This window comes from Nitrospirota bacterium, assembly GCA_016219645.1.
Lineage (GTDB): Bacteria > Nitrospirota > Nitrospiria > Nitrospirales > Nitrospiraceae > Palsa-1315.
In genome coordinates this window covers 57,672-115,342 of sequence record JACRLR010000019.1, presented here as the reverse complement: position 1 = coordinate 115,342, position 57,671 = coordinate 57,672, and the positions used below count along the sequence as shown (strand labels likewise).

The window sequence follows — 57,671 nt, the reverse complement described above, 5'->3', positions numbered from 1 at the left end:
TTGTTGCTGGAGACTCTCGGCCTCCAACAGGAACTGCTTTTCCAAAGGCGTACACTCCAAGTAGGTGGACAGAGCATTGATGACAATCTCGTCGCTCGCTTCTTCCCGGAATATCTCCTGCCATGTCGGCATGTCATCGCGGGATCGGAGATAGGACTCGAGAACGGCGAAGAGGCGCCGACGGACTGCCGGATCAAGCGATGCCTCTCTATCCCGGGCCACAAGAGAAATCGTGGCCTCACGATAGACCTTGTCATACCACTCCCGTTCAATTTCAAACCGCTCCAGCCCTTGCAGCAGAATATTGGAGCGTCCATCGGCGAGCGGCTGGACGTTGGCCAGCCGACCGACACAGCCTCTGGAGAACACAGGGGGGTGGCCACAATAGTCTACTTCCCATCCCTCTTTCAGCAGGGCCATACCGACGCACTGTCCACTCATGGCCGCATCCGAGATCATCGCGCGGTAGCGCGGCTCAAAAATATGCAGCGGGAGATAGGTCTTGGGGAACAGCACAACGTTCGGGAGCGGAAATACCGGAATCCGCGCGGGAATGGGAAACGGCGTGGTCGTATCGCGATGATCGCGCTCGTGAGGCTCTCGCCCGTGATCGGTCTGCATGGCTCACGATAGCTGATGGCTGACAAAGTTGTCAACGGCGCGAGCCGCGCAACACCCAACAGTCGAATGCATAAAAACCAGCGTCAACACAGGCGATTTGTGCTGTCTGCCGAAGCATGGTATAAGCGCACGCGATCATTCTCATCCCGTTCGGAGCATCCATTGCACATGCACAAGTTGTGGCCTCAGCTTCGACACATACTGTTCCTGGCGAGCAGTCTGCTGGTCGTCGTGCCAGGACAGGCAGCCGATATGGCAGAGGAATTCCGAGTCGCGACAGAAGGCTACCGATACGCCTTCCCGCGCGATCACGGGGCGCATGAAGAATTTCGTACCGAGTGGTGGTACTACACGGGCCAACTCACGGCGAAGAACGGCCGGGCATTCGGCTATGAGCTGACCTTCTTCCGCCGTGGCATGCCCCGGGAGCAGACAAAGACCCTGCCGTCCCAGTGGGCCGTCACACATCTCTACCTGGCCCATTTTGCCGTGAGCGATCTCAGCAATGGACGGTTTCATTATGCAGAGAAAATGAGCAGGTCAGGCTTGGGCAAGGCCGGCGCCGGGCGTGATCGACTCCACGTCTGGATCGATAACTGGAGCGCTGAATCGCCATCGGCAGCTCCCGACACACAGACTCTCCGGGCAGCAGACGGAGAACTTGCCATACACTTCACCGTCTCGCCGGAAAAACCGCTTGTCGTGCATGGCACCGGCGGCATCAGCCGCAAAGGCTCGGTCGCGGCCTCCCACTATTATTCCTTCACCAGGCTGGCCACGACCGGCACCGTCACGATCGGAGGCGAAACGTTCGACGTGACCGGCAAGAGTTGGATGGACCATGAGTTCGGTTCTGCCGACCTTGGGAAGGATTTGGTCGGATGGGACTGGTTCAGCCTGCAACTGGACGACCAGAGGGAATTGATGCTCTATCGACTTCGCCGAAGGGATGGATCAGCCGATCCTGCTTCAAGTGGCACGCTGGTCGACCGCGACGGACGTGGGCACCATCTCTCGCTCGGAGACTTCACCCTGGAGCCGTTGAGTTATTGGACAAGCCAGACCAGCCACGCACGCTATCCGCAGCGTTGGCGGCTGACGATTCCCTCACAACAACTCGCTCTCGATGTCGTTCCGCTCATGGCCGGGCAGGAACTCATCACGACACGGAGTACCCAAGTGACCTATTGGGAAGGCGCGATCGAAGCCCGCGGCACAAGAGAGGGACAGCCGATCACGGGACAGGGCTACATGGAACTGACCGGCTACGCCGAACGTATCCCCAATAAGCTGTAACTGGATAGAAAAGTGATGCTTGCCGCTGCCTGAAGTGGTCCTACCTGAGAGTGCTCGGCTTCAATAGAACTCGCCTGCTGTCTAACGTAGAGCTAACCAGCACGCTGCTGCTTGGCGCGTACGGTTGGGCGATAAGTTAGGCGTGCAGTGGTCGCCGCGACATCCAAGAGTCCTCGCAATGCCTCATTAACCGCCTTCGCATTCGGAAATGCTTCGGCGATCTCAGGTTCGAGAACGACTACGTTTGTCTCCGCAGCGACCCGAGCAGCATACTTCCCGCGCACAAGCTTGCCGAAGTCCGAACGCCTGTATTCTGACCGCAATTCGTCGACCGCTTTACGACTTTCCCTCTTCATAGATCCTCCGTTCCTGTCTCGTTACCGGACGAGCACTGATAATGCGAACGTGTTCACCTTCCTCGGTATGCGCCACGACCATAAGGCGACCCTGACTCGAAATGCCAAAGGTCACGAATCGGTGTTCCTTCTCAGAATGGTCTGGATCGGAGCCGGTGACCGAAAGCACGTCGCGGAAGACCGTTGAGGCCTCTTCAATTAGACGCCATGCTTTTTCAGATTAGCAGAGGCCTTCTTCGGATCCCAAGAAAATTTCATGTAGCCATCATAGCCTGGCACGAACCGGGTCAAGTCTCACAATAATACAGCCACCTGTTTAGGTTGTATGGATGCACCAACTCGCGGTGGATTCTATAGGCTTCACTGAGGGAGTCAACCCTTCCTTTGCATCGCGAACGCGACCTCGCAGTCCCCAGCCCCCAAGTGCCGCACTGCGATCTTCTTGACCTGGCAGAATGTCGTACCGCAAGACTTGAGGCGCAGGGGGAAATACCGCCGGGCGGGGGTGGGGCTCAACCGCTCCCGCACCTCCCGGAGCGACCCCTTCGGGCGCGTCCCGGCGGAATCCTTCTGGAATTCCATCAGGCGCGACTAGGCAGTCGCGTGCCTTCCATCAGTTCCAGCTTTCCTTCCGCGCCGCGCCTCGACGGGTCCCCGCTCCTCCGGTGATGTCCGCTCTGAGCCCCACCCCCGCGCCGAGAAATGTGGAATGCCCCGTTGGTTCTCCAAACAGATTTGACGAAGCCTGCTATAGTTTTCAGAGGATTCGCTGCAAAGTTCCATTACGTGTGATGATGCCGCGAAGGCACAATGTTCTGACTCTAGTCGTTTCAAGAGGGAGGACGGAAATGAAAACCAATGGACACTGGGTACTGGCCGCAATCCTGGGGCTATGGGGCATGTTAGGAGTTGGATGCACCAGCCAAGTCGTGATCACTATGAACGATATGCATCGAGCTTCTGATTCATTGGCAGTGAAAAAACCAGCGGTAACGTTACTGCGCGTCGAAGATACGACCCAAGCTTCAGAATATCAAAAAGATCCACATTATCTCGGAGATGGCACGAGCGGATTTTTCTTGATTGGGCCAATCCCCATCGCTTGGACATGGAATGAGTACCTCAGCGACAATCAGCGAACCGATATCGTTCGGGATGCCTTCACCACCAAACTGAGCGAGGCTGGATTGACTATGGCCTATCAACCAGACCGAAGGCTCGACCAATTGACTCATCTCCCTGAAGGTCATCTGGTGGTGTCAGCCAAGATTCGTTCGATAGAGGTCAGTAACTCGGTCTCCTTCATCACGCTGATCCTGGACACCGTGGGCGGGTATGGGAAATTGGAGACCAGAGTTGCACTCGAATGTCAAGTGCATCAACCCGGTAATCCCATGCCTCTGTGGCAAGGCATCGCTGAAGGAAAAGCGGACGAGGGCGAGATCACCGACGCAATGAAAATCGACTGGAAACTGCATAAACCCTGGGTCGTCCGTAAAGCCCTCGACTCAGCTGTCCAGGAATTCATGACGAAGTCCGGCCTCCACTCAATCAGCGCGCTGCTCCGCAGGGAGGCCTACGCAAAGGCGGTCAAGGCAAGCCAGGAGGCGGAAACCGTCGGGATGTTACCGCAGGCTTTGCAGCTCTATGCCAAGGCATACGGTTTGGCCGATACAGAAGATCGGTCGTTGCCGGTCATCAACGCTATTGCTCGATTGACCCGCGCCCAGTCCGATAAGGCTGCGCTCCCGGAAGAAGCACGAAGGTATGGGGTACAAGCCACGAGCTTTGTCGAAAAGAAGCGGTACGACGAAGCGCTTGCGCTCTACGACCAAGCCTTGGAACTCGCGCCATGGTGGGCGGAGGGCCATTTCAATCGTGCGTTGGTGGCGGCCAGTCAAAATCGCTACCACGATGCGGTTGCGAGCATGAGACTCTTTCTCGTGCTTGCCTCTCATTCACCCGATGCCCGCGCGGCGCAAGATAAGATCTATGAGTGGGAGTTAGAAAAGAAATAATAGAGGGAAAACAACGCCACGAGCCGGGAGGAAGGGTCAAACCATGCAAGAGGTCACCTCAATGAGTAGGAGTTACAGCCGGGATAGGCGCTGGAAATCGTTGATAGTAGTGGTTTGCGCCTTCGTTGCCATGACCGGCTGCACTCGTCAAGTAATGATGCCAACAGCGAATCTGTGGCAGGCTCCCGGTCAACAAGAACAAAAGACCCCGGTGGTGTCGGTGCTGCGTGTGGAAGATGCCGTTACGAATCTTGAACAGCAAAAGGATCCAAAGTCGCTGGGACAAGATGTCTCGCATTGGGGATTTTTGATGCTAGTGCCACTCCGTCACGATACCAATCAGTATCGGGCCGATCGACACCGGGCGGAGGTCATCCAAGATGGGGTGACGGCTGGCCTGAGTAAAATGGGCCTGTCGGCAATGGCTCGCACCGAAACAGGCCTGGATCAGGTTCGTTCGCTGCCGGAAGGGCATTTGGTACTTCACGCGAAGCTCCGTTCGTTTGCGGTCACAAACGATCTGTCCTTAATTATTGTGTTGATCGCCAATGCTGGCCACTTGGACAAAATTAAGGCGAATGTGGTGATGGATTGCCAGCTATTCCAGCCAGGCCAAGCCACACCATTGTGGCAGGGAACTATTGAAGGAAAGGCCGAATTGGCGATGCATGAGTATAGTGATGTGGAAATCGCTCAGAACGTGAGGTGGAACCAAGAGCGTAGCACTGTCGTGCGTGACGCCATTGAGGATGCCGTGGGGAATCTGATTGCTAAATCTGGAATCCGGCAGCTCAGCGCCAAACTGCAAGGAGAGGCGCAGACCCGCATGCTGGCGAAAGTACAGGAACGAGAGACATCCGGTGATCTTCAGGGAACGCTTTTGCTCTACATGCAAGCCTACCGTTCTGCAATGGGCCTGGAACAGACTTCATCCACACTCGCAGGCATCGCACGGGTATTGCGGAAGATGCCGAGCAAGCCAGCCCTGCCGGAGGAAGCGCGCAAGTTCGGCGTACAAGCGACGAGTCTCGTAGAGAGGAAACGGTATGAAGAAGCCGTGGCTCTCTACAAGAAAGCCTTGGAGATTGCACCCTGGTGGGCCGAGGGCCATTTCAATCGAGCCTTGGTGCTCGCCAACCAGAATCGCTTCCACGAAGCGATAGCTGGAATGAAGCATTTTGTCCTCCTGACGCCAGATAGCGCCGATGCCCGGGCGGCCCAGGACAAGCTCTATGAGTGGGAGCTAGAAACCAATAGCCATGGCACTGTGGGCTCAGACCAGCGGTCGCAAGTGCCAGGATCCACAGAGGAGACTATGCGGCAAACCGGTGACGCTTTGAATACGCTTGGAGAATCGGTGGGTCAATCGAGAAGCGTCTTCGGAGCGACAACGGGATCTCTCAAGAAGTAGATGTCTGAGAAGAAACGAGACAGTGGCTCTGGTCACTGAAACGGACAATGATATTAACGAAATATGCCCCACCCGTCGTAGCATGCGTCGGAGCTGTCCTACTCATGACCACTGGCTGCGCCAAAGCGCCTTTAGTCATGCCACTGAAAGGGTATTACGAGCGTCCCACCCCTAACCCAATCGGCAAAGCGATGGTAATCGTTGAGCAGGTGGAAGAGACAACAGCTGCCCCTGAATACCAACGGGATCCCACCTATCTCGGACCTGGTCTGACTGCCGACCTGTCGCGCACAGATTTGATTCGATCCGCATTTTCAACTCATTTGATGGATGCTGGACTCCACCCTATCTTTCGGTCCAATGGTACGACCACGGGTGGACCGGAAGAGCCTCTCCTAATGTCAGCCTCCATTCGGCAGTTTCATGTGGCAAGACGGGACAGGAATACGCTTGAAGCTGTCGTCATCCTCGACTGCCGTCTCTCAGAGCTAAAGTCAGGCATCATTCTCTGGCAGGGATCTTCCGAAGGAACCGGATGGCGTGTCTTCCAGGCCATTGACTCAGCTGTGGATAAATGTGTGACGCCTGCTGCGGAATTTGGTCACCGCAGAAGGAATGAAGTATACGCCAAGTTGCTACAGCAGATCAAAACTAAGGAAACGATGGGTGACTGGCCCACCGCTCTAACCCTCTATGCCGAAGCCTACCGGACTGCTCCTGGACCTGGGCAGATGGAGATGGTTCTGGAGGCTTTGGGTCGACTCGTCCGTTCCTCGCCGAAGTCAGTAAGCCTCCCTGAAACCGCACGTCGATTCGTTCTACAGGCGGAATCGCTGGTCCAGGATAAACGATACGAAGAAGCCATCGCCAAATACGATGCTGCGATTGCCGTGGCGCCTTGGTGGGCAGAAGCGCACTTTAACCGTTCGCTGGTCTTGGCCGAGGAGAACCGCTATGCCAGCGCAATCGAAAGCATGAAGCGGTTTATCGTCCTCGTCCCGGACAGTCCCGACGCCCGCGCTGCACAGGACAAAATCTATGAGTGGGAATTGAAGGTGAAATAATGAGGGGAAACACCATGAATAGATCTGGGCATACTGGACCAATGCTCACAGTGGCAAGTCTGATTCTTGTCAGCTGGCATGGAATTTCTACAGCCGTGGTATTTGCCATCGGCGAAGGGGCTCAGGCTAACGAGTATGCAAGATGGTGCGCACAGCAAGGTGGAACGATCACTAATCAAGGGGGGCTCGGCTGTATTCCTGGAAGTAGTGCTGGAGGATCGTTCGGTGGTGGAGGGTATTCTTCTCGCGAGCAGGCCGCGCTCGGGTTGGCCGGGGCTTTTGGCTCCGCGCTGGGAAATGCGATCCGGGAGAGCATGGAAGCCAATGCACGACAAGCTGAGATGAACCGGATGCAGCGGGCTTGGGAAATGGACCAAGAAAGGATTAGGCTCGAAGAATTGAGAAGGCGTGAACAGGAAGAAAGGGAACGCAGACACCAAGTGCTCATGTCCAATCTCAAAAACTCCTTGGGGCGAACGGATCTCGGATTCAAACGGATGGAGACACAGGAGCTGAAACTCAAATCCGGAAGCGATCTATTTAGCCGGCCTTCACATCCGTCAAGCATCCTGCAAGACGTCCCTGTAAGTGCTGACGCTCCAGATCTCGCTGAACCGAAGACCGTCGAAGGTCGGGCAGTCGATCCTGGCCTGGCACAGAGGACGGAAAAGGCCTGGGACGGCTATCTTGCGGCCGTTGAGCGTAAGAACAGGGCTGAAGCGCGGCTGAAACAAGTCGAGGCCGAGCAGCGGATGATTGAGCAGCTTCGCCGCGAGGCCGAGAAGAAGCTCCAGGAACAACGCATGCACGTGGCCACAATTCCTCCGAGCCGGCCGGAAGAGAAGAAGATCGAGGACGACAAACTCGCCCAGGCAGAGAAGCTCCTCAACGAGGCGATCAAGCTGGATGAAGACGCGACGAAAGATCTCGCGGACGCCAAGAGGAACGCCGAGGAGGCCAAGACGGCACTGAAAGAAGCCGAGAAGCAGAAACAGCAGGCGATGAAGGCAGAGAAGGAATAGCCGCCGTGCAAAGGCGCGCCTCTCCCATTGCATGTTCCGTCGTGATTCTGTGTCACCTAATGCTGCCCGCAGCCGCCTCCTTTGCGGCCGACCAGGCCGATCCCCGGATCGCCGCTCGCGCCAAGATCGAGCGGCTGTTGTCCTGCCAGCAGGCGGAGAAAGATGCGGCGTTGGCCGAGAAGCGCCATGCCCAAGACAAGATTTCTGATATCGAAACGTTCATTCGCTCGCTCAGCGACCGGCCCGTTCATTATGCCGCGCACGAAAAGGCCGATCGGGCGTTGATTATCTCTCGGGATGCGCTCGCCAAGGTGGAAGAGAGAGTCCGCCTGGCAGACGCCCAACTCAATCTCACGACACGGGCCATCACCTATCTTCTTCCAGAGCTGGGCGTGAAGGAACGAGCCCCCTTGGATAAATTGGTTCGCAAGGCTTGGGATCGGCTGGCCCATTTCGCGAATCGACATGGCCAAAGCTGGGACGAGGTCGCTGAAGCCAAGCACGGGTTCGTCAGGAATCCGCTGATCGAACAACGGCTTAAAGCTATAGTTCAACGCGTTCAGGGATCATCGGATCAAGCTTCCGTGCCAGTCGATGTTCGCATTTTGGCAAAGCCGAGCGGGATGGGCGCGGCAGCCACTGCTTCAACCATTTACTTCGACCAAAGCTATCTCGATCGCGCACCTTCGGAAGATGAGCTTCTGTTCATCGCCGGACATGAGCTTGCCCATATTCAGCTCAATCATTACAACAAGCTCATCGTGCGGGAAGCGTTGGAAAATAAGCTGAACTCTGTTCGTCTCGACCCTGTAGAGGGGGATCGTCTCACGGACGTGCGTGACCGCATCTATCAAAAATACCAAACGGGCCAGCCCCTCACGCCAAGAGAGGAGCTGCATCGGGAGGTCGAACTAAAGGCGCAGCTGGCACAGTTCGCTCGTGAACAGGAATTGCAGGCTGATCTACTCGGAGCCCAGATGGCCCTTGCCGCTGGGGCATCTCCGATCGGTATCAAAGAAGGGTTATCGCACGACAATTTTTTTACCAGACTCAAGAACGAACTCGAAGAGCGGCGGATACTTGGCGATAGCGCTCGCAACGAAGCCGATAATCCTATCGAAAAATTGACGGCAGACCATCCATACTCAGAAGAACGGCTGAAAGCGCTCGAAACAGCCCTGGGCTACAAGTTCTGGGAACGGACGGATTTGAAGCTTAATTCTAGTTGCCCACGCTAAGCTGGCGCTAAAAGTTACGGGTTTCTCTCACCGGTTACCTCCATCTATCTTGACTCCCCTCCAACCGCTGTGATTAGGTTTCTCGCCTATTTCCCCTGCACAAGTTGTCCATCATGACGATGCTTCGAACCATTCAGATCCAGCGGCTATTCGCCTGCGCCCTTGCCTTATTCTTCTGCCTGGCGGGCGCTGGCTGCCAGAAGGAGAGCGAGGCGATTGTCTCCATCGCTCTGCACCCGACGAACGCGGAGATTCTCTATGTCGCCACGAACGATGCGGTCTATAAGTCGCGCGACGGGGGCCGACTGTGGGAACGGTTCCCAAGTTTCAGCGCCAGACGAGTGACGACCCTGGCGATCGATCCTCAGTTCCCGGCGACGATCTATGCCGGCACAATGGCCGATGCCGTCTACAAGAGTCCGGATGGCGGGCAACATTGGCTTCCCCACAACGTCGGACTGAAAGAACATGTCTCCTTTATCAATCAGTTCGTCTTTCACCCGACAGATCATGACCAGATGTATGCCGCCACAACCGTCGGCGCCTTTTACACCAAAGACGGCGGACGTGAATGGGAAGAGCGCATGGCGGGGATGAAAGAAGTTCATATCGTGGTCTCCATCGCCATTCATCCCCGTGATCCCCGGGTCCTCTATGCGGGAACTACGGGAGGAATCTATCGGTCCGACAGTGCTGCGATGGGATGGAAGAAAATAAACAATGGGTTGATTTCTGAACAGGAGCTGATGGGGGCTATGGCGTTGGGGGTCAATGCCATTGTCTTCGACGTGGTGAACCCGGACATCGTCTATGCCGGAACAACCAAGGGCCTTTTCCGCACCGCGACGCGCGGGGAACAATGGGAGCGCATCGGACAATCACTCCCGGATCTGTTCATCAGCGCGATCCTCCTCGACCCAGCCCAGCCTCAAACTCTGTATATCGGAGGGCCTGGAGGGGTCTGGAAGAGCTCCGATAGTGGGCAATCTTGGAGTCCGATCAATAACGGACTTGCTTCCTTGAATATTCGCGCCCTTGCGATGAACCAGCGCGATTCACGCATCCTCTATGCCGGAACGAACGGGAGCGGCCTGTACCGCTCGACCGATGCAGGCGCAAGCTGGACACCGTTGCCACTCAAGGCCATACCTTCGTCAGCAAGCTGAGATTGAGGGCAAGCGCAAGTGACTACTCGCCCAATTCTGTCTCAACCATTGACTTAAACGCGAGAATGCCCTTCATTCGCTAACCCCCTCTGTAACACGCAAGGGTTAGCCAAAGGTCTCTCATCCCTCTATTGGGGGAGCGAGTTGGGGCTTGACTCAATTCCTGTTCTCCTATAGCCTTCATATTCTTCTCCTCGCATGAGGAAGGCCCCGCCAGTTCGCATGATTTAGAGCCCTGGAGTAAACGAACTTGGGGGGGATTAAGAAGAGAAAGCGAGTAATCAATGTTTGGATCGTTTGGATGGATGGAATTGACGCTGATTCTGGTCATTGTCTTGATCATTTTCGGCGCGGGCAAGATTCCGCAGTTGGGCGAAGGGCTCGGGAAGGCCATTAAAGGCTTCAAGAAGAGCGTCAACGAGGAAGATGCCATCGACGTGACGCCTCCTCCGTCCGATGCGCCTGAAACGCCGCCCTCGCAGATTGCACAATCGCAGGCGGCCCCGCCGGCATCGGCGCCGGTTCAATCAGGGAAGCAGGTCAAGCAAGGGTAAGGAGACGTGAAACGTGAGGCGTCAGGCGTGAAGCGCCAAGAGGAATCACACGCTTCCTACTTTGCTTTCCGTATGATGCCTGATGATTTACGTATGACGAGCCATGTTTGGATTGGGCGTCGGCGAGATTCTCATTATCTTGGTCATTGCATTCTTGCTGTTCGGCCCCAAGCAGCTGCCTGAAGTCGTTCGCCAGGTCGGGAAAGCGGTCAAGGGGGTCAAGGAGACGGCGGAAGACTTGCGGAAGTCGGTAGAACCGGAACTCAATATGATCCAGCAGGAAATAAAGACGGTCGAGCAAGACTTTCAAGCTTCAATCAAAGACGCAGAAGAGCAGATCACTGCCGCAACGAAGCCGGCAGAACAACAAGCTGATTCAAAAGGATCTGCCAATCAGACCTAGCGGTACAGAATCCGGCCTAGAGATACCTTCCAGAGTTTTTCTAGGTTACTCTCCCCTTCACGAACCAGTTGCATTCTCTCCCCCACATCATTAGTATTGGCGCCACAAAAATCTCCCCATCGATTTCGTACCCGTTAGAAGTGTGAATCACTCCATCAGCGTGTGAGGCTGAGCGTCTTACAAAAGAGCCGGCGTGAAGCCGCTACATGCTACCCCAGCCGCAGTCGTCTTTTGTGTCATCCGCCTGAAGGATAGGGCTATCTATATGATGGCCGTATCCTCTCCCGTAGCGTCGGCAGATTTCCAAAGACCAGAGAATTCGGCTCACGGGTCCGGGGCAGGTCAGTAGACGGTCTACCCCTAGCGACTACCGCTGGAGAGGAGAACCCTTGTGAGAATCATCGGGCAGATAGGACAGGCCAGTCTTGCTATTCTCTGCTGTGCGGCCGTGGTCGCAACAGAGATGTCATTCGAGACGTCCCTGGCACAAGCGGCATTTGAATTGCCCGCGGGTGAAAAAATCACCCATACTGCGGTCGTGGCTCGAGCGATTCCGGACAAAGAAGCCTACGAGCTCTACGACCCGAAGATCGGGAAAAACTTTGACATTAATAAGTTCTGGATGCGTGCTGACCTTCGCATACGGTATGAAATGCGGAACAATATTTGCTTCGGGAGCGCCATGGCTGGTAATACTTTAGGAGCCTGCAATACGTTCAACGGCCAAACCTCTGCGAACGGTACGCCCGGTAAGGCAAACGATAGCTACGCCTTGCAGAAGGCACGTTTAGGTTTCGGCTATGACCTCTCCCCGGACGTGAATTTCTACATGGAACTCCAATACGCATCCGTGTGGGGTGCCAACGGGCTACAGGGTACCCCGGTCCAAGACAACCAGCGGACTCAGAACGGCCAAAACTGCACGAACTCCCAGGTTTGCTTCGGGAACGGCGGCTCCTTGGGCGTCCGGGCCGCCTACATGTTGATCCGGAACTTCGCCGGAGCCGAGGGCCTGAGCGTGAAGGCCGGCCGTCAATATGTGGTGTTCGGCAACCACTCGATATTCGGCGCCTTCGATTGGTCCAACACAGGATTTGCCTTTGACGGTATCATGTTGCAGTACAGTACGAAAGCCTGGGATAGCTATGCTGGTTGGTTCCGCACTTCTGAGTCTGATCTCGGGCAAGGAGAGCCGCTCGGTGCGCTCCATAACAACCTTCCTGTCAGTGGTAGCAACAACCCCACATTGAATAACGGCAGCGCGAACATCGATTCCGACGTGTTTCTCTTCTACAACCAGATCAAGTCGGTACCGGGATTCGTGATCGAGCCCTACTACATCCTCTATTCCAACCGGTACAACTCGGGAGACAACCGGAACCAGGGTCTCGGCACACCGAAGCACTCGAACCAGACTCGTCACATGATCGGAAACCGGATCGAGCTGCGCAAAGGCAACATAGACGGATGGAACGAGACGATCTGGCAGTTCGGTCAAATGGGTGACAACGGTGGAGCCAACGCAGGCTATGGCAATCAAAAGAATCTCAGCATCAATGCCTGGGCCACCAGGACCTGGATCGGATACACACATTACGAGTGGGAATGGAAACCCCGGTTGGCGTTCAACTTCGACTATGCCTCCGGCGATGGCAGGGCAAACTGCACGCTCCCTGGCGGTGAGGCCACAGGTTGTAAGACTGCCAACACGTTTGAGAATTTGTGGGGGACCAACCATATCCACATGGGCTATATGGATACCATTGGCTGGAGGAACATGATGAAACCCTCGATTAACCTCCAATTTCGCCCGACCAAGGATGACCACATTGAAATTTGGGCCACCAGCCTGAACCTGGCCAATACGAAGGATAACTGGTATCGCGCCTCCCAAACTGTCTATGTCTATTCGAAGACGAACAACACCACGAGGCACATCGGCAACGAATTGGATATCATTTGGACGCGCTTTTTCATGGAGGGCAAGTTATCCTTCCAGGCCGGCTATGGTCACCTCTTCGCCGGCGACTATATCGAGCAGAACCTGGGCACCAGCACCGATCAGGATTGGGCCTATGCCCAGCTCTGGGTGAACTTCTAAGCAGGATACTGAAAAAGCCTGCCATCCTGGACAACGTGCAAGAGCAAGCTTGGAAAGATCATCGTTAGTCGCTCACTGCGGCCTTGCTGGACAGCCTTTTTGAGCATCCTGCACAGAGTCAGCCAGGCCCATCGCCTATCTCTCGTTCAAAATTCTAGCTCAAATCCCATTCTCGCACGCGGTCTTGCCCGCCGTGAGTCGGTCCTCTATACTCCTCTCGCGCCCATGTTCCCCAACCATCCATCATCGATACGTTCTCACCATGGATGATCTCACTCGACAGCTCAGCGAACAGTTCGGCTTTGCGAAGTTCCGGCCCGGCCAGGAAGAGGTCATTCGCGCGGTGCTAGCCGGGCGCGATGCGATGGCAGTCATGCCGACCGGGCTAGGAAAATCGCTCTGCTATCAATTGCCTGCGACCCTGTTGCCCGGACTGACCCTGGTCATTTCTCCACTCATCGCCTTGATGCAGGATCAGGTGGCTGCCTTGAGGCAGCGGAAAATTGCGGCGGCGGCGTTTCACTCCGGCCTGAGCGGGCTTGAAAAGAGCCGTGTAATGGAGGATCTGAACCAGAAGCGGCTGCAGTTGCTCTATCTGGCGCCCGAACGGATGCAGCACGAGGGGTTTCTCCGGTTCTTGCGTTCCCTCTGGGTCTCGTTGCTGGTCGTCGACGAAGCGCACTGCATTTCCCAGTGGGGTCACGATTTCAGGCCCGACTATCTCAAGATCGGCCGCCTGCGCCAGGAATTGACCAATCCCCCCTGTTTGGCCTTGACTGCCACAGCTACTGCCCGCGTGCAAACGGATCTCTGTAGACGGTTGTCGCTCCGCGACCCATTCCGATTGGTCACAGGGTTCCGCCGGGCCAACCTCGCCTTGTCTGTCCGTCTTTGCCAATCTCGCCAGGAAAAATTGGTGACATTGGAGCGCCTGGTTGACGAGACTGAGCAGGGCACGGTCCTGATTTATTGTGCGACGCGCCGTGGCGTGGAAGAGGTCGCGGAATGGCTGGAACGCTCTCACCAGTCGGTCGGCTACTACCATGCCGGTCTCTCGGATGAGGGGCGGCGACTTGTGCATGACGAGTTCCGACGAGGGACTCTACGGATTTTGGCTGCGACGAATGCCTTCGGGATGGGTATCGATAAGTCGGATGTCAGGCTGGTCGTCCATTTCGACATTCCGGGAAGTGTGGAGGCCTATTATCAAGAGGTCGGACGGGCCGGTCGCGACGGACATCCGGCCTCCTGCTGGTTACTGTTTCATGAGCGTGATCTGTCTACGCAGGAATATTTCATTCAGCAGGCGGCAAAAGATTCCGAGGGTGTGGATCGCGCGGAACGGATGAAAACGCTGCTTCAAGAAATGCTGGGATATGTTTCGGTGCCGACCTGCCGGCAGCTTGCGATTCTTGAGTACTTCACCGATGAAGCTGAACTGGCTCTAGGCCCCTGCGGTCTCTGCGATCGCTGTGTCGCGCCGCAGCGGCAGCCAAGCAGGGCGGTCTCTCGGGAGGCCACCGTTTCCTCGAAGACCATATTGGAAACCGTATCCTGGTGCAGGGGTCGGTTTGGTGTGAGCCGAATCGTTGAGATTCTTCGGGGAAGTCGTTCCAAGGCACTGATGGCCTATGGAGCGGAAGACTGCCCAACATACGGAACCTGTCGCACGCAGACAAAGTTATCGGTAACCAGCCTGGTCAAGGCTCTGATTGATTCGGGGCATCTTCAGGTCGAAGGCACGGAGTATCCCACGCTCGATGTGACGCACAAGGGGCGGGAAATTCTGCAAGGAGTCAGTGCTGAGGTGTCGAATCATTTAGAAGGGCCTCAGTCCGATTCACCGGTGGCGAAGCCATTCCGCGAAAGGATGTCTTCTGTGGTTGCCCCGCGAGCTGCTCCGGTGGACCCGCAGCTTTTTGAGCGGCTCAGGCAACTCCGCACAGAGCTTGCCGAGGAAGAAGGCGTCGCAGCCTTTCTCATTTTTCATGACAAGACATTGAGGGCCATTGCCGGTCACAAGCCGGAGACGTCCGCTGCCTTGCTGGAGATTCCCGGCATCGGTGATCTAAAGGTTGAACGGTATGGCCGGCGGGTGCTGCAAGTGGTGAATGGGGAGTAGAGAGCTGTCAGCGCTCAGTGTCTTTAGCCCTCCTTCGTAAGGAGGGGTGAAGGGAGGAATCGCGTTGTAGCTGAAGGCTGACAGCTATTTGAAATTCCCTGCCTCTGCGAAGCGCGCTTGCAATTCACTGTATGTCTTCGTGACAGGAAACTGCGGGAATTCCTTGGGGAGGTGCTCAGGCGGGCAGAAGAAAAATCCCGCATGGGCCTCCCCCAACATGGCGGTGTCGTTGTACGCGTCGCCGGCGGCCAGGACATGGAAATTGAGTGATTTGAGCGCGGCGACCGAGTGTTTTTTCTGATTCTGCATCCGCATGTGGTAGTTGACGATGCGTCCGGCTGGATCGATCTCCAATTGATTGCAAAAGAGCGTTGGAAACCCCAGCTGGCGCATCAGCGGTTGGGCAAACTGATAAAACGTATCGGACAGGATGAGCACCTGGCATCGCTCGCGAAGCCAGGCGATAAAAGCCACGGCGCCTTCCAACGGCCCCATCTTTTCGATGACCTCCTGAATATCCCGGATCGTGAGCTTGTGCTGATCCAAAATCGCCAGCCTCCGGGTCATCAAGGCATTGTAGTCGGGCATTTCACGGGTGGTGATCTTTAATTCCTCAATGCCGGTTTTGAGTGCGACGTTAATCCAAATCTCCGGCACCAACACTCCTTCCAAGTCTAAACAGACAATCACAGGCTTGTGCATGCTGTCTCTCCTTATCGCTCGCAGTAGTAGAATCTAGCCGTCAGCTTCGTTGCTACGTTTTTGAAACTCCTGGCTCAAAAACCGCCACATCTTGTCGAGCACCTGATCCAAGAGCGATGAGCCGGGCCACGTCCGCCTGGCTTCCTCCTCGTGCTGCTCGGCCCATTCCAAGGCCATCGGAAGCGGAATGAGCCGCGGAGGAGCGCTGGTTAACGTCCCCCACACCAGTCCCAGAATGGAACTGATTCGCATCGAGACCGGCAGGGGCACGATCGGATTGTGCACAAGATCCTGGCAGAGTTCCGCCGGTGAGGTCACGAGGAGTTCCCGGCAAGCGGCTGGTCGCGCCTCATAAATCGAACAGAGTTCGTTCTCCAAATAGGGACATGGAATTCTTAATGCATAATAGGATTGGTTGATCGGGTCGAGTTCTTCATCCGCTACCGGCCGGGAGGTCTCTGCCACGTCATTGAGCCGATCCCACAGGCCTTCGCGAATCAGACGATCCTTCGTGTCGCTCAGGTGATTGAGCAGGAGAGTTCGCCGATCCGGTGGCAACTGTTCCACATATTCGCTGAGCGCGAAGGCTTCCGGCGCGGAAAGCGGGACCAGCATGCGGCAACAGGCAGCACAGCCCTTTCGGCAGGAAACCGTCCTGCCTGCTTCGACGGCCTGCTGGACTTCTAACTCCGCGGCTTCTTCCCCAAGGCGGCGCGTGACTGGAACAATCGCAGTGATGGGAATGAATCCTGTCGGCACATCAATGGCGGTGGTCAGACGTCCGGCCGGGGTATTCAGCGCCACCTCAAATCGTTCCATGATCACCAGCCTTGCCCACAGCCTTCGTGGAGGAGCAATGGGACAGGCCCCTCCGCAGAGGGCAAAACAAGTCCCCTGCCGTTCGTATCGGCATCATAGAGAACCGTTGATTGGCTGGTCAATCACACTGCGGTTCTTGCTCCCCCTCCGACAGATCCGCATAATGTGGGCGAGGAGAACGGTATGGCATTGTCTGGTCATGTAACAGGTTTACTCAAAGAGTATATGAGGGATCTGGTGGTGCAGGCGGAGCAAGAGACGGCGGCTCATACCTCCTTCGGCTTTTCTGTTACACCCTATCGGCCGGATCAGGCGCTGACCGATTTGTTGGCCATACTGGACGATCGCATTGAGTCTGAGGGGATGCAAGTCGGATTACCGGACGGGTTTCTCCATCAGATGTGGGGCCTGTGTAACGACGCCCGCACCCAGGTGGCGGACCGCGTGTGGTTGGAGATCAACAGCAGTGACCAACCATCGTCGAAGGCAAGAATTCGTGAACTGACCTACCGCGCATTGATCGCCATACTCGAAACCACTCCCTAACCCGCATTATTCACGAAGACTTCTACTGCAACCGCCGCACGAAAATCAGAACTCATTGCGGTATTCTTTCTTCGCGCCAGGATCATACAAAGGGCGCTCGACCTCGCAAGCGCGGTGGCGACGCGCCTGACGGCGGGCGGGCTCGCCGCTCAGTCGGTCAACATACTGTTTCAAGTATGCCTCCCTCCCTCGCGGCTCCGCGCGCCCGTCTCGCGTGGCGTCTCGGTGGTTTCGTCACGAACTCTCGTGAATAATGCGGGCCAAGCGGGACATCGGCGGTTCGCTCGCGGTCCGCTCCATGGGAACAGAGAGCATCTAATGTCTCTTGCGCAGACCCCGCAAACGAGGGGCCTCTCGCGTGGCGAGATCAGATTGTGGTACGCTTCCCTCTCCGAATTGTCTGACCAGGCCCCTATCTTGAGATGAGGCTGCTCGTGCCTGGCAGCAACTCTCCGCTCCGGGTCGGATTAGCCAAAGTCCGCTGGTGTGAGGAACGACGGTTCGGGGTTGAATTTATTCAACTGCCAAGTGGAGACCAAGTCCGCGTGGGCCAGTTCGTCAAGCATGATATACCGCATACACGGCCACTTCGATCACACGCGTGAGAAAGGTGGCGTTCTTGGAAAGATTCATTCCAACGTGTGAGAGGACAGGTTCATGACCAAGGCTCTCATGCTCTTCATGATCCTGATCCTGGCAGGTTGCGCTGAGCCCTATACGATATTTCATAGCCAGACAGGCCAGCCGATCATGCTCGGCCGCCGTGCATCTACCTATGAAGGTTGTCTCTCCATCATGCACGAGGAGGCGGCTCGCCTTGGAGTCCCGATCGGCCGAGTCCAGGTGAAAGGTTCCTGGCAAGGCCGGTCCCTCCTCTGGCCTTTCGAGCCAGGATATGCCTGCGAAGGGATCATCGGCCCCGAACGTCTGCCGCACGGAATTTATCAGAATGTTCCGCCCTTGTTGCCTCAGGGATAGGTATCTTTTCCTTCCTGCTCCCTACGCTTTTCACGCCTCTCCCTGGCAGTATTTCAGATTTTGTTTATCCTCCCCCTGTCTCCTAGCTATAATCAGGACTTCATGGTGACCAGCCTCGTCATTGACAGCCAGTCCGGACCTTGAAACTGGGAGCCGATTCAGAAGTTCACCCGATACCGAAAGCGTCAGATGATCAACGTACTCCTTGTTGAAGATAATGACGTCGACTCCCAGCTCACGCGAGATCTTCTCACTGAGTGGAGCATCGAGGAGTTCAAGATTACCCGTACGAAAACATTGGGAGAAGGACTCGCCCTTCTGAGCCGAGAGCGATTCGATGCCGTACTCTTGGATCTGTCACTCCCTGATGGGTTCGGTCTGGCGACGGTGAGACAGGTCCACGCCACCAGTCCGACGGTCCCAGTCGTCGTCTTGAGCGGCGTAAACGACCAAACCTTGGCTCTGCAAGCCGTTCAACAGGGGGCACAGGATTACCTCGTCAAAGGCCAAGGTCATCCCGAACTGTTGGCTCGTGCGGTCCGCTATGCTATCGAGCGGAAACGGGCTGAAGAACATCTGACCTACCTGGCACAGTATGATCACTTGACCGGCCTAGTCAATCGCAATCTCTTTCGTGATCGGCTCATTCAGGCGATGGCGCGAAGCAAGCGTATGCAACAACCGATCGGCCTGATGCTCCTCGATCTGGACCGATTCAAAGCGGTGAATGACACCTTCGGCCACGATATGGGCGACGAATTACTCAAGACCGTATCTGAACGACTCAAGGCCTGTGTACGGGAAGTCGACACCGTGGCCCGGATGGGCGGAGACGAGTTCACGATTATTCTCGAAGGAGTCACTTCCGAAGAGAATATTCTCATGGTCGCAAAGCGGATCACAGAATCCATCGCCACGCCTTTTGAGTTGAAAGGGGAGCACATCTCCATCGGCATCAGCATTGGAATTACGATTTACCCTCACGACGATCATCCGGTCGACGAATTACTGAAGCATGCGGACACAGCGATGTATCGAGCAAAACAGCTAGGCGGCAATGCGTTTCACCTTCACAGGGTCTCCGGAACTCCCTCGGCTAACCTTCGTCCCTGATGCATTTGTGCCACTTGCAGAACCCTTCGCTAGTCCTGCCACTCACCGTCCGATGTCACTCAAGGGCTGATCCGTCACGACCAAGGTCCCCCGTGGATTGGGGGCAAGAATGTTTGAGGTATCGAGCGCCTCACGGCCGGGAGTAGGACGGCAGTCAGGAGTCATCACCATCCCCCAGTGCTGATTCTCGCTGCAGATATTGTCGACGAGGAGCCCTTCCGCGTGATGAAAGAGGAGAATCCCACTCAACATATTTTCTCGGCACTGGTTTCTGATAAGCTCCGGATGGCTTCCAGGATCCCGCACCGCAATACCGAAATGGTGGTTATTCCAACAGACATTATCGGCGATCCTTGGCTGTGCCCCGGCAAACACGAAAATCCCGGATTCGCGGTTTCCACAGACTTCATTCTCCGCAAATGTCGGTCGTGATTGCGGCCCATAAATCACCACGCCGGATAGAATGCCCTCCATGGCACGACACTGTGTCACAACACAAGTCGAATCGAGCAGGTTCATCGCTGAATGCTGATCGCTGCCGACGTATCGAAACGTGATGCCGGAAATGCGACCGCTTGGCACCTGCTGGAGATAGAGCGGACCCCCACGACGGGAAAAAATCTGCACCTCGTCTCGACCAGCGCCTAACAGATGAATCGGTCGCCCCGTGATAAAGACTTTGTCCTCATAGATTCCAGGGCGAACAAAGATCTGATCATATTCTCCTGCATCGAGTAGTGCCGCACTCGGTCGCCGATACGAGTCACCGTTATGCGCATCGACGATCAAGGTCTTTCCTCCGAGTGGATTTGCCGGAGGATCAGTCAACATGTCCAACCCACTTCACGGTCCCTTTCCTGTGTATTTGGTCACCGGCTCTTTACTGTGGCCACTTCGTTGAGTGGCTGTCTCCATCTAGGAAATGGGGAGACTCCCGCACCAATCGTACAAATCTGTCGTCCTGCAGGAACAGACGCTCGACAATTCCAGGCCTATCCTGGCCTTGGATAGTATCAAGGCCTTGAAATCTTGTCGGTTTTAGCCGCATGAGGTCCTGGCATGGTGGCACGACGATTGCGTTCCAACGAGAGAACGGATAGCGAGACCTTCCCGAGACGTAAGAGGTATTACCATGAAGATCCTAATGACCGTGCTTCCAGGACTGTTGGCGATGCTGTTTTCTCTCAATCTCGCTGTGGCCGCCCCCTCCAACAAGCAGGATGCTACTCGCCATCTCTACGATCGGGTCATGGAGGAATACAAACACCGTGATTACGAGGCCGCGCTGGCCGGTTTTCGATTCTTTCTCGAACTCCACGGGCAGTCTTCGTTAGCACCCAATGCACAATACTGGATGGGAGAATGCCAGTATCGGCTGGGCCGGTACAAAGAAGCCCTGAAGACCTTCTACCATGTTGTGTCTTACTACCCGCTCAGTCCGAGGATTGCTGCCTCAACGTTGAAAATCGGGCAAACCTACACAAGGCTGAAGGACCACGAGAAGGCCCGTACGATGTACGAGCGGGTGCTCGATGAATATCCGGACAGTCCAGAAGCAGAGCTGGCGCGGAAAGCTCTCGACGCAGCACCGATGCGAGAGGCGGAACCAACTCCTCAACTAACCGGCAACAGTCTTTCCGACTAGTTTCACCTCGCGCGTCCATCACTCGTCATCACTCACACCAAACAGCTGAGCCAATTGAGGCACCGTATAGGAGGTGTGGGGCTTCAAGGTGATCACTGTGATGCCGGCTGCCTGTAACACAGACTGGATCTCCCCTCTCCGAATGACCTCATGCGGCTGAGGAGGAAAATCATCCTCCAGCAACACAACCTGCTCTGCGGACTTCGTTCCTGGATGGACCAACACAAAGTCGAGTTGCTTGAGCGCGATTTGCCGCAACACCTGCGACCGGATCTTGCCTTCTGCCTCGACGCTGACGACAGCCCAGAGGGGAACCCTCGCAAAAACCAGATAATGGTCTTCCACGGCCAGCCGTATGAGATTGTACAGGAGAAGGTCCGTGTCGGTCAGAAGAGGCTGGGGGCGCAGCGTGACGCCGGAAGGAAGAACAAAGGGCTCTCTCCCGGATGGTCCAGTGGTTGACGAGCCCTTCAAACGCCACACCAGGAAACCCAGGAGCCCGATGACAATGACGATGGATACAATCTCCACCATCGTGACTACCGCCCGGGAAGAGATTCGCGCCACCGCGGTCCGTTCGGGACAATCGTCCCAAGCAGCACCGGATGGTTCGCGCCTGTCACAGACGGGATATTGCCCCACTGCCCCGTCACGGTTTGATACGCCAACAGCGCGAAGGCCACAGCTTCAAACACCTTACTGTCCCACCCTAACGTCTCAAATGTGGTGACCGGAACCGGAGCGAACTCTGTCGCCAGCTGACTCATGATCCTACGGTTTCTGACGCCACCGCCTCCCACCACCACTTCATCGATCTCCCCGCTTATCCAACGGCGCGAGGTTCCGACCGCCTTGGCAGTCCACATACTGCAGGTCGCCAATAGATCCTCTATCGAGAGGCTCCGTTGCTGCTGAATCGCAATCAGTTCCTCGACGAGAGCAGGACCGAAAGCTTCCCGCCCAGTCGATTTGGGCGGACGCTTGGATAGAAAGGGATGCGCGAGTAACTTGCCCAACAGTCGTGAATCGACCTCCCCTTTCATAGCCAACTTCCCATCACGATCCATCGACAACCGTCCGTCGGTTACACGCGCCATTAGGCCATCGAGTACCATATTGGCCGGCCCTGTATCGAATGCCAGCACCCCACTGAGATGGCCCCCTTTCGGTACATATGTCACGTTGCTGATGCCCCCGAGATTCACCACCAACCGTGCACGACGCGCGTGTTTCAAAAGCAACGCATGAGCAACAGGCGCCAGTGGAGCCCCCTGGCCTCCTGCGGCAATGTCACGCGAACGGAAATTAGCCACGGTTGTAATCCCCGTTCTTTCGGTAATGACCGCCGGTTCGGCGATTTGGAGGGTAGAACGGATCGCACCGACGCCAGTCGCATGGATCCCATGGGGAAGATGGTGGAGGGTTTGCCCATGAGAGCCTATGAACGCCACATCGGTCGGCTGAAGTTTCGCCTGCCGAATCACGAGCAGCGCCGCATTCGCGAACCATTCGCCAAGCAACGCATTGAGATGACACACATCCGCGACCGTCCCGGAAACCGACGCAGAGAGAATGCGCTGCTGTAACGAGCGTGGATAGGCCAACGTATGTGCTGCGAGCGTGCGCGCCTTCAGGAAGCGGCCTCGCCCGGTAATGTTCACGAGTGCTGCATCAACCCCGTCACCGGATGTTCCAGACATGAGTCCTACGACATGCATTCCTTGCTCCCTCCAGAAACCGTCTAGCAGAGTTGTTGGACCGCTACGCTAATAGAACTATCGAGCTGGGTCAACTGGGAAGACGGCAGGGCCGAATCCAACAAACTGGTGATGGAATCTTCTCTGTGCAAAAGATGCAGGGTGTACGCCAGGTTGCTGTCGTAGGCGCTGGTAATGTTTCCCTTTAGGACTAGGGGCTCTCCTAGTTCCCCTGAACCAGTCGTTGCATTACATAGATAGCGCCCTGCCTACTTGACGCGAGAGCTTACGGAATGAGAATCTAACGGGCGCCCAACACCAGTCCTGGCTGACTCATAACAGCAGCCTATTCGCCGGAGAGGCCGCTTCGGCGAATAGGCTGGAATCATACGAGGTATAAGAAGCAAGATGAAACAATCGGCCATTCAAGAATTGAGCTCTCGCGCACTCACAATCGTGCTGATTAGTAACAATCCTGTCCTGCGCAGGGGATTGCACATTATCTTGAAAGAGTCTCCCTTCGTCTCAGAAATTGCTGAAGTCGCCGTGAGCTCTCAGGCGGTGGACACCGTTGTTCGGGAAAAGCCGCAGGTCGTCGTCGTCGATCTGAGACTGGTCGATACAGACTCGTCGGCGCTCATCAGAGCATTGCGCGCGGCGGCCGCCGATTCGCGCATCTTGGTGCTGAGTGGATTGCACGATGAGACGTTGACACGCGAGGCCTTAGCAGCAGGCGCCGAAGGAGTCGTGTTGACCATTCAACCGGCTGCCGTCCTGTTTGCCGTCATTGAATCCCTGTGCGGCGACGTTCCAAGATCCATGGGTCCTCGACCTGCGCAACCCGCCACCGGCGTGATCAGCGATACGCCTTCGACCAGGACCACTGATCTCAAGCGGGTGGGGTTTATTGAGAGCCTGACCTCTCGAGAACGAGAAGTCATACGGTCGCTTGCGAAGGGGTTCACGAATATGGAAATCGCGGATTGGCTGTGCATTTCAGAAACGACGGTCCGCCATCACTTTACCGCGATCTTTAGTAAGCTGCATGTCTCCAATCGGCAACAGCTGCTCATTGCAGCCCACCGGCAGGGGCTTGTTGAATTCGGCACCAGCTGATACCTCAGCTCGCATCATTCACGAAAATTCGTGACGAAACCGCGGAGACGGCCGCGCGCAGCTAGCCCTCCGCCGGACTGCTTGTCGCAGCGGCGTATCGCAGGTCGCGGTAGAAGTCTTTGTGAATAATGCGGGGTGGGTGCGAGAGCTCGTGGGAAGGCGAGAATACGTTACACGATGGGGGATATTTGGCAGGGGTACGAAGTCAGGCTCACTGAATGGGACCGGTTCTCCTTAATGGATCACGCGATCACGTAGACTTGCGGATCGAAGCCCATTGTATTTCCTCGCAGCACGGCTGTTCATCGAAATCCCCGGTCCGACGCCGACTCGTTCTTGGTCCGCAGCCACGCCTCCAACTCCAGCAGCATCCGCCGGGCGTCGGCATCGCTCGTCTGCTCCAAGGCTGTCATGAGCTGCCGATACGCCTCGTGACGGTACGGCTTGGCCAGGTGCCGCTGCAGGTTCCGGCTCTTATGAATCGCACAGCGCTGAGGCACGCTTCGCGGCGGTCAGTTCCACAGCTCCCTTACAGCTAATTTTGCGCTCCAATGGTGCTACCATCTCGTGCAATGAGATGACGTGGAGGGTCACACTTTCAGTTCGAGAAACTTCTTGAGAATCCTCTTCCCCAACGACGTTCCTACCGACTCCGGATGGAACTGGATTCCATGAATCGGGTACTGCCGGTGCTGTACACCCATGATAATCTCGTCCCACGTTTTGGCAGTAACCTCGAGACTGTCGGGTAATGTGCTCCGCTCCCCGATCAGGGAATGATACCGCATCACCTCAATTCCGTTGCGAAGCCCCTTAAAGATTCCCTGGTTATTGTGGTAAATGACGCTGGTTTTCCCGTGCATCGGGTAGGGCGCCCTTACGACTCTGCCCCCGAAAGCATGAATAATTCCTTGGTGGCCTAAACACACTCCAAGGATCGGCACCGTCGGACCCAGATCGGTGATGACTTGCTTGCATATGCCGAAGTAGTTCGGGTCTTCAGGATTCCCTGGGCCGGGAGAAATAATGACCCGGTCCGGCTTCAGATCTTGGAGCTGGGCAAGGGTTAACGCATCGTTCCGATAAACCAACGGTTTCCCGTTGAGTTCCGCCACGTATTGATACAGGTTGTACGTAAACGAGTCGTAATTATCGAGTATTACTATCTTCATGATGGCTTACCCCTTTTGAAGCGCAGGAACCGGCGCAAGTTGCTGCACAGCGGTTTGCAAGGCAAGTCTCAACGCTTTTGCCTTATGGAGTGTTTCCAAATATTCATCCCGAGGGTCGGAATCTGCGACGATCGCTCCGCCAACCTGAAAATAGGCCCTTCCGTCCTTGATCAGGATCGTCCGTATCACGATGTTCAAGTCGAGGTTGCCGGCGTAGTCAATGTATCCTATTGAGCCGGAGTAGATTCCTCTCTTTACCGGCTCAAGCGCGTCGATGATTTTCATGGCTTCGATTTTTGGCGCGCCGGTCATCGAGCCACCAGGGAAACAGGCCTCGACGAGGTCCAGGCTGTTTCTCCCCTGTTCCAGCTTGCCCATAATCGTCGAAACCATTTGGAATACAGTCGCATACTTTTCGATGATCATGAGCTCGGAAACCTGAACGGTTGGCACCTCACAGACTCGTCCAAAGTCATTGCGCACCAGATCGACAATCATCATGTTTTCCGCGCGATCCTTGATGCTCGCCATCAGCTCGCGGTGGAGCTGTTTGTCCTGCCTCGGCGTCTTCCCACGAGGTCTGGTGCCTTTGATTGGACGGCTCGTGCACCACCCCTGCCGGTCGACCCGAACAAACCGTTCCGGAGACGAAGACACGACTTTCACACACGGTAGGTTCAAGAAACTGGCAAAGGGTGCAGGGTTGATTCGTCTCAGGTCTTTGTACAGAGCGAACGGATCGCCGTCAAAGTCACATTCGAACCGATGCGTCATGCAGACCTCGAAGATGTCCCCGGCAAAAATATGGTCTCTCGCCTTTTGAACGGCAGCCATATACTGCGATTCGTTAAACATCTCTCGAAAGTGAACTTCGGTTGAGGTGGTTTCTCGATCCACTTCTGGATTGAGCTGATCACTTGTCTGACTTTCCCCTTCAGCTACTTGCTCGGCTTCTACGGATAGCATCCACTGACGGAGCTCGTTAAAGCGTCCCTGAACTTTTTCATCAGCCGCTTCCTGAGTTTCATCGAACGCGATTACCGACAGAAACAGTCTCTTTTCGAGATGATCGTAGATCAGTACATGATCGACAAACATGAAGTAGCTGTCCGGCAAACCCAGGTCGTCATCACCAAGACAGGGCAACTTTTCCAGTACATAGTTCAATTCATAGCCGAAGTAGCCGACGGCCCCTCCGAGAAAAGGAATCTGGCTGTCTCGATAGGCAGACGGATCAACTTTGTACCGCGAAAGAAGGAGCCTAAGTTCCTGGAATGGCTGTCCTTCCTTCCGAATGATCCCGTGCTGTTCATGGATTTCAATTTGCCGGCCTTTGCTCTTGAACACCAGAAAGGGCTGTCTGCCGGCAAATGAATACCGGCCGAGTTTCTCAGGGTCCCTGACGCTATCCAAGAGAAACGAATGCTCTTCGTGAGCGAAGGTCTTGAAGTAGTCAAATAAACTCACAGGCGAGTCGATCTCTTGGAGAATATAGGCGTACTTCATTACATCAGCCATTTTCCCTCTCCTTTTTAATCAGCTGGTGAAATCCGTCTGTCAGTCGTTGCGTCATGCTTCCCGGAATGGAGGCACCGATCTGACGCCCATCCACAGAACGCACCGGCATGATTTCCATGATGGTATTTGTCATAAAACATTCGTCAGCCGTGTAGAGGTCGTAGCGCGTCAATTCCTTTTCTTCGACAGGGATGCTGTATTGCTTTCGAGCGATCTCGATGACAGCGTTTCTAGTGATTCCCTCCAGACACCCCGAGGACACTGAGGGCGTCCAGAGCACCCCTCTGGCAACGGCAAACGCATTGCTCACTGTCCCCTCTGCAACAAAACCACGGGTGTTCAGCATGAAGCCTTCGATCAATCCGGCTTGGTTCAGCTCTATTTTGGCGAGAATATTGTTCTGGAAATTGCAGCCTTTGACCTGATTGCTGAGAGTCTCGTCGGCGATTTTTCTCACCGCGAGAATCTTTGTGTCTGCTCCTCTTTGATAGCATTCGTCGGGATAGCGAGGCAGGTCTTTGACGATGATAGACACCGTCGGCGATGTGCAGGACTCCGGGTCAATTCCTCGCTCGCCGATCCCGCGAGATATCGTGATTCTGAGATAGGCATCCTGCAGGCCGCTGTGTGTCAACGCCTTGCGACTCAATTCACCGAGCTCATCTTTTGAACAAGGAATGCTGAGATGAAAATACTTCGCGGATCGCCACAGTCGATCGAGATGCTGCCCCAGCCTGAAAATGCTGCCTCCATAAGCTCTGAGCGTCTCAAAAATACCGTCGCCGAAAAGATACCCATGGTCGAAGAGGGATACCTTCGCATCTTCTTTGGAGACAAATTGCCCGTTGAGACAGACAACCACCGGCATATCGGCTAGTCCTTGCTATGCGCTGTTCGCTGTATCGTTAGAGGGTCGGATCTTTTTCCGGCTTTTTGATGAAATTCGACCGGAAGGGAGGCTCTCTCAGATCCATGATTCTCTGGCTTTTGGAGGAGCTTCTCGGCAGTGTGCCGTACGGAACGAGGTCGACGGCGACTTCGATACCCAACACGCCCTTTAGCTCGCGCTGCAGGCGATCACGAGGGGTGGAATACGACTCTTTAGGAATCGCCGATTTTGGTTCAACGGTAATTTTGACCTGATCCATATCGTTTTTTCTGGAAATTTCTACCTGAAACTCGTCTCCAAGATCCGGATGCCTTCGAATGCTGTCTTCGATCGTGCTCGGGAAAAAAGCGATTCCCCGTATCTTGACAATACCGTCCGCCCGGCCCCGCAATCCTCCAATCGCCCGCATGTGCGTGCGGCCACAAACGCATGGCTCCTTTGTGAGAGCCGTGAGGTCCCCCATTAAGAAGCGGAGAATCGGTTGAGACTCAGAAAAGAGATTGCTCACGACGAGTAGCCCTTCCTTGCCATCCTCAACCGGTTCGTACGTTTCAGGATGCACAACCTCGGCAATATACGCATCTTCCATCAAATGGACATTGGCCGGACGTTCTGACTGGTTCACTTCTTGTTCGCATGTGTATCCGAACGGTGTCATGGCGACTTCCGTACATCCGAAGTCGTCATGCAGCTTGGCTCCCCATAGCGATTCAATGCGCTCCTTTGTCGAAGGAATGCAGGGGCCCGGCTCACCAGCGGTGATTACAATACGGATCGAACTCTCTTCCGGCGAATAGCCGAGTTCTTCCATCGCGCGGCCGAGGTACAGGGCATATGAGGGGGTGCAGGCCAGAACGGTCGGTTTATACGCATGAATGAACAGAGCACGTCTCTGCGTATTCATCCCGCCACCGGGAATGACAGGACACCCCATCACATTCATGCCGTAGTGCAGGCACCAGAATGCGACCGATGGGCCGTAGCCGAAGCAATTCATGACGATGTCGCCCGGCCGCACGCCCATTGCCCAATAGGCCCGTGCCCCGAGCCACGCCCACATGTCCCTATCGTGCTTCGTGTGCCGAAAGACGCGAGGAAGGTTCGTGGTCGTCCCCGACGTGGCAAACATCATCCACCCTTCGCTTGTCCAGCGATCTTGAGAAAGAGGGGAAAATGTTCCCCATGGCGGATTGTTAGCCTGATCTTTGAGCCAGTCGTGCTTTGTCGTGATTGGGATCTTGTGCAGATCATGTACCGAAGTGATGTCGCCGAGGTGCAGCCCCGCCTTTGTGAATTTTTCATTGTAGAAGGGGCTCTGTTCATACAGGTAGGAAAATGCCGCCACGAGTTTGTCGCTCTGAATCTCTTTGAGTCTTTGCCGCGGCACCTGTTCCAAGTCTGGACACCACACCGTGGCAGACCCGGCCTTGTCCGGATTCAGCTTATACTTGAGAACAGTCTGGAGCCATTTGCTTCGTGTGTCAGACATGGATGTTATCCTCCTTACTACTTTAGTAACCAATGCCCTGCAGACCTGCCCCCCTCATCGAACTGACGGCGCCGACATACGCTGAGCAGCGACCATCGCCATCTCCAACGCCTGCTCGCAACTCAGTCGTGGGTCGCAGAGTGTTGTATACGTCCTCCCCAAATCCGCCTCCGTGAGTCCTCCCGGTCCACCGATGCATTCTGTTACGTTTTCGCCGGTCAGCTCGATGTGGAGGCCGCCAAGATACGTCCCTTCGGCCTGATGTATGTCAAAGGCCTGCTCCAGTTCTTCATGAATATCCTGAAAATACCTGGTCTTGATCCCTGCGCCGGTCACCTTCGTATTCCCGTGCATCGGATCGCAACACCAGAGCACAATCCTATTCGCCTCTTGCACGGTGCGCAGAAGCGGAGGCAAGCGGCGGGATATCATATTCGCACCGAACCGATGAATCAGCGTGAGCCGGCCAGGTTCATTTGCAGGATTCAAACTGTCGATGAGAGCGAGAAGCTCGTTCGACGTGATCTCCGGCCCAATCTTGACAGCGATGGGATTGGCTATGCCCCGAAAATACTCGACATGACCCCCGTCCAATGATCTGGTTCGATTGCCAATCCAGGGAAAGTGTGTCGACAAGTTATATACTCCCTCTCGACGTGGGACTCGACGCGTCTGAGCTTGCTCGTACAGCAGGTGCAACCCTTCATGGCTGGTGAAGAAATCTGCGTGGCACAACTCTGCGATCGTGGTGCCGCTGAGTGCTTCCGTGAAACGAATCGACTCCCCGATCGAGATGGTCACACGTTTCCACTCGACTGCGAGCGGGGAATGGCCGATGAAACCGAGGTCCCAATTTTCCGGGTGATGCAAGTCTGCAAACCCGCCTGTGGTGAGAGAGCGGATGAAGTTCATCGTCAAGGCAGCCCGTTCGTATGCCCGTAGCAGCAACACCGGGTCAGGTGTCCGGTCAACCTCGGTAAAACCGGGGCGATTGATCATGTCACCTTTGTAGACCGGCAGTGTTATGCCACACCTCGTTTCCGCTTCAGCCGACCGTGGCTTTGCGTATTGCCCCGCAAATCGTCCCACCCGAATTACCGGCTTCTTGCTCCCGTGGACGATAATCAGGCTCATCTGAAGCAGGATTTTGAGCTTATTGACAATGGCCTCGGGCTCGCATTCCTCGAAGCTTTCGGCGCAGTCGCCACCCTGTAACAGAAATCGCTCCCCTCTGGCCGCCTCAGCGAGCCGGGTTTTGAGGGCCTCGACTTCCCAACTTGTCACCAGCGGCGGAAGCTTCGCGAGTTGGGCCTGGACCTTCTTAAGGCTTTCAGAATCCCTGTACACCGGCTGTTGGGAAACAGGTTTCCCTTGCCAGGAATCAGGAGCCCATGGATTGCCCGTCGCATTGGAATCTTCCAAACACTTGATTGCATGGTTCGACATATCGTCTCTCGAATTAGCGGAAGCTATCGGCACGACGAGTCTTCATATCAATTTCCGTCTGCTAACAAGTCTAACGATAAGCCTGCACAGCGTCGGCAGGTTGCGCAGCAGCCCTCTTACCCGCACACTCCCGGAAGTCATCCCTCTGAGCACGGCTAGAAACAAGCTGAAGGGGCCACGCCGAGCATGAATGAGCAGACCATATGGAATGCGCACCTGCATATGAGGCGTATGGGCAACTCCTGGAACTAAGACGAGTGATTTCTCGGACATCTCCAAATGGGCAGGAGGCAACTGGTCAAAAGCGACATCAGTGATTAAATGGATTCCTTTAAACACCTCACTAAGTATTCCGCTGTTGAGTAACCGTTCGCTGAGCTGCGTGACTCTTTCCCGGAGAGGATCCAATCCTAGAATCTTGACGAATCGTACTGTCTCGGTCGGCGCGAAGATGTATCCGAATTGCCGATGATAGAAGCGTTCATTCAGCTCCTGCGATGTAAATCCTCCTCGCAAGATGACACCGGCTTCGAGCAACCTCTTGTCGGCAAGATCATGGGCCTCCAGGGGAAGCCCCCTTTTCCTGTACTCAGGAAGTACGGCAAAATCACCTTCGACGCACATCGGGACATCCAACCCGTCCTCCAGCCGAACCGGAAGAATTGCCCCATGAAAGCAACCGACAATCTCACCATCGATGACTGACACCGTCACGTCATCTGGAGAGAAATCCGGTCGCAACGAATGTTTCCACCGCCAGAACGATTCATTTCCCCATGCTTTCGCATGAGACGCATTGAGTATGGCGGCAATTCGAGTCTCGTCCCCTCCTTGATACGAGCGAGGTCGCGATGTGCTTGTGGCGGACATGAGACAATAGACTCCTTCTTCTGACGTTCTCGATTCAGTCAGCGCCTATCGGCCAAGGGGGAATACCAAGGAGCAGGCAAGGTGAGGAGGCGTACAAGTTGCTGAGCGGCGTAAAGTTCGGAGTGGGGCGTCACCGTGACCTGCCCAGATTCGATCGCTGACTCAAAGGTCAACCGCTTAAAAATCATTTCTGCAAAGACAGATAGACTCATGTTGATTCGACAATCTAGGGGCGGTTCCGTCGTAACAGGAGCCACTGCCAGGCAATTATCTCCAATCTGAACATACACTTTCGGAAAGGGGTTAAATCTATAGTACCCATTTGCGAACTCGAGCAAGAATGTTTTCGCCCAGCCTTCGGGGATGATTTTACGGCGATATTCAAGAACTCGCTGCATTAGGGCCACGGGATTCACGATCGTCACGTTCAAAAACTCACCCTTAATTTCCGAGTAGTCACAAGCACGTAAGGCCTCACATAGAGCCAGATTGCCGGCTGGTACAGTCATGTAAATTGCCGGATCTCCTTTGGCGCTGGCCCGCTTCTCCAGTGCGTTGCAAAGCGTAGTGGCGATCTCACTCATCCTTCTTCGTGACAGTGTGGGCTCAATCGCAAACTCAAGTACATAATTTTTAGGACCAAGCACCCCATAACCTAGGATTGCCCCGCCCTCTTCAATCACCAAAACATCATCCACCGACACCTTAGGACGATTAAGCACACACCAGTTCCAATAGGCCAATGTTCTCGGAACATATCCACCGTACTCCCGATGAGCCGCATTCCATAGCGTGACAAGCGCTACTGCGTCCCCTTCACGGTATCTTCTGACTCGCGGGTTAATTACCGTCTCCATACTCCATCACCCATAAAATCGAACTCGTCTATGCCATCGGCCTGCGCACAGTCTTACACAACAAGCGCAATCATCACCGTCCCAAGGTGGTGCTTGTCGTATCCGCTTTTGCCCCACCTTGGAAATAATGCGGCGCCCCGCGATCGACAAATGCCCGGGCTTCGTGCAAACGGCGAAGGGGAACGTGGAGGTCTGACAGTTTGGATGAAGGAATCGAGGGGACGCTGATGCTCCACTGGTTGAGCGTCCTCACCACGCCGGGGATCAGTCTCATGATCGCAAAGGGTCTGGAAGCGCTGAGCGCTCAACTCGGATACTTGCCTGACAAGGTGGAAGGCGATCGTCGCATAGCGGCTCAATGCCAGGCGACAGGCCCACGTCCGGAAGGTGTCTACCCCTGATGGTCAATGATTGAGGATCACAACGGAGGCTCAATGGGCTGTTGCGTCGGCGATACCCGTCGAAGCGTCTAAGGAAGGGTTGAGCCCGGTCCGCAAGATGCCCGTCACCCTGAGGTCTGTTGGGGCAGCCGGGGGCACGGTATCAACTGAGTTCCCGGGCATCTCAGCCACATAGGCGTAGACTGATCCGGATCCCCAGTCACTATTCCACATCACTTTGGAGCCATCGGGGCTGATAACACCTTTGGGTTGTGAATCGTAGGTTGCGCCGGATGAATGCTCATGGGTAAAACGCTGAACAATGCCGCTGCCGTCAAGCTTGATCGCATATAGTTCCCCATCCCCTGATTTCAAGGCCCATCCCGGACGTTTGTAACTTCGGAGCGATAGATGACCGCATTCGTTAAATCCCGGCATCAATTCAGACATAAGCCCGTTATCCAGACGGGCCCTTCCCTTGCCCGTGCAAACTTGCGCATCTATTTCGTTGCCGGATCCGTCATACCCCAGGTCTGCATGGGAACCGTGATTAAAGATTTTACGTAAAAAATTTAAATTGCGGTCATGAACCACTACGCCGCCGCCGGTGTTGCTGTGCAGCACAACATAATTTCCTGATGGTGAGATGGACATCCAATCTGATGCAGCGGCTCCGATATCTTTCTTTGAAATAACGACATCGTTCGCTATGTCATAGACGATGGCGAGAGTCGGGCCCACATTTAGGACAACATATTTATCTCCAATGGAGATATTGCCTTCATAATCCCCTATCGAGATGTTCCCTTCAGGAAATGTATGGAGCAGGGTATCGGCATTTGTTCGGACGTTCCACTTACGGAACTGATTTCCGCTGACGTAGAAGATAACGTTTGGGTCCACAGTTGACCACTTTGGTTCATTCTTACTACCCTGTTTGGTGACGATTTGATATGTTTTCGCGTCCAAGATAAATTCCGCGGCGTGTAGCTTTATCAATGTCATATCGCAATTCCAGGCCTGGTCCTTCGAGTAGTGATGTTGCAAGCGCGACGGTTTTGAGGGCCCCATCGATTCATCGCTGATTCTGGTTACCTTGGTTCCAAAAACAGGATCAATTATAGGCTGCAGATAGCCGGGACGAGGAAGGGATGGAACCTTTTTAGGCCCGTCATAAATTGTATTTGGTGGATAGACCACCTGGGCGAAAGACTCGCTTCCGAAGCAAGCGGTCAAGCAGGCGACGGTCAACAATGTCCAGAGACTCAAAGATGAGAATTCTCTAGGATGAGAGCCGCGAGCTGCATTCGCTTCACGTTGTGTTGTCTCGTGCATGGTGGACCCTCTGAACCGGAACAATTCCTCTCCACGACTGGTTCGCATCTGTGGCTGAACGCAAGCAATTCGGGTGCCTGCAAGGCACATTGCTCCAACGTCGTATTATCACGGGGAGATCGCTGAGTATCCTGAGCGGTTTGTCTGTCCGATAGTAGCCATTTCCCTACAGCCTTGCGATCGCTCACCGGTGCAAGGGAACGCGCCCAGAAAGTCACCCGTCTAAAAGAACCGCTGGGGAACCACGATGATGTCGCCGGGATACGTGAGGGAATCGAGAGTCGTCTCGAGGGCCTCCTCTTGCCCGTTGACGGTGCGCAAGACCTTCGTCGAACCCTTCGAGGCTTTTTCAGTAAATCCTCCGGCTATCGTGATGGCTTTGTGAACCGTGAGCCCTTTCTCGTACGCGTAATCACCGGGTTTTTTCACTTCACCGTTGACGTAGAACTTCTGTACCTGCGCGACCACAACGAGATCATCGGGCATGATGAGAGCATCCGGTTCAAGCCTGAGGCTTACAGTAACCGGACCGTTGATCCGCTTCACCAGGATCTCGGTCTTGTCCGATTTCTCGGTGAGCCCGCCTGACATGGCAATGGCTTTTTGGAGAGTGAGCCCTTCTTCATAGGGGAACCCGCCCGGCGTCTTGACTTCCCCACTCACATAGAAGTTCCGATGACGTACAATCGAGATGCTCACCTTCGGTTTTCGGAGGTATCCTGATGCCAGGCGTGCGGTCAGATACTGTTGGAGCTCTTGAACCGTCTTGCCTTCGACAGGAACGGCGCCCAAAAGGGGATAGTCAATTTTTCCATCTCCCTCCACCTTCCGTTCCAGAGACAACTCATCCTCGCCAAACACTTGAACCCGAATGACATCGTTCGGTCCGATCCGGTAGATATCGCGTTGGCTGGGAACCTCAACTGCCACGGCTTCGGAGATAAGCATGACAGCGAAGAACAGACTAATAAGGTGACGAAGAATTGTCATTTTCCTTCTCCTTTCGTAGCAGCGTCATCATTCGTGCCCCCCGTTGAGCCGCCACTCGACTCCATGGGGCCGTCTATTCCTTCGCGTGAGGGGTTTTGTTTGAACCATCACGGGAAGAAACGATGCCTATTCCTATTTAGTGCGTTCGGCCTCTGGCCGCGGCAAGAACGAAGCTGGCGGACGGTTTCAGCATTCTGCTGTTAGAAGAATCGCTGCGGCACCACGATGATATCCTCGGGCAGAACCTGAGCATCAAGTGCGATCTCGACCGAGTGCTCCTGCCCGTCGATGCTGCGGAGCACCTTCGTCGATGTCTTGGCCGCCTTGTCGGTAAACCCGCCGGCCATCGTGATGGCTTTATGCACCGTCAGTCCCTTCTCATAAGGAAAGGCACCCGATAACTTCACTTCTCCATTGACATAGATCTTCTTGGCTTGCACAACGACAATCAGATCGTCAGGCATGACGACTGTGTCCGCCTCCAGCAACATCGTTTCAACGGCATTGCCCTTGAATCGCGTCACTTTTACCTGAGCCTTGTCCGCCTTGTCGGTGAACCCGCCGGCCATCGTCAGCGCCTTCTGGATGGTGAGTCCTGGCTGGTAGAGGTACTGGCCTGGAGTCTTGACTTCGCCCGATATATAAAGCTTCTGCCGCTGACTCGGTCCCTCGACTGTGATGATGTCGTCAGGCAGCACCGGGGTCTCGAATGCGCTGGGTTCTGTCTCGACGCCGGCTTCTTTGAACCGGGTGAGCTTGATGCTGGACAGGTCTGTGCGTTCGGTCAACCCTCCTGCCATCGATAGGGCCTTTTGGACAGTGAGTCCCGGCTCGTAGGGGTAACGGCCAGGCGTCTTCACCTCTCCGCTCACAAAGATTTTTTGCATGAGCCCGACAGCGAGGATGTCGTCGGGGAAAATAGGAGCCTCCATCCCCAAGATCATCGTGTCGGCCCGATCTCCCACAACACGGGTTGCAGCGATTTTCCTGGTCTCGGCTTTCTCGGTAAAGCCACCGGCCAGGCTGATGGCCTTCTGCACCGTGAGCCCCGCTTCATAGGGATAGCCGCCCGGCGTCTTCACTTCCCCGTGCACGTAGAAGTTGCGGTAGCGCACCAGCAAGACAGTCACTTTCGGCGACCGCACATAGCCCTCTGCCAACCGACCTGCCAGGTATTCCTGCAATTCGTTGACAGTTTTTCCGGCGATGGGGACTGAGCCAAGTAGCGGGAAATTGATGATGCCGTCGCCTCCCACTTTGCTTTCAACCGTGAGGTCTTCTTCCCCGAACACCATGATACGAACCACGTCGTTTGGCCCCAATTGATATTGATGTCCGCTCTGAGGCGGAGCAGAAACGGCAACCGCAACGCCGTTCACGAGCATCGCTACCAGGAAGAAACAGGTCGATTGTGTGAGGCGCCAGAGCCAGGCGCCCAAGGTCGAATTCCGATTGGATGGTGTCATAGTTGCCTCCTCGGCGCTTTTCCGAATGCCTGAATACTGACACTCTCGTTGTGCCACGATCGCTGGAACACATCAGCGGCCATTATAGGAACCTAAAAAGACCCGTTCGGCCTCCTGAGCAGCGTAGGCTCCGTTGGGTGTAAAGGTTGGCACCAATTCACGAAGAAGATCTATCACGAGATCGAGATCCTGCAGAGCCGCGCGTTGCTCCAATAAAGCCACCAGCGGCATGAACGCATAAGGATTGTAGGGAGGGCCCGACTTGACCTTCAGAATCTTCTCCAACGCCGACCGCTCGATAGTCTCCTCCTGCCCGACCAATTCCTCAAACAGCTTTTCACCGGGCCGAAGACCCACGAACGAGATAGGAATATCTTCATCTGGAACCAGTCCCGCCAGGCGGATGAGATTCCGTGCCAAATCTACAATCTTGATCTGCTCCCCCATCTCCAGCACATAGATTGCCCCATCCTCACCCAGAGCGGCAGCATGCAAAACCAGCTGCACAGCCTCCGGTATCAGCATAAAAAACCGGCGGATGTCAGGATGCGTGATGGTCACCGGTCCGCCCGCCTTGATCTGTTCAAGAAACCGCGGCACGACGCTGCCGTTGCTTCCCAGTACATTCCCGAACCGGACGGTCATGAATTTTGTCCGGCCTCGTTCCTCCAGACTTTGTACGACGAGTTCGGCCACCCGCTTGGTCGCTCCCATGGTGCTGGTCGGATTCACCGCTTTATCGCTGGAGATCATGACGAATTGCCCGACCCCGCAACGGGCCGCCGCCTGGGCAACAATCCGAGTTCCCCGCACATTGTTTTTCACCGCCTCGCAGGGGCTGCCCTCCATCAGCGGCACGTGCTTGTGAGCCGCGGCATGGAAGATGACGGCAGGATTAAAGGATTTCAAAATCTTCTCCACACGGACCTCATCTCCCACATCCCCCACAATCGGAAAAACCGGGATCGCGCGCGAACGATCGACCAGCTCGTTATGGATGGCGAACAAGCTGTTTTCATATCGTTCGAACAGAGTCAGGCAGCTTGGCTCAAGGGCCGCGATCTGCCGGCACAGTTCCGACCCGATTGAGCCGCCCGCGCCGGTGACCATGATTGACTTGCCTTTGATCAGACGGCGCAGGGGCGTCACTTCAAGCCCGACGGGAGCCCGCTCCAAAAGATCTTCAACCGCCAGATTCCGGATCCTGGTGATCTCGACATGGCCCTCCAGAATGCTGTGAAGATCCGGCACGGTCTGGATTCTCACCTTGTGGGACTCCAGCAGTTTCACCAGATCGCGCATCACGCGGGGCTTGGCGCTCGGCATCGCCAGCAGGACGACATGCGGGGCCACTTCCGCCACAATCCGGCTGAGGTCCTGGCGCCCGCCAAGGACCCGCATGCCGTGAATACGCAGGCCTGTTTTCTCCGGGTCATCGTCGAGGAAACCGACCGGTTTGAATCCGTTCACCGGACCATGTTTCAGCGCCCTGACCAGGCTCTCACCGGCATCACCGGCTCCATAGACAAGGACTCGGGTTTCGCTGGCGTGGAGTTGGGTAGTGTCATAGTACAAGCGACGGCTGAGACGAATCGTCCCCATCAGTCCAATGAGCAGGACCGTATCCATTACATAAATGGACCGCGGATACTGCTCCAGTCCAAGCCCCCACTGAACTGCACAATAAAACACGGCGATTCCCAAGATCGAGGAGGCGATGATGTTTTTGAAGTCCCAGACGCTCGTGTACTGCCAGATCCCTTGATAGAGGCGAAACGGGATAAAAATCAGCATACGAATCACCGCCAACAGAGGCAGTGTTTGCATGAACAGCCCCATCGCCCAATCGGGAATTGCTCCGTCGAACCTGAGCCAAAACGCCAGATAATTGGCGAGCGCGACCAGGAACAAGTGGGTCATGACGATAAGAGGCCGGCGGAACCGGAGCAAGGCACTAAACATAGCAATAATCCTACTGGTACGAGCGTGGGTGGTTGACCGAGACTATCTCTCAGATTGTGGAGTGGGGCTTCGGCAGTCCGGTCAGGACAGAGTTTTCTTCAGGCGTCGTACGCCGATGTTGCAGCGTCGCGAAGGAGCACCGGGCGGCGGTATTGCATGATCCATCCGTACAGTTCAGGATTCAGTCGACCGAGCACGGCACATCCCAGGCTGGGAAAGAATGACAGCAGTTCCCGAATCGCAGGCGATTCGTGGAAAGAATCGTGCGGAGTGGGCACGACATTCAATTCCATGCCGCTTCCAAGAAACACCACACGGAAGACAGCCGTAGCTCTCACGAGATGAGAGCGAGAGGTCACTATCATGATGCGTTCCATCTGCTCTCTTTCGAGAACACGACGCATCACCAATGCTTCATCGGCAGTATTGCGCACACCGGTGGCACAAGTGCCAAGCGGATGTCCGGCACGGAGGCATGCGGGATCGACCAGCGTGGTCAGCAGTCTCGGCGCCAGGCCTCTCTCTATTAACGATGCTGCATACAAGATGCGCTCACCATTCCCTGCCAGTACCACAATCACATCGGCAGATTGTGGTATCCCGAGTAGCGGGTCATGAAGAAACCCAGGCGTGATGTCTGGATGGAAGATGAGCCAGTTCGCTCCGTACAGAGACCCAAACGAAAGCAGGAGCGCCATCAGCAGGACACTTCCACCTCTGGCATATGACCGCCGGGCGGCAGCGTCCTTCATCCTGAGCAAACTTTCTTCTCCAATTCCTAGCGTTCTCACCCCAGCAACTGCTCGATCTGTGAGCAGATGTATCCAAGCTCTTCGAGGGTCATGTGTGAATACAATGGAAGCGCCAGGCCCTCACGGCTAATCTTCGGTGTGTGTGTGAGATGCGAACTCACGCGCATAGGAACTTGTCGAAAGATCGCGTGCTCATGAACCGGCGGGTAGAAATAACGTTTCGTCTGGATCCCTTTCTCTTTGAGCGCCTCGTAGACCTCATCACGACTCCGTTTCGCGCTCTCTGCGATAAACAACACAAAGTAATTCCCGCTCGTTGTCCGATCGGCTGGAAACTTCTGGACCCAACAGCCTGGGAGTCTGCCCAACCGATCTCGATAGATCGAAATGAGTTCCTTGCGCGCCTTCACCAGTTCTCCCATGCGGCGCAGGGAGAGCAGCCCGACCGCCGCGTGCAGCTCGCTCATTCGGGCGGACAGGCCCAGATGATGCATCTCTTCTCCCTTCACAGGATCCTTGCCGTAATCCCGCATCGACCTGATTCGCTCCGCGAGGGTTTGGTCATTCGTCGTCAGCAGTCCTCCTTCGACCGCTGTCACGACTTTCGTCGGGCTCATCGAAAAGATCTCACAAACGCCGAATCCCCCCAGCGGCTGACCGTGATAGGTCGCGCCCAGCCCTTGCGCGCTGTCGAAATAGACGGGCACTCCTTTCCGGCGACTTAGCTCGAGCAAGGCCCCGTAGTCGGGGGGCAAGCCGAAGATCGATACACCGCAAATCGCCGCCGTGTCCGGAGAGAGGTTCCGTTCGACGTCTTCGGGATCGATGGTGCAGGTTCCCGGCAGACAATCGGCGAATACCGGAGTCAGCCCATTCCACAACAAGGCCTGGGCTGTCGCAGCGAAGGTAAACGACGGAACGATGACTTCTTTCCCGGGCCGCAATCCCAGGGCTCCTGGGATCAACATCAATCCGGCCGTACAGGACGACAGCGCCACGCAGTATCGCGCGCCGGTTTGACGGCACACCTCCTCCTCGAGAGCCCTGACGGTGGGACCGACTGTGACGGTTCCCGAGTCCCAACTCGGACCGACGAGTCGCATGATATCGCTCAATGACGGGAGCGTAGGTCGAATGATAGGAAATTTCATAACCCTCCTTTGTTTTGTTGGCGCTCCAATGGCCGATGGTGTTGCATGGGGCGAGAGAAATGTTAGAGGAACGGAGTTGGGGAATGTCTGCGTTCCTCGTCAAGCGGGACATAATCTGCACAAGGTTGATTGATATCACGACATTGGAGAACTCTCAGGAAAGTTAGAGACAGGATGCGAAAATCAAGGAGCAGTGATTGGTGCTCTACGTACCAGACGTCAAATGCGAGTCTTTGATCCCAGGAAATGGCATTCCGCCCGTTAACCTGAGCCCACCCGGTAATGCCTGGTTTGACGGCATGCCGCTGGCATTCGCGCTCAGTATAATGGGGTAGATACCTGGGTAAGAGATGGCTCGTTCCCTGACGCACAGAACGCAGCTCTCTCCTGCGTTATGTTTAATTCTTCGTAGAAACTATGGCGCTAGGAGTGATCTTTCTCTCCGCCGAGAGGTGACACGGTTGTGCCGGCAGCTCAATCGATGACAGGAAAAGCTCCAGTTCCTTGGGCGATTTAAGAACGATCACGGCTTTAGAGGATCCCGCTGCTGGCTCAGGCTGTGGCGTGGCCACTGCTTCGGATGGGTACCAGTACACCTCGGATAGAAGGCGAAGGAGTTGGGTGATTCTTACTGGAATTGCTGCTAACACGTTCATCGTCCCGAAGTCCCACTTCAGAAATCGTTTGATGCTGCGCATGGTGGTCCGCCAGAGACAAAGAGAGAGGGGAAAATCAAGATGGATGATGGTTTCGGCCATGTCGAGGAATCCGAAGTCACCGTCCACGATCCAGTTCTCACGCTGTGCCATTTGCCGCTTAATCTCCTCTTTCTCGGGCTGGGTCATCTCATTCACCCAAGGCACCTCGACATAGTCGACGCCGATCATTTTCGCCAACGTGTTCGCAAGGGTCGTTTTCCCAGCACCCTGATTTCCGATGACGGCAACTCGCCTTGAACCAAGTAACTGTTGAGTTATCTTTTTTGAATATGGGTGGCTCTGCTGAGCGCTCAAGAGACTCATGGGTTCAACCGTTCTGGCTGCACGTTCGCACGTTGCCTGTCCTGCTGCTCAATCAAGAACGGCAAGGTAATGGAGGCACAGCTCTGTGAGATTTGTGGACCTACTGGCGATACTGAGGAAAGAAATGCGCTCTCGTGGGATCCTGGTCCGGGCATCTTACTCGAGCTCGCTGGTTGAGAAGGTGGTACTTTTCCTCGTCAAGAATCATCCTGAAGGTGAAAATTTTGAAGCAAAGGATTGAGCAGAATCGCGCGGTGTTCTCACACTCCAATGGCGGTTTCCAGAAAGCAGGGAAGACGCCCAGATCGGTTCGGTGTGTCCTGAGAAGGCGGTAAGATGCAGGAGCCGAAGGGTGAGAGGCCTCTCTCGCCACCACTTATGAAAACCGAGGGCGCATCAGTAGCGTCTGGAAGAAAACTGTCCGCTCGTGGAAGCTAATGCCATCGCGGCGTGTGTAGACGTCAAGTCGAATGACGGGAAACTTCATAATTCTTCTTTGGCCTGTTGCCTCAGTAATGTCGGATGGTTCTCCCCGATGATTCAAACGCTCAGAGAGGCGGAGTTGCGGAATGAGCCCGCTCTTGATCGAGCGGTAGTAGATTCACCTGCGTGTTCAGGTTGATATCACGGCGCTGGAGCACTCTGATCGCTGTCAAATACAAAATGCGGAGATCGAGGAGCATCGATTGATGCTCCGTATACCAGACATCGAGCGCAAGCCGCTGATCCCAAGAGAGACGATTTCGCCCGTTAATTTGCGCCCACCCTGTGATGCCGGGCCTGACCGTATGCCGGAGGGCTTCGCGTTGGCTGTAATAGGGAAGATATTCCGGCAAGAGCGGCCGCGGACCGACCAGACTCATCTCCCCGCGCAGCACGTTGAACAGCTGAGGCAGCTCATCGAGACTGGTCTGCCGAAGTATTTTCCCAAGCGGCGTGACGCGATGGGCGTCGAACTGCGATTGACACTCGCGTTCGCGATCCACGCACATCGTCCTAAACTTCATCACCGTAAAGATCCTGCCATCCAAGCCTGGGCGGCGCTGACGGAACAGCACCGGCGATCCCATGGTTGCGCGAATGCCGATCGCCACCACGATCATGAGCGGACCGGCAACTATCAGGCACGCAGAAGCAACGACGATGTCTATGAGGCGCTTCACCATTGGGTACATGCATCCAATCCCTAGCCGGCATGACTCAGACGGTCCGTTGCGATATGGTGGCGTGATGGGCGACAATCGCGAAACGTGAGACACGCGTGACGTGTAAGATGGTCGATGGATCAAGATCCGAAGTTCGAGGTTTACGGAACTTCGGACCCCAAACTTCGAGTCGGGCTTTTCCCGCTAGTCTCGCCCGTCTCGCCTGACGTAAGGATCGGCTATTGCAGCAGAGGTGTTCATGAATAACGCGGGTTAGTGCTGCTACTTCTCCACTATCACTTCTTTAATATGATTCAGCCTTGGCATCTCGCCCCGGATAGGATTGTAAAAAAAGCCAAACCATTCTAACTTCGGCAAGCCAGTAATGACGGAAGGCAACTCCTCGAATTGATTCCAGGCAAGATTCAGCTTCCTGAGATTCTTCAAGTTCTCAAAAGATGCAGGCAAGCTGCCAAGCTCGTTTTGATACAACGTCATGTGCTCCAGGTTTTCCAGATTACCGATGCCTTTCGGCAATTCCTTGAGTTTATTTTGAAGGAGAAACAAGCCTTTTAGATGTTTGAGTTCGCACAATGTCTCCGGAAGAACGCTCACGCAGTTACACTGCAGCATCAAACACTCCAATTCCCCTAACCGTTCAATGTCCTCCGGGAGCTCGGCGATTGGCGTCACTCCCCAGGCCAGCACTCTTAATTTGGAATAGTCAAAAATGACAGAGGGGATGTGCCTCAATCGACTGCTATACAGATTCAGCAGTTCAAGCTTTGTACATGCGCCATATTCATCTGGGTAGACTCTGAAGGTGTTCTTGTGGAGACGCAATGTTTTCAAATTGTGAAACTTGCTTAAAAATGAGGGCAGCTCACTGATTTCGTTAGCCGATAGGTTGAGATGTTCCAAGTCCGCGATCGCGTGTATCCACAAGGGAACCTTTTCTAAATGATTCGAGCTCAAATCCAGATACCGCAATTGCGTCAGATTACCGAAGTAGTCCGGTATCGAATGGAACATGTTGCTGCGCAGGTTGAGCCGCTGCAAGGATGTCAGGCCGGCAATGAGGCACAGGATTTCCGCTTTTTCGCTTTGCGTATGATGGCGAATAAGGCCGCGAAAGATATAGTCCTGAGACGCGAGATCGAGCTCCACGCACCGTTCGTTTTCAAATCGGTAGTGAAACGGAACCCCGACCTTCTTCTTCAACAGATCGATGGCGTCGAAATCATTCATGTGTCTCTCGCAGAGTCTCGTTGAGTTTTCCGCACCAGGTGGCGAAAGCCTTCCAATCTTTTTTCGGCAGGCTGTCCATCGACAGAGGGCTGACCAGTTCCTTGCCGCACAGTTTCTCCAGATGATGCCGGATGATTTTCATTGCGCCAAAATCGGCTTCGTACCCGTAGTAGTTGCCAAGCTCACAGATCGCATAATACTTGCTTGACATATCCAGCTTAAAAGCGATGATGAACCGCTCCATATCCTGCTGAAGCTCTTCATTCCCATAGGTCGGACAAAAAAATAGAAATACATCGTACTTGCCCATCGAACTCGAGTCCGTGAGACTCTTCACATCAAAACAATCGAATGAAAACTTGACTGTCTCTGCAAGCGTTTTTACCACCCTGCGAGTCGATCCATGGCTTGAGGCATAGAGAACGACGGTCTTCATGAATGCTTGCCCCTCGCTTCAGAGAACAAGGTACTGCTGGAATCGGAGATGACCGAGAAATGCGGCGGCATTCTCTCAGCATCGCCCTACGGCTGGCTCATTCTGTACAGGGGAAAGTACTTGCTTTCTTCCAGCTCAATAGTCGATGAGAGGGTCTGGCGCCATTCCTGAACCAGCGCCTCATAGGCTTGTGGAAGATGGACCTTTTGATAGGTATAGAAATCCTCGGTGTGCTGGGAAAAGTTGAGCTTGAACCGCATCACACCGTCGTTATTCCGGTATCCCCCCCCCATGTTGTACCAGCGATACCCACGGCGCTTGGCCCACCGGATAATTTCGCAGAACAAGAGATTATTCGGCGCAAACTGTCCAGGGTCTTCCGCCGTAGCCGACAGAAAGTTGCCGACGAGTCCGTTCATATGAAACACGGACCCACCGGCTACGACGCGATCTCCTTCATACACAAAGAATAACGTGAGGTGTTCCGAGAAGCGGGCATGCAGGTCGCTCAACCAGGATTCAGGAAACATATACCAGTCACGCGCTTGCAGCCGCTGCATATTGAGGTAATAGAGTTCGGCGAACAGTTGCACATCGGCCGGCGTGTCGGCTTCTTTCACCCGCAGTCCGTTCGCCTCCGCGCGCACGATCTTCTTCCGATTCTCTTTCGTAAACCCCTGCCAGATTTCCTCTTCCGATTGACAGAGATCCACAGTCACAACCGTGCCGCGCCGTTCGAGCCCGTTCGAGAGATTCACATGCCGATGGTTCTGCAGAAAGGGATGCAGCCGCGCGAATTCGCTCACAATGTTTTCCTCGAGGCAATAGGCATGGAACGCCTCTAGAAACTCGGACCAAATCCGCTCTTTCTCTTGCTCGCCATTCTCCACCAGCTGTGCCAGGGGACCGCCGTATCCATAGGGGGAGACGATGTCGGAATACTCGTTCCATTGTTGGGGCGACTGCAGGAATGGCAATGAGGCAATGCGGCGCTGAAAAAACGGATACACAATCACGGATTCGCCGCGACGAAAACAAACCAGCCGCGCAACGCATCCTTCATATTCCGCAAAGGCCTGACACAAGGTTCTGTGGAAGTACACGTCACACCGGTCCATCCCGGCCACCATGGCATCCCACGCCTCGCCATGCTTTGTATCAGCAGTCAATACTTCGAATGATGTCGACATATGCGATCCTCCTGTTTGCCCGCTTTATGGCTGAGATTCCCTCACCGGAGGGTAGATACTTTCTTACTCATGATTCGATCGGTCATGCTAACTGGAGGTGTTGAGCAACCGTCTCTCCGATCCCACTACTTTCTCTGAGGATTCTCCAAGAGAAACGGCGATACCTGTGTCTGGCACCGGAATCCTCTTCTTCTCAAGCAGCTTCAGATACTCTTCGTAGACTGCCTGCCAGATTCCTTCTGGACGGAACTCCCGAAGCGCCCGGTCGCGCGCCGCCGCTCCATGGCGCTGGCGAAGTTTCCCATCGTGCAGATACGTTCTGAGTGCCCCAGCCAAGCCTGCCGCATCGTACGGCGGAACCAGCAAGCCGGTCACACCGTTCTGAACGACATCCACGCAGCCCGTCACGCTGGTCGCCACGACCGGCACCTGCATCGCCGCTGCTTCAAGCAGCACACCCGGCAGGCCTTCCCGATGAGTGGGAAGGACGAATACATCCATAGCGGCATAGAGCGCCGGTGTATCCCACTCTTCCCCGATAAGATGCACGCGTGAATCTTTCCGCAACGACGCCTCGACATCTCTTGGGATCGGATCCTGCGGCTCCAGCGGGCCGACGAGTAGGAGGTGCAACGCCGGAAAGTCAGCGCGCAACTGACCCCACGCCTTCGTAAGCTCCACGAGACCTTTGCTCAGGACGATCCGTCCGATAAACCCTAACACGGTCGCATCGGTCGGGATGCCGTATTTCTGCCGAGTCTCCTCCCTGGACGACCGCGGCACATTGTAGGGATTGAACCGAACGACCGCGTCGACCCCGTTGATGCTTCCCTTCAACACCACCTTGATCTTGTCGGCTCGGCACAGTCCCGTTTCCACCGCAAGCGCGCGAGAGGATGCACTCACGGACAGCACTTGATGGGCCAAGCGGCAAGAAATTTTCTCGCTCCAGATCAGAAGCCGGCGCGTCAAGCCTGTGGCGGTCACGAAGGGGAGCCCGTGCATATGATAGATTCGTACGGGAGTCCGGACTATCCAGGCGCTCAGCATCCCGAGTAATCCGCCTTTGGGAGTATGTGCGTGCACGATCTGCGGGCGGATCCGGCTAAGCAGCCGCACCAGCTTCAGCACAGCAAGGACATCACGCCATGGAGTGATGCGCCGCGGCATTTCCACGGCGTGGACAGGCACTCCCTCACGCTCTGCGAAACGGTTGAGCCACTCACCGGGCGAAGAGAGACCGACGACATTGAAGCCTCGAGCTTTCATATACCCCACTTGCCCCATCACGAACGTGAGGGACTGGGGTACCGTCGTGATATGTACCAACGTGATCGGCTTCGTTTCCGTATCGTTCGGCATCGCCATGTTGAGCCCCCCGACCCCTCCCTGCATCCTGAGACTTCCCTTATACCGACAATTGCGTCTCCGGCTGTCCCTCAGGAATGTCTTGTTCCGCCGCGCGGCGTCCTTCTGGCTTCTCAAGCTCGAGTCGCCGTGCATAGTCATCCATGGTGAGGATCTCCAGCAGCCCTTGCTCGCGCATGCGATGGGCGTCCTCGAAGATCGCGGCCAAGCCTGACATCATGGCTTCGGTATCTTCGTTCAGGTTGAACGGGTGAAACCAGAGGTGATACAGCCCGCCGGTCTTCACTGCCTGTGCGATGCCTCGCTTCCCTTTCAACACACGGCTGGCCATCGGAATCATCTTACGCATCCCGTCGCGTGCGATAAAAAAATGATTGCCGGGGAGGTTCCACAATCCCGGCAGGGTTTCTTCCGCTCGGACGGCTCTCGGCCGAAGTGCAAGCAGCTGATCCAAGAAATGTATGGCCCTTTGAAGCGTTCGATTCTCTGTGCGGATGAGTGGAGGCTCCGGCCCTCGATACGACCGCAATCCGAAACGCTTGAGGACATCCAGGTGGCCAACCTGGTTGCGAGGAAAGACCAAACTTTTCAGCACGATCCCTTGCCGAGAGGCTGCTTCAAGCGCGGCATCCAGATCAGCCAGTGCGACCGACGGAGTGCATTCCGGGTCTCCATAGTAGATATGGCCGAACGTATGCGACCCGATTTCGTGACGGACACGGGCACGGCGAATCCGCTCCACTATATCCGGTGCGTACCAGGCTGGGGCGGAATCGACCGTCGTGCAGGGATCAAAACAATACCAATCGAATGGGAACCAGGAATAGTTCGCATGGGGGAACAGATCGGGATGCGCGATGCCCTGTTGATTGCGCAGACACTTCTCGAGCATGAGATGGCCGACTACCGCCCAGGTCGCAGGAATGTCGTAGCGATCGAAGAGAGCCAAGAGCGGCGTGATGTGTTTCCGTTCTTGCCTCGACTCGTGCTCAAGCGTGACGAGGGGAAGCAGGTCGAATCGCCCCCATGCCAATTCCAGATCGAGACTTACCACCATCGTGCCGGGATTCTTACTGGTCATTGCCAACCTTCTGAATAGACATCCTCATCCTCATTCTCATTCCTGTCGCCTTGAGGCAAACCGCCGGATCGATGCCTCGCTTCAAGGGTTCCTCCGCTCGTACGCCCCTGGGCCGGAGCGAGCGCAGCTGATCCGGGAGGTGCAAGGCCGCTGTGTCATGAATCTCAACTTATGGGAGCTGGAGGAATGTTGACGACGATAGTGACGTCCGAGCGTCCGCTCATTATGCCCCAATTACTCATAGAGGCCATGATTCACACGACATCCCAGGCCTTGGCGATTACCATTCAGCCTGACCTGCCGCGCGGCTTCTCTTGGTGCATCATCGAGCGTCGTCTGTTGCTCATGTTCCAACCAGGCTTGGAACATGAGCGCGTCCCACAAGGGAGTTTCCCAATTCATCGTCCCGGAGAGATGCTCGCCCCACTTGCCTCGGATGAGGTCCGGATTGAGGAGTCCTTGGTCTTTCAGCCGCTTCTCGTCCAGTAGCGCCTCGCCCCATTCTTTCAGGGGACCGCGGAGCCATGCGCCGATTGGCACGCCGAACCCCATCTTGGGCCGGTCGAACAGCGCGGGGGGAATATAGCGGGAGAGCAATTTCCGGAGGATCCACTTCCCGCGCCCGTCGCGAATTTTCATCGAGACAGGGAGCTGCCAGGCAAACTCGACCACGCGATGGTCTAGAAGGGGCACGCGCGCTTCGAGACTCACGCCCATGCTGGCCCGGTCCACTTTCACGAGGATGTCGTCGGGCAGATACATCATCGCGTCCGTGTACATCATGCGCCGAAGCAGGTCGGGAAGATTCCCCCACTGGGTCCGATCCGTCAACTGGGTCGGAGGCTCCGACGCCCCAATGACCAACGAGCCGGGGGCGTCCCAATGACTGAGGATGGCCCGATACAAAGCTTCAGCGCTTTCTGCGGGGAGGATGTCGGCAAGCACTCTGAGCTTGAGGCCAAGGTTCCGCTGCCGGAGGTGCTTCGGAAAGATCGGTTCGATCATCCGAAACAGGGACTCCCAAGAAGACGGGGACAGCATGGTCAACCCTCTCGCCGACAGCGCCCGCAGGGATCGAGGCATCCACCCGATGTGTTTCCAAATACGCAGCCCCCAGAAGTAGGTGGTATAGCCGGCAAACAGTTCATCGCCGGCATCCCCCGACAAGCTCACCGTCACATCCCGGCGAGCCAACTGAGAAACCAAAAATGTCGGGATTTGCGAGGGGTCGGCAAACGGCTCGTCGTAGAGCTTGGGGATGCGGGGGATGACAGCCATGGCTTCTTCGGGTGTCATGTACAGCTCGGTGTGGGCCGTTCCGAGATGCGTCGCCACCGCTTTCGCGTATTCGGCTTCGTTGTAGGCCACCTCGTGAAACCCGATGCTGAAGGTTCTCACGGGCTCTGCGCTTTGCGCCTGCATGAGTGCAACGATGGTCGAGGAATCTACGCCACCGGACAAAAATGCGCCCAACGGCACGTCCGCCTCCATCCGGAGCTTGACCGCATCCCTCAGCAACTCATCCAGGCGCGCGATTGCCTCCGTCTCGGTGCCGCTGAAAGGATTCGCGCTCCCCTGTTCGGCGACGGCTCGAACGGACCAATAGGGAGTTAATTTTGGAGGGGAGCCCGTTTCGGGAGCGATGGTCAAGACCGTACCAGGCAAGACCTTAGAAACCCCGCGATAGATCGAATAGGGAGCAGGAATGAAGCCGTGACGAAAGTAGAGCGCCAAGACGTCCCGATCGATGTTCGCCTCGAAGTCCGGATGCGCTCGCACAGCCTTGAGTTCGGAGGCGAATACGAACGTCTTCCCCATCCACCCGTAGTATAACGGCTTTTCGCCGAACCGGTCGCGAGCCAGGTAGAGCAGACGCTCCTCACGGTCCCACAAAGCAAAGGCGAACATGCCGTTGAAACGCTTCACGGCCTGATGAACGCCCCACTGCGAAAAGCAAGCAAGCATTACCTCGGTATCCGAATGGCCGCGAAAGGTATGTCCCAGGTTTTCCAATTCGCTACGTAGGGCCCTGAAATTGTATATCTCGCCGTTGAAACTGAGCGTATAGCGGCCGGAGGCCGAGTGCATCGGCTGATGGCCGAGCGGAGAGAGATCCAAGATCGACAAGCGGCGATGCCCGAGCGCGATGCCGGTTGCCGCATCGACCCACGAACCGAAGTCGTCAGGTCCCCGGTGGTGGAGACTGTTGGCCATACGTAGCACGATATCTCGAAGTTCGTCGGCTCCCCTGCGCCGCGATGTGTCAAGAAACCCGCTGATCCCGCACATAGGTTGCTCTTTCTGAAAACCGTGAAGCGTAGAGAGTCTTATAAAAGGTAACTACTCAGGTAAATAGGCTGAAGGCTGTTAGGGGTAAAGAGATACGTCAGGCCCGCGCACATCGCGCGAGTTCCTCGAACAGATGTTCGTATCGACCGGTAATCTCCCCGATGTCGAATCGTTCTTTGATCCGTTGCCGCGCCGCGATTCCCATGGGCCTTCGACCTTCGCAGCCCATCTCCAGCATGGTGCGCCAGGCATCTGCCAAGGCCTCAGGATTTCTCGGCGGCACCACGAGGCCGGTCTGTCCGACGATGAGAGCGGCATCGCCGACATCGGTCACGACGCAAGGAATGCCGCAGCACATGGCCTCGCTCACCACGTTGGGAAATCCTTCGCCGTAGGAAGACGAGAGCGACGCGATGTCCAGGGCGGCAGTCACATTGGCGATATCGTCATCGCGCCGCCCCAACAGATGGCAATGGGTTCGAAGGCCCGCGTCGTCGATCCATCGAGTGAGTACCTGGTTTTCCCAAGTCACCTCCATCCCGCACAGGAGGAAATGGGCATCCGGTCTGTCGCGATGAAGCAATTGCGCAGCCCGAATAAAGGTGCGATGGTCTTTCTGGGGATCGAAGCGGGCGACCATGCCGATGATTGGGATGTCCTCGGACAGGCCGAGGGCCTTTCGAACAGATGCGCGCGCACCAAAATCCGGGCGGAAGGTTCCCACGTCGTACCCGTTGGGAATCACCACCATTTTTTCAGCGGCATACCCGATGGCCGTATGAACCTGCCGGGCTGCCTCGGAGCAACAGACGATGCGATCGGGCAACCAATGAGATAAGACTGCGCAAGTCTTCACTGTCAGGTGGGTCAGGCGGCTGCTTGTCTCGGGACTCAGATCGCTGTGCCGGATTCCCCAGGCCACCGGAATGTTTCCCGCCAACCGAGCCGCCAAGCTGCCGACCAGATCGGCGTGGTACATCCATGTCTGGATCATATCCGGTGGATCCTGCCTCAGCCACCGAGCGAGCCGCAGCACGACCGCTGGATTTGGAACCCCTACTTTCATGCCCAAGGATCGCACGGGAACCCCCAAGGCTTGGATCTTCCTGCTGATGGGACCATGCTCCAGCAGCGAGACGACCTGGGGAGTGAATCTGGTGCGGTCCAGGCGCGAAAGAAGCCGATACAACATCATCTCCGCTCCGCCTGCTATCAGCGCGGTGGTCACATAGAGGATGGAGAGGGGCTTGTGTGTACCACTAGTGAGGGGCATTTGGTTAGTCACGGGGCTCCTTCAGGACGCACGGGAGTGTTATGAAAATCCCGCACACAGCTTCATCGTCTTCAGCCTGAACACCTGTGTCGGTACAACCGGTATGGCCCGGAAAAGACGCAAGAGTCTGCTACGCCCCCGACAAAGCCTTGTCGAGGGTCGCTTCGCCCGCCGCCGTGGCCTTGGTTGCGTCACGGACCAGGAATGATTCTGTCGAAACCATGGCGGCCAGTAGCGCGAACAGGACTAGACAGTGGCCGAAGTCCAGAATCGAGTGAGTGAAGAAGCACAGCCACAAGATGGTCGCGCCGAAGAGGAGCCCGAGGCGCCTCGTCTCTCCACGCGCCTTCCAGATGAGGGACAGGATCAACAACGGCACGATGGCCGCACCCAAAACCCCATGGTCCAGCATATAGGACAGATATTGGTTATGCGGCGGGATGTCGAACGATTCATACATCGTTCCAGTCCCACTCCCAATCCAAGGGTGATCGGTGAACTTCCTCCAGGCTTGTTCCGCGACATACTTGCGCGCCAAAGCGGAATTATCGGGCACCCCGAAGGGATCTGTGAGCCATGCTAACCGCGTCTCAGTATCCTTACTGATCGCGCCGCTTTGGTCCATCGTCGTCAGGATGGCGTCCAGCTTCGGCAGAAGGACGATGCCCACGACGAGGAGGCTCACCAAGAACGTCGAAATCAGATCCTTCGCTCGCACGACCTTTGTGAATAAGAGCAAGCCACTCACAGCTATTAACCAGGCCAAGATACCACCGCGGGAGAAGGTCAAAAATATTCCAACTCCCGTCAACAATAGGAATGGACCCCGACAGGAGGAGGGCAGAACCGTCACGCTCAGGATCATCCCTAGTACCAGTGCTTCGCCAGAAATGTTTGGGTTTATGTAGAGGCCGGCGGCGCGACCTTGAAACTCGCTGAAAGTCATCGGCACAAAGAAGTCGTAGATATTGAGCGTCACTCCAAGCAGCACCGAGAACACGAGCGTCCATCGTGCCGAACGGACTGCGCTGGGACTTGCAAAGATCATCAGACAGGACAGGACCAGCATGATGGCCGACAGCCTTAACCGCACGTCCCTCCATGCGGTCTCGGATTGGGAGGACCCGAGGAACCATAACATCGTCACCCACGCGAACCCGAAGCACCAGACGACGAGAGGCACCTTCAGAAAGTCCCGTCTGAACGTCGGTGTGAGTAACCACAGGGGTAACGACAACAGGGACAGACCAAAAATCCAATCCTTCGCTTGCCCAAGAGCTGGGTATGCATAAGATTGATATGTTGACCATCCGGTGCAAATCGTGGCCACGGCAAAGATTGCGAGTACGTTGCGATAGTAGGCCCATATCATCGGCATATCCTCTAACAGGATGTTGAAATTCGCCGCCGGTGTTCTTACACCGCTCAGAGGCTCAAGGTGCCGAAGCGTATGCCTTGCCTCTTCGCCTGCTGCGGTCCAGGCCGATCTACCTCTCGCGAGTCACAACGCCCTCGGCCTCTTGTTCATTCCAACAGGGAATTTCTCTGGCTCACCGTTTTCCATCCGCGCAGTACTCGAGGGATCGTGAACCGTGCCTTGCAGCAACGTGAGAAGAACGTGCTCGGTATCGTTCACGAGTTTCTCAAACGAGAATTGCTCGACGATGCGCCGGCGGATTTGAGCCGGAGTATGCGGTCTTCGATCGATCAACTTATTCAATGCGTTCGCCAACGCGACCGGATCACGAGGCGGAATCACCTCACCTAGGTTCCCCACAAGCCAGGCAGAATCGCCGACGTTCGTCACGACACACGTCACCCCACAGGCCATGGCTTCTGCGACGACGTTGCTGAATCCCTCGGTGGTCGAGCTGCTGATTAGCAGGTCCAGTCCATTGTAGACAGCGGGCATGTCGCTGCGTCCGGCCAGCCAGATCACATGTTCAGTTAACTTCAACGTTCGAGTCAGTTGATGGAGCAAATCGCGATACTCAACCGGTCCTTCTCCCACGCACACGAACCGAAGATGTTTCCGTTCCTGCGCCAACAACCCTGCTGAGTGGAGAAAAGTGGGATAATCCTTCTCAGGGTCCAGTCGCCCCACGATCCCGATCACCTGCTCATGGTCCTGGATGCCCCACTCGGATCGGACGTGATGACGCGCCTCCGGATCGGGATGAAACCGATTCGTATCGATCCCGTTGGGTATCACGACTACTTTCGCCCGGGGGTACCCTTGGGCGATATGATAGTCACTTCCTGATCGGGAATTCGCGATGACGGCATCCGCGAAGCGCGACAGCCGGAAAGTCAGTTTGCAGCTGACCCTCGTAACCAGATCATACTGGCTGAGATCTATGCTGGAGAACCTAATACCCCACACGATCTTCGTCGAAGGGAGCCACGGTTTGAGGGCCACCGTCACAAGATCGGTGAGATAACTATGCAGGATGTCGGGACGCTCCTCCCGCATGACCTGGGCGAGTCGGAACAGGAAAGGCAGCAGATCCCACCGCCCGCGCTTCTGCAGCGGTCGAATCCGGACCCCCGCTTCCAGCAGCTCCTGCTCCAACGGTCCGCCGGAGTAGAACAGCGCGACGACGACCCTGTGCCCCCTGGCGTGAAGCCCCTTGGCCAACGCAACGAGTTGTCGTTGTGCGCCACCGTAGTCGAGTTCGCGAGTGAGAAACACCACTTTCATGGATTAGCTCGATTGCTCGACTCGCTGAGGAATGTGATCAACAGCTTCTTGCAATTTCACGAGTTTCCTTCACAACGGATTTGTGGAGCGTCACAGGGAACAGTCCTGACGCTGCCGAGAATAGGCTGCGCCATGCTCCGTGCGCCGAGCGGTCCCATTGTGCGACGAGTGCCTATCGAGTGAGATTTCCGTCAATCACTTGAGTTCTGGCGGGGCGCCATATTTTTCTCTTTCCAAACACCGCGCATAGTCTTCCATGGTCAGGATATCGAGCAGCCCTTCCTCCCGAAGGCGCCGCGCATGGACGAAGACCGTTTCTAATCCCGCGAACATGGCGTCCGAGTCTGTCAGCAAGTCGAATGGGTGAAACCACATGTGGTAGAGCCGGCCAGTCCTCACAGCCTTGTCGATGCATCGTTTCGCTCGCAGTGCCTGACCTCCTCGCGGAAGAATCTTGCGGATACCTTTTCGAGGCAGGAAGAAATGGTTTCCAGGAATGTTCCAGAGCCCTGGCAGGGTCTCTTCCGGTCGAACCGGCTCCATCGGAAGGGCCAGAACCTGTCTCAGCAAGTTTACCGGCTTCAGAACAACCGCATATCCGTCGCCGACCGCAGGAGCTTCTCCTCGGTAGGCCGATATCCCCAACCGTTTCAACGTTTCCAGGTGACCGACCCTGTTTCGAGGAAAGACGAAGCTGTTCAGGGTAATCCCCCTGGAGGCCGCGGCTTCCACAGCTGCCTTGATGTCGGCCTCGGCAGTGGAGGCGCTGCATTCCGGATCTCCAAACACAATGTGCGCGAAGGAGTGGGACCCGATTTCATGGCGAACCCTGGTCGAGCGTATCCATTCCAGGATATCGAGGCCGTACCAGCCGGGGGCGAGAGAACCGTTCGTACAGGGGTCACAGCTATACCAGTCACGAGAGTACCAGGAGTACTGTGCGTGGGGCATCGTCTCGGCATGCGCGCGGCCGTGATGATCCCTGACGCAACCGTCCAACATGAGATGACCAACCACTGCCCAGGTGACTGGAATCTCATATTGGTCAAGGAGGGCAAGAAAGCGCCTGATTTGCTGTCGCTCCGCTAACGACTCAGTGCCGAGAACCTCGACCGGAATGTTGTCGAAACGCCCCCACGCCAGCTCCAGATCAAGGCTCAGTACCATTGTGCCACGGGTAGTCCCGGCCATGACTTCTCCTTGTGAATCAGTATTCTCCAAACTCTTCGTTTATATTCCCCTCCGGTTCCCCTTCGACCGGTATGGGGCACCAACCCGTCCCAACGGCAATCAAAAGCCTATTCGCGTCATCCAGTCGCAGGGGCGCTGTTGTCTTATGCGCGCCGTTGCTCAGGCGTATTGAGGAGAAGAACTCTTTCTCCATTAGAGCGCGGGTCGCCGTAGGCTCGTCCAAGAGCGGACTCACTTCCAAGAATAATTGTTTCGCGGTAGGGCGTAAGAAATCTTCTCCCTTCAAACTCGCTCGCGGTATTGATTCAAGTGCTATACGTACTGCTGTTCACGCCCCAGCCATGCTTGAAACATGAGCACATCCCACAATTCATATTCCCAATTGCGGGTTCCCGAGATATGCTGGTTCCATCGTTCCCGGATCGGATTGGCGTCCAAGAATCCCTGATCCTCCAATTTTTTTCCGGTCAATAGGTCTTCGGCCCATTCCCGTAGGGGGCCGCGCAGCCAGGTCTCGATCGGGACTCCGAATCCCATCTTAGGCCGGTCGATGAGCGCCGGCGGGACATACTTGTATAGTAGCTGCCGTAAAAGCCACTTTCCTCGACCATTGCGGATTTTCATCTCCAACGGTATCTGCCAGGCGAACTCGACTATACGGTGGTCCAGGAACGGCACGCGAGACTCCAGGCTCACCCCCATGCTGGCCCGATCCACTTTGACCAGAATGTCGTCAGGCAGGTATGAGACCATGTCCCAGTACATCATGTGTTCCTGAAACTGTAGCCGCTCAATCCGGTGCGATGGATCTGTTACGACTGTTAACGGTTCCGATCCGCCCAAGACCAGCGAGGAAGGTTTGGCCCAATGCGAGGCGAGGTGCAGGTAGATTCCCGGAGGTCCTCCCCTCAGTATGACCTCCGCAAGCTTGTGGAGCTTGTCTCCGGGACTCCGATGACCGAGCACTTTCGGTGCCACCAAGTCGAAGATCCGAAACACGTTGTCCCACGATTGCACTGACAACGTCCGTAGACAGCGCGCCAAAATGGTGCTGGCCCACGCGGGCATCCAGCCGACCTTGTTCCAAATGGCGAGACCCCTGATGTAGCGTTCGTACCCGCCGAAGAGTTCGTCCCCGCCGTCACCCGACAGGGCCACAGTTACGTTCCGGCAGGCCAACTCGGAAACCAAGAATGTCGGGATTTGTGAAACGTCTGCAAACGGTTCGTCGTAGAGAGATGGCAGCTTGGGAATGACCGCCATCGTCTCTTCCGGGGTGACATACAGCTCGGTGTGGGCTGTTCCCAAATGCCGTGCCACTGCCTTCGCTTGCGTAGCTTCGTTGTATTCTGCCTCATGAAAGCCAATCGTAAAGGTTTGTACGGGCTTTTCACTTTGGGCCTGCATGAGGGCAACTATCGTCGAGGAATCGATTCCTCCAGAAAGAAAGGCACCCAGCGGCACGTCCGAGATCATCCGGTGTTTGACCGTGTCCCTGAGTAATCCATCCAGGCAATCGAGAGCCTCCGTCTGGGAGCCGGCAAACGGCTCGGTCAAACCTCGTTCCGCCGCGGACCGGGCGGACCAGTAACGAGTAACTCTAGGGGAATAGCCACCGTCGGTTCGGGCCAATGTCACGATTGTTCCCGGCAGCACCTTAGAGATGTCCTTGTAGATCGAATAGGGAGCTGGAATATTGTTGTGGCGAAAATAGAGCGTCAGCGCATCACGGTTAATCTCTCCATGAAAGTCTGGATGAGCCCGCAAGGCCTTGAGTTCTGAACCGAACACCCACGCTTTGCCGATCCATCCGTAATAGAGCGGCTTCTCGCCGAGCCGGTCACGCACCAGGTGCAGCTCCCGTTCTTGGCGGTCCCACAAGGCGAATGCGAACATTCCGTTAAAGCGACTTAGTGAGGGGACCACACCCCAATGGGAAATGGAGGACAGCATGATCTCTGTATCCGAATGGCCACGGAAGGCATACCCTAAATCTTCCAGCTCACGACGCAACTCTTTGAAGTTATAGACTTCGCCGTTGAAGCTGATCACAAACCGTCCGCACGCGGAACGCATCGGCTGGTGGCCTTCCGGTGAAATGTCTACGATGGACAAGCGCCGATGTCCTAGGGCGATCCCGGTTTCAGCATCCACCCAGGCACCACCGTCGTCCGGCCCTCGGTGATGAAGGGTGTTCACCATCTTCAAGACGGTGCGCTGAAGCTCCCGGTTCCCGGATCGACGAGATGGCTCAAGAAATCCACTGATACCGCACATTGGGGAAAGTCCCTCATTCAATCTGTAGGCTGCGTGATCCTGTTCGCCTATCGTGCTTCACGCAAAGTTACCTTGTGCATACTTCTTTTGTGTGTCCCCGAGTCACGGAAGAATCCTGCTAGACACGTTCGCCGCAGGCGACTTTCTGAAAAATGGATTCATACTTGGCGGCACGACCATGCCAT

53 protein-coding genes and 1 pseudogene (2 of these 54 cut by a window edge) are annotated in these 57,671 nt (G+C 55.6%); 17 read left to right on the top strand and 37 right to left on the bottom strand.

Annotated features, from left to right (window positions below; translation table 11 throughout):
• Positions 1-621: the 5' portion of an LON peptidase substrate-binding domain-containing protein gene (locus tag HZB34_08925; protein MBI5316080.1), read on the bottom strand. The gene continues 69 nt to the left of window position 1, outside the view; 621 of the gene's 690 nt are visible here — the first part of the coding sequence; its start codon is at positions 619-621; its stop codon lies off the left edge, out of view.
• Between the two features lie 168 nt (positions 622-789).
• Here HZB34_08925 and HZB34_08920 point away from each other — a divergent pair, with 168 nt between their 5' ends.
• The gene (locus HZB34_08920; protein ID MBI5316079.1) at positions 790-1,917 is read left to right on the top strand and encodes a carotenoid 1,2-hydratase; all 1,128 of its coding nucleotides are present in this window, start codon (positions 790-792) and stop codon (positions 1,915-1,917) included.
• A 92-nt stretch (positions 1,918-2,009) separates the two neighbouring features.
• Here the strand turns inward: HZB34_08920 and HZB34_08915 are convergent, their stop codons facing one another.
• A complete protein-coding gene (locus tag HZB34_08915; protein ID MBI5316078.1) occupies positions 2,010-2,273 on the bottom strand; it encodes a hypothetical protein in 264 nt (87 codons plus the stop codon).
• Positions 2,254-2,531 (bottom strand): annotated as a pseudogene (locus HZB34_08910) (BrnT family toxin). Before HZB34_08910 ends, HZB34_08915 begins: the two are co-directional and overlap by 20 nt.
• Before the next feature lie 590 nt (positions 2,532-3,121).
• Between HZB34_08910 and HZB34_08905 the strand changes: the two are divergent.
• The 10 genes from HZB34_08905 (at position 3,122) to HZB34_08860 (ending at position 15,372) form a co-directional block, all read left to right on the top strand.
• Positions 3,122-4,291 carry a hypothetical protein gene (locus HZB34_08905; GenBank protein MBI5316077.1) on the top strand — a complete coding sequence of 390 codons (1,170 nt, stop codon included), beginning with the start codon at positions 3,122-3,124 and terminating at the stop codon, positions 4,289-4,291.
• 154 nt (positions 4,292-4,445) lie between these two features.
• A complete protein-coding gene (locus tag HZB34_08900; protein ID MBI5316076.1) occupies positions 4,446-5,702 on the top strand; it encodes a tetratricopeptide repeat protein in 1,257 nt (418 codons plus the stop codon).
• 104 nt (positions 5,703-5,806) lie between these two features.
• The gene (locus tag HZB34_08895; GenBank protein MBI5316075.1) at positions 5,807-6,766 is read left to right on the top strand and encodes a tetratricopeptide repeat protein; all 960 of its coding nucleotides are present in this window, start codon (positions 5,807-5,809) and stop codon (positions 6,764-6,766) included.
• Between the two features lie 14 nt (positions 6,767-6,780).
• On the top strand, positions 6,781-7,788 hold the full coding sequence (locus HZB34_08890) for a hypothetical protein (protein ID MBI5316074.1): 1,008 nt from the start codon (positions 6,781-6,783) through the stop codon (positions 7,786-7,788).
• Positions 7,789-7,847: 59 nt separating this feature from the next.
• Positions 7,848-9,026, top strand: coding sequence for a M48 family metalloprotease (locus HZB34_08885; protein ID MBI5316073.1), 1,179 nt, complete (start codon positions 7,848-7,850; stop codon positions 9,024-9,026).
• Positions 9,027-9,139: 113 nt separating this feature from the next.
• Positions 9,140-10,192, top strand: a complete 1,053-nt coding sequence (locus HZB34_08880; GenBank protein MBI5316072.1) for a hypothetical protein — start codon at positions 9,140-9,142, stop codon at positions 10,190-10,192.
• 284 nt (positions 10,193-10,476) lie between these two features.
• Positions 10,477-10,746: a twin-arginine translocase TatA/TatE family subunit gene (locus HZB34_08875; protein MBI5316071.1), complete on the top strand. Its 270-nt coding sequence runs from the start codon at positions 10,477-10,479 to the stop codon at positions 10,744-10,746.
• 103 nt (positions 10,747-10,849) lie between these two features.
• Positions 10,850-11,149, top strand: coding sequence for a twin-arginine translocase subunit TatB (tatB, locus tag HZB34_08870; GenBank protein MBI5316070.1), 300 nt, complete (start codon positions 10,850-10,852; stop codon positions 11,147-11,149).
• Between the two features lie 463 nt (positions 11,150-11,612).
• A complete protein-coding gene (locus HZB34_08865; GenBank protein ID MBI5316069.1) occupies positions 11,613-13,250 on the top strand; it encodes an alginate export family protein in 1,638 nt (545 codons plus the stop codon).
• Between the two features lie 262 nt (positions 13,251-13,512).
• A complete protein-coding gene (locus tag HZB34_08860) occupies positions 13,513-15,372 on the top strand; it encodes a RecQ family ATP-dependent DNA helicase (GenBank protein MBI5316068.1) in 1,860 nt (619 codons plus the stop codon).
• Between the two features lie 84 nt (positions 15,373-15,456).
• Here the strand turns inward: HZB34_08860 and thrH are convergent, their stop codons facing one another.
• Positions 15,457-16,074, bottom strand: coding sequence for a bifunctional phosphoserine phosphatase/homoserine phosphotransferase ThrH (gene thrH / locus HZB34_08855; protein ID MBI5316067.1), 618 nt, complete (start codon positions 16,072-16,074; stop codon positions 15,457-15,459).
• Positions 16,075-16,107: 33 nt separating this feature from the next.
• Positions 16,108-16,893 (bottom strand): YkgJ family cysteine cluster protein, encoded by a 786-nt coding sequence (locus HZB34_08850; GenBank protein MBI5316066.1) that lies wholly within the window; start codon positions 16,891-16,893, stop codon positions 16,108-16,110.
• A 183-nt stretch (positions 16,894-17,076) separates the two neighbouring features.
• Between HZB34_08850 and HZB34_08845 the strand changes: the two genes are divergently transcribed.
• The 3 genes from HZB34_08845 to HZB34_08835 all read left to right on the top strand — a co-directional run bounded on the left by HZB34_08845 (position 17,077) and on the right by HZB34_08835 (position 19,530).
• Positions 17,077-17,439: a hypothetical protein gene (locus HZB34_08845; GenBank protein MBI5316065.1), complete on the top strand. Its 363-nt coding sequence runs from the start codon at positions 17,077-17,079 to the stop codon at positions 17,437-17,439.
• A 657-nt stretch (positions 17,440-18,096) separates the two neighbouring features.
• On the top strand, positions 18,097-18,417 hold the full coding sequence (locus HZB34_08840; protein ID MBI5316064.1) for a hypothetical protein: 321 nt from the start codon (positions 18,097-18,099) through the stop codon (positions 18,415-18,417).
• Positions 18,418-18,606: 189 nt separating this feature from the next.
• Positions 18,607-19,530: a GGDEF domain-containing response regulator gene (locus HZB34_08835; GenBank protein ID MBI5316063.1), complete on the top strand. Its 924-nt coding sequence runs from the start codon at positions 18,607-18,609 to the stop codon at positions 19,528-19,530.
• Between the two features lie 42 nt (positions 19,531-19,572).
• Here the strand turns inward: HZB34_08835 and HZB34_08830 are convergent, their stop codons facing one another.
• Complete coding sequence (locus HZB34_08830) at positions 19,573-20,361, bottom strand: right-handed parallel beta-helix repeat-containing protein (protein ID MBI5316062.1); 789 nt, start codon at positions 20,359-20,361, stop codon at positions 19,573-19,575.
• A gap of 301 nt (positions 20,362-20,662) precedes the next feature.
• Between HZB34_08830 and ybgF the strand changes: the two genes are divergently transcribed.
• On the top strand, positions 20,663-21,175 hold the full coding sequence (gene ybgF, locus HZB34_08825; GenBank protein MBI5316061.1) for a tol-pal system protein YbgF: 513 nt from the start codon (positions 20,663-20,665) through the stop codon (positions 21,173-21,175).
• An 18-nt stretch (positions 21,176-21,193) separates the two neighbouring features.
• On the opposite strand, the gene HZB34_08820 is transcribed toward ybgF, so the two are convergent.
• Positions 21,194-21,709 (bottom strand): DUF2726 domain-containing protein, encoded by a 516-nt coding sequence (locus tag HZB34_08820; GenBank protein ID MBI5316060.1) that lies wholly within the window; start codon positions 21,707-21,709, stop codon positions 21,194-21,196.
• A gap of 5 nt (positions 21,710-21,714) precedes the next feature.
• The gene (locus tag HZB34_08815) at positions 21,715-22,893 is read right to left on the bottom strand and encodes an anhydro-N-acetylmuramic acid kinase (GenBank protein MBI5316059.1); all 1,179 of its coding nucleotides are present in this window, start codon (positions 22,891-22,893) and stop codon (positions 21,715-21,717) included.
• A 387-nt stretch (positions 22,894-23,280) separates the two neighbouring features.
• On the opposite strand from HZB34_08815, the gene HZB34_08810 reads away from it, so the two are divergent.
• The gene (locus HZB34_08810) at positions 23,281-23,988 is read left to right on the top strand and encodes a response regulator transcription factor (GenBank protein ID MBI5316058.1); all 708 of its coding nucleotides are present in this window, start codon (positions 23,281-23,283) and stop codon (positions 23,986-23,988) included.
• 302 nt (positions 23,989-24,290) lie between these two features.
• On the opposite strand, the gene HZB34_08805 is transcribed toward HZB34_08810, so the two are convergent.
• From HZB34_08805 to HZB34_08770, 8 genes are all read right to left on the bottom strand, one after another.
• A complete protein-coding gene (locus tag HZB34_08805; GenBank protein ID MBI5316057.1) occupies positions 24,291-24,488 on the bottom strand; it encodes a hypothetical protein in 198 nt (65 codons plus the stop codon).
• 90 nt (positions 24,489-24,578) lie between these two features.
• Positions 24,579-25,160, bottom strand: a complete 582-nt coding sequence (locus tag HZB34_08800) for an aminodeoxychorismate/anthranilate synthase component II (protein MBI5316056.1) — start codon at positions 25,158-25,160, stop codon at positions 24,579-24,581.
• A gap of 6 nt (positions 25,161-25,166) precedes the next feature.
• Positions 25,167-26,666 carry an aminodeoxychorismate synthase component I gene (pabB, locus tag HZB34_08795; protein ID MBI5316055.1) on the bottom strand — a complete coding sequence of 500 codons (1,500 nt, stop codon included), beginning with the start codon at positions 26,664-26,666 and terminating at the stop codon, positions 25,167-25,169.
• A 4-nt stretch (positions 26,667-26,670) separates the two neighbouring features.
• Positions 26,671-27,546: a branched-chain-amino-acid transaminase gene (gene ilvE, locus HZB34_08790; protein ID MBI5316054.1), complete on the bottom strand. Its 876-nt coding sequence runs from the start codon at positions 27,544-27,546 to the stop codon at positions 26,671-26,673.
• A 37-nt stretch (positions 27,547-27,583) separates the two neighbouring features.
• Positions 27,584-29,056, bottom strand: a complete 1,473-nt coding sequence (locus HZB34_08785) for an AMP-binding protein (GenBank protein MBI5316053.1) — start codon at positions 29,054-29,056, stop codon at positions 27,584-27,586.
• A 54-nt stretch (positions 29,057-29,110) separates the two neighbouring features.
• Positions 29,111-30,502 carry a 3-deoxy-7-phosphoheptulonate synthase gene (locus HZB34_08780; protein MBI5316052.1) on the bottom strand — a complete coding sequence of 464 codons (1,392 nt, stop codon included), beginning with the start codon at positions 30,500-30,502 and terminating at the stop codon, positions 29,111-29,113.
• 42 nt (positions 30,503-30,544) lie between these two features.
• Complete coding sequence (locus HZB34_08775) at positions 30,545-31,372, bottom strand: GNAT family N-acetyltransferase (GenBank protein ID MBI5316051.1); 828 nt, start codon at positions 31,370-31,372, stop codon at positions 30,545-30,547.
• Between the two features lie 38 nt (positions 31,373-31,410).
• A complete protein-coding gene (locus tag HZB34_08770; GenBank protein MBI5316050.1) occupies positions 31,411-32,229 on the bottom strand; it encodes a hypothetical protein in 819 nt (272 codons plus the stop codon).
• Positions 32,230-32,456: 227 nt separating this feature from the next.
• Here HZB34_08770 and HZB34_08765 point away from each other — a divergent pair, with 227 nt between their 5' ends.
• Complete coding sequence (locus HZB34_08765; protein ID MBI5316049.1) at positions 32,457-32,630, top strand: hypothetical protein; 174 nt, start codon at positions 32,457-32,459, stop codon at positions 32,628-32,630.
• A gap of 30 nt (positions 32,631-32,660) precedes the next feature.
• Here HZB34_08765 and HZB34_08760 read toward each other — a convergent pair whose 3' ends face one another.
• The 21 genes from HZB34_08760 to HZB34_08660 form a co-directional block, all read right to left on the bottom strand.
• Positions 32,661-33,944, bottom strand: a complete 1,284-nt coding sequence (locus HZB34_08760) for a hypothetical protein (protein ID MBI5316048.1) — start codon at positions 33,942-33,944, stop codon at positions 32,661-32,663.
• Positions 33,945-34,166: 222 nt separating this feature from the next.
• Complete coding sequence (locus HZB34_08755) at positions 34,167-34,934, bottom strand: SLBB domain-containing protein (GenBank protein MBI5316047.1); 768 nt, start codon at positions 34,932-34,934, stop codon at positions 34,167-34,169.
• A gap of 200 nt (positions 34,935-35,134) precedes the next feature.
• A complete protein-coding gene (locus HZB34_08750; protein MBI5316046.1) occupies positions 35,135-36,319 on the bottom strand; it encodes an SLBB domain-containing protein in 1,185 nt (394 codons plus the stop codon).
• A 153-nt stretch (positions 36,320-36,472) separates the two neighbouring features.
• Complete coding sequence (locus HZB34_08745; GenBank protein MBI5316045.1) at positions 36,473-38,362, bottom strand: polysaccharide biosynthesis protein; 1,890 nt, start codon at positions 38,360-38,362, stop codon at positions 36,473-36,475.
• A gap of 98 nt (positions 38,363-38,460) precedes the next feature.
• Positions 38,461-39,114, bottom strand: coding sequence for a YdcF family protein (locus HZB34_08740; protein MBI5316044.1), 654 nt, complete (start codon positions 39,112-39,114; stop codon positions 38,461-38,463).
• A gap of 35 nt (positions 39,115-39,149) precedes the next feature.
• The gene (locus tag HZB34_08735; GenBank protein ID MBI5316043.1) at positions 39,150-40,265 is read right to left on the bottom strand and encodes a DegT/DnrJ/EryC1/StrS family aminotransferase; all 1,116 of its coding nucleotides are present in this window, start codon (positions 40,263-40,265) and stop codon (positions 39,150-39,152) included.
• A 62-nt stretch (positions 40,266-40,327) separates the two neighbouring features.
• Entirely contained in the window at positions 40,328-40,645 is a 318-nt protein-coding gene (locus HZB34_08730) for a sugar transferase (protein ID MBI5316042.1), read from the bottom strand.
• Between the two features lie 18 nt (positions 40,646-40,663).
• Positions 40,664-41,287 carry a hypothetical protein gene (locus HZB34_08725; GenBank protein ID MBI5316041.1) on the bottom strand — a complete coding sequence of 208 codons (624 nt, stop codon included), beginning with the start codon at positions 41,285-41,287 and terminating at the stop codon, positions 40,664-40,666.
• A gap of 548 nt (positions 41,288-41,835) precedes the next feature.
• Positions 41,836-42,462: a sugar transferase gene (locus HZB34_08720; GenBank protein ID MBI5316040.1), complete on the bottom strand. Its 627-nt coding sequence runs from the start codon at positions 42,460-42,462 to the stop codon at positions 41,836-41,838.
• Positions 42,463-42,714: 252 nt separating this feature from the next.
• A complete protein-coding gene (locus HZB34_08715; GenBank protein MBI5316039.1) occupies positions 42,715-43,599 on the bottom strand; it encodes a leucine-rich repeat domain-containing protein in 885 nt (294 codons plus the stop codon).
• Positions 43,600-43,672: 73 nt separating this feature from the next.
• Positions 43,673-44,116, bottom strand: a complete 444-nt coding sequence (locus HZB34_08710; GenBank protein ID MBI5316038.1) for a flavodoxin family protein — start codon at positions 44,114-44,116, stop codon at positions 43,673-43,675.
• A gap of 86 nt (positions 44,117-44,202) precedes the next feature.
• Positions 44,203-45,306: a GNAT family N-acetyltransferase gene (locus HZB34_08705; GenBank protein ID MBI5316037.1), complete on the bottom strand. Its 1,104-nt coding sequence runs from the start codon at positions 45,304-45,306 to the stop codon at positions 44,203-44,205.
• Positions 45,307-45,393: 87 nt separating this feature from the next.
• A complete protein-coding gene (locus tag HZB34_08700; GenBank protein ID MBI5316036.1) occupies positions 45,394-46,668 on the bottom strand; it encodes a glycosyltransferase family 4 protein in 1,275 nt (424 codons plus the stop codon).
• A 46-nt stretch (positions 46,669-46,714) separates the two neighbouring features.
• On the bottom strand, positions 46,715-47,755 hold the full coding sequence (locus HZB34_08695) for a polysaccharide deacetylase family protein (GenBank protein ID MBI5316035.1): 1,041 nt from the start codon (positions 47,753-47,755) through the stop codon (positions 46,715-46,717).
• Between the two features lie 234 nt (positions 47,756-47,989).
• Positions 47,990-50,044, bottom strand: coding sequence for an asparagine synthase (glutamine-hydrolyzing) (gene asnB / locus HZB34_08690; protein MBI5316034.1), 2,055 nt, complete (start codon positions 50,042-50,044; stop codon positions 47,990-47,992).
• A 97-nt stretch (positions 50,045-50,141) separates the two neighbouring features.
• Complete coding sequence (locus tag HZB34_08685; protein ID MBI5316033.1) at positions 50,142-51,281, bottom strand: glycosyltransferase; 1,140 nt, start codon at positions 51,279-51,281, stop codon at positions 50,142-50,144.
• 166 nt (positions 51,282-51,447) lie between these two features.
• Positions 51,448-52,695, bottom strand: a complete 1,248-nt coding sequence (locus HZB34_08680; GenBank protein MBI5316032.1) for an O-antigen ligase family protein — start codon at positions 52,693-52,695, stop codon at positions 51,448-51,450.
• Positions 52,696-52,818: 123 nt separating this feature from the next.
• Positions 52,819-54,018: a glycosyltransferase gene (locus tag HZB34_08675; GenBank protein ID MBI5316031.1), complete on the bottom strand. Its 1,200-nt coding sequence runs from the start codon at positions 54,016-54,018 to the stop codon at positions 52,819-52,821.
• A gap of 195 nt (positions 54,019-54,213) precedes the next feature.
• Positions 54,214-55,209 (bottom strand): polysaccharide deacetylase family protein, encoded by a 996-nt coding sequence (locus tag HZB34_08670; GenBank protein MBI5316030.1) that lies wholly within the window; start codon positions 55,207-55,209, stop codon positions 54,214-54,216.
• A gap of 312 nt (positions 55,210-55,521) precedes the next feature.
• Positions 55,522-57,486, bottom strand: a complete 1,965-nt coding sequence (gene asnB / locus HZB34_08665) for an asparagine synthase (glutamine-hydrolyzing) (protein MBI5316029.1) — start codon at positions 57,484-57,486, stop codon at positions 55,522-55,524.
• Between the two features lie 102 nt (positions 57,487-57,588).
• Positions 57,589-57,671: the 3' end of a glycosyltransferase gene (locus HZB34_08660; protein ID MBI5316028.1), read on the bottom strand. 454 nt of this gene lie beyond the right edge of the window; only the last 83 of its 537 coding nucleotides appear in the window; its start codon lies beyond the right edge, outside the window; the stop codon is at positions 57,589-57,591.

Bases quoted from the DNA above. Each gene is read 5' to 3' on its own strand.
- HZB34_08750 (MBI5316046.1), bottom strand. From the start codon at position 36,319: ATGCTCGTGAACGGCGTTGCGGTTGCCGTTTCTGCTCCGCCTCAGAGC.
- HZB34_08675 (MBI5316031.1), bottom strand. From the start codon at position 54,018: ATGAAAGTGGTGTTTCTCACTCGCGAACTCGACTACGGTGGCGCACAA.
- HZB34_08770 (MBI5316050.1), bottom strand. From the start codon at position 32,229: ATGGAGACGGTAATTAACCCGCGAGTCAGAAGATACCGTGAAGGGGAC.
- thrH (MBI5316067.1), bottom strand. From the start codon at position 16,074: ATGCACAAGCCTGTGATTGTCTGTTTAGACTTGGAAGGAGTGTTGGTG.
- HZB34_08845 (MBI5316065.1), top strand. From the start codon at position 17,077: ATGGCATTGTCTGGTCATGTAACAGGTTTACTCAAAGAGTATATGAGG.
- ybgF (MBI5316061.1), top strand. From the start codon at position 20,663: ATGAAGATCCTAATGACCGTGCTTCCAGGACTGTTGGCGATGCTGTTT.
- HZB34_08775 (MBI5316051.1), bottom strand. From the start codon at position 31,372: ATGTCCGCCACAAGCACATCGCGACCTCGCTCGTATCAAGGAGGGGAC.
- HZB34_08875 (MBI5316071.1), top strand. From the start codon at position 10,477: ATGTTTGGATCGTTTGGATGGATGGAATTGACGCTGATTCTGGTCATT.
- HZB34_08920 (MBI5316079.1), top strand. From the start codon at position 790: ATGCACAAGTTGTGGCCTCAGCTTCGACACATACTGTTCCTGGCGAGC.
- HZB34_08740 (MBI5316044.1), bottom strand. From the start codon at position 39,114: ATGAAGGACGCTGCCGCCCGGCGGTCATATGCCAGAGGTGGAAGTGTC.
- HZB34_08755 (MBI5316047.1), bottom strand. From the start codon at position 34,934: ATGACAATTCTTCGTCACCTTATTAGTCTGTTCTTCGCTGTCATGCTT.
- HZB34_08760 (MBI5316048.1), bottom strand. From the start codon at position 33,944: ATGCACGAGACAACACAACGTGAAGCGAATGCAGCTCGCGGCTCTCAT.
- HZB34_08850 (MBI5316066.1), bottom strand. From the start codon at position 16,893: ATGGAACGATTTGAGGTGGCGCTGAATACCCCGGCCGGACGTCTGACC.
- HZB34_08700 (MBI5316036.1), bottom strand. From the start codon at position 46,668: ATGCCGAACGATACGGAAACGAAGCCGATCACGTTGGTACATATCACG.
- HZB34_08835 (MBI5316063.1), top strand. From the start codon at position 18,607: ATGATCAACGTACTCCTTGTTGAAGATAATGACGTCGACTCCCAGCTC.
- asnB (MBI5316029.1), bottom strand. From the start codon at position 57,486: ATGTGCGGTATCAGTGGATTTCTTGAGCCATCTCGTCGATCCGGGAAC.
- HZB34_08780 (MBI5316052.1), bottom strand. From the start codon at position 30,502: ATGTCGAACCATGCAATCAAGTGTTTGGAAGATTCCAATGCGACGGGC.
- HZB34_08840 (MBI5316064.1), top strand. From the start codon at position 18,097: ATGACCAAGGCTCTCATGCTCTTCATGATCCTGATCCTGGCAGGTTGC.
- HZB34_08890 (MBI5316074.1), top strand. From the start codon at position 6,781: ATGAATAGATCTGGGCATACTGGACCAATGCTCACAGTGGCAAGTCTG.
- HZB34_08810 (MBI5316058.1), top strand. From the start codon at position 23,281: ATGAAACAATCGGCCATTCAAGAATTGAGCTCTCGCGCACTCACAATC.
- pabB (MBI5316055.1), bottom strand. From the start codon at position 26,666: ATGAAGTACGCCTATATTCTCCAAGAGATCGACTCGCCTGTGAGTTTA.
- HZB34_08785 (MBI5316053.1), bottom strand. From the start codon at position 29,056: ATGTCTGACACACGAAGCAAATGGCTCCAGACTGTTCTCAAGTATAAG.
- HZB34_08900 (MBI5316076.1), top strand. From the start codon at position 4,446: ATGATGCCAACAGCGAATCTGTGGCAGGCTCCCGGTCAACAAGAACAA.
- HZB34_08705 (MBI5316037.1), bottom strand. From the start codon at position 45,306: ATGTCGACATCATTCGAAGTATTGACTGCTGATACAAAGCATGGCGAG.
- HZB34_08670 (MBI5316030.1), bottom strand. From the start codon at position 55,209: ATGGCCGGGACTACCCGTGGCACAATGGTACTGAGCCTTGATCTGGAG.
- HZB34_08880 (MBI5316072.1), top strand. From the start codon at position 9,140: ATGACGATGCTTCGAACCATTCAGATCCAGCGGCTATTCGCCTGCGCC.
- HZB34_08885 (MBI5316073.1), top strand. From the start codon at position 7,848: ATGCTGCCCGCAGCCGCCTCCTTTGCGGCCGACCAGGCCGATCCCCGG.
- HZB34_08800 (MBI5316056.1), bottom strand. From the start codon at position 25,160: ATGAAGATAGTAATACTCGATAATTACGACTCGTTTACGTACAACCTG.
- HZB34_08735 (MBI5316043.1), bottom strand. From the start codon at position 40,265: ATGAAATTTCCTATCATTCGACCTACGCTCCCGTCATTGAGCGATATC.
- HZB34_08895 (MBI5316075.1), top strand. From the start codon at position 5,807: ATGACCACTGGCTGCGCCAAAGCGCCTTTAGTCATGCCACTGAAAGGG.
- HZB34_08680 (MBI5316032.1), bottom strand. From the start codon at position 52,695: ATGCCGATGATATGGGCCTACTATCGCAACGTACTCGCAATCTTTGCC.
- HZB34_08745 (MBI5316045.1), bottom strand. From the start codon at position 38,362: ATGTTTAGTGCCTTGCTCCGGTTCCGCCGGCCTCTTATCGTCATGACC.
- tatB (MBI5316070.1), top strand. From the start codon at position 10,850: ATGTTTGGATTGGGCGTCGGCGAGATTCTCATTATCTTGGTCATTGCA.
- ilvE (MBI5316054.1), bottom strand. From the start codon at position 27,546: ATGCCGGTGGTTGTCTGTCTCAACGGGCAATTTGTCTCCAAAGAAGAT.
- HZB34_08830 (MBI5316062.1), bottom strand. From the start codon at position 20,361: ATGTTGACTGATCCTCCGGCAAATCCACTCGGAGGAAAGACCTTGATC.
- HZB34_08820 (MBI5316060.1), bottom strand. From the start codon at position 21,709: ATGGTGGAGATTGTATCCATCGTCATTGTCATCGGGCTCCTGGGTTTC.
- HZB34_08725 (MBI5316041.1), bottom strand. From the start codon at position 41,287: ATGAGTCTCTTGAGCGCTCAGCAGAGCCACCCATATTCAAAAAAGATA.
- HZB34_08710 (MBI5316038.1), bottom strand. From the start codon at position 44,116: ATGAAGACCGTCGTTCTCTATGCCTCAAGCCATGGATCGACTCGCAGG.
- HZB34_08765 (MBI5316049.1), top strand. From the start codon at position 32,457: ATGCTCCACTGGTTGAGCGTCCTCACCACGCCGGGGATCAGTCTCATG.
- HZB34_08865 (MBI5316069.1), top strand. From the start codon at position 11,613: ATGTCATTCGAGACGTCCCTGGCACAAGCGGCATTTGAATTGCCCGCG.
- HZB34_08905 (MBI5316077.1), top strand. From the start codon at position 3,122: ATGAAAACCAATGGACACTGGGTACTGGCCGCAATCCTGGGGCTATGG.
- HZB34_08695 (MBI5316035.1), bottom strand. From the start codon at position 47,755: ATGACCAGTAAGAATCCCGGCACGATGGTGGTAAGTCTCGATCTGGAA.
- HZB34_08720 (MBI5316040.1), bottom strand. From the start codon at position 42,462: ATGTACCCAATGGTGAAGCGCCTCATAGACATCGTCGTTGCTTCTGCG.
- HZB34_08860 (MBI5316068.1), top strand. From the start codon at position 13,513: ATGGATGATCTCACTCGACAGCTCAGCGAACAGTTCGGCTTTGCGAAG.
- HZB34_08815 (MBI5316059.1), bottom strand. From the start codon at position 22,893: ATGCATGTCGTAGGACTCATGTCTGGAACATCCGGTGACGGGGTTGAT.
- asnB (MBI5316034.1), bottom strand. From the start codon at position 50,044: ATGTGCGGGATCAGCGGGTTTCTTGACACATCGCGGCGCAGGGGAGCC.
- HZB34_08915 (MBI5316078.1), bottom strand. From the start codon at position 2,273: ATGAAGAGGGAAAGTCGTAAAGCGGTCGACGAATTGCGGTCAGAATAC.